The 56,872-nt window shown below is 72.0% G+C and carries 52 protein-coding genes and 1 pseudogene (2 of these 53 only partly in view); 37 read left to right on the top strand and 16 right to left on the bottom strand.

The window, feature by feature from the left end:
- From leuS to holA, 8 genes are all read left to right on the top strand, one after another.
- Positions 1–594, top strand: the end of a protein-coding gene (gene leuS / locus ACH45E_RS33775) for a leucine--tRNA ligase (RefSeq protein WP_361451076.1). The gene continues 2,295 nt to the left of window position 1, outside the view; the window shows 594 of its 2,889 coding nt (coding positions 2,296–2,889); its start codon lies beyond the left edge, outside the window; it ends in the stop codon at positions 592–594.
- A 119-nt stretch (positions 595–713) separates the two neighbouring features.
- Entirely contained in the window at positions 714–1,448 is a 735-nt protein-coding gene (locus ACH45E_RS33770) for a hypothetical protein (RefSeq protein ID WP_361451073.1), read from the top strand.
- A 72-nt stretch (positions 1,449–1,520) separates the two neighbouring features.
- Positions 1,521–2,366, top strand: coding sequence for a DegV family protein (locus tag ACH45E_RS33765; RefSeq protein ID WP_361451071.1), 846 nt, complete (start codon positions 1,521–1,523; stop codon positions 2,364–2,366).
- Between the two features lie 114 nt (positions 2,367–2,480).
- Entirely contained in the window at positions 2,481–3,584 is a 1,104-nt protein-coding gene (locus tag ACH45E_RS33760; RefSeq protein WP_361451068.1) for a ComEA family DNA-binding protein, read from the top strand.
- Positions 3,581–6,169, top strand: coding sequence for a ComEC/Rec2 family competence protein (locus tag ACH45E_RS33755; protein WP_361451065.1), 2,589 nt, complete (start codon positions 3,581–3,583; stop codon positions 6,167–6,169). The genes ACH45E_RS33760 and ACH45E_RS33755 overlap by 4 nt, the downstream gene beginning before the upstream one ends.
- A gap of 4 nt (positions 6,170–6,173) precedes the next feature.
- Positions 6,174–7,019, top strand: coding sequence for an arylamine N-acetyltransferase (locus ACH45E_RS33750; RefSeq protein WP_361451062.1), 846 nt, complete (start codon positions 6,174–6,176; stop codon positions 7,017–7,019).
- Positions 7,020–7,023: 4 nt separating this feature from the next.
- Positions 7,024–7,269 carry a hypothetical protein gene (locus tag ACH45E_RS33745; RefSeq protein WP_361451059.1) on the top strand — a complete coding sequence of 82 codons (246 nt, stop codon included), beginning with the start codon at positions 7,024–7,026 and terminating at the stop codon, positions 7,267–7,269.
- A 51-nt stretch (positions 7,270–7,320) separates the two neighbouring features.
- The gene (holA, locus tag ACH45E_RS33740) at positions 7,321–8,310 is read left to right on the top strand and encodes a DNA polymerase III subunit delta (protein WP_361451056.1); all 990 of its coding nucleotides are present in this window, start codon (positions 7,321–7,323) and stop codon (positions 8,308–8,310) included.
- Between the two features lie 195 nt (positions 8,311–8,505).
- Here holA and rpsT read toward each other — a convergent pair whose 3' ends face one another.
- Complete coding sequence (rpsT, locus tag ACH45E_RS33735) at positions 8,506–8,772, bottom strand: 30S ribosomal protein S20 (RefSeq protein ID WP_361451054.1); 267 nt, start codon at positions 8,770–8,772, stop codon at positions 8,506–8,508.
- Positions 8,773–8,992: 220 nt separating this feature from the next.
- On the opposite strand from rpsT, the gene lepA reads away from it, so the two are divergent.
- Together lepA and ACH45E_RS33725 are read left to right on the top strand one after the other, a co-directional pair.
- Complete coding sequence (gene lepA, locus ACH45E_RS33730; RefSeq protein WP_361451051.1) at positions 8,993–10,861, top strand: translation elongation factor 4; 1,869 nt, start codon at positions 8,993–8,995, stop codon at positions 10,859–10,861.
- Between the two features lie 260 nt (positions 10,862–11,121).
- Entirely contained in the window at positions 11,122–12,996 is a 1,875-nt protein-coding gene (locus ACH45E_RS33725; RefSeq protein WP_361451048.1) for a long-chain fatty acid--CoA ligase, read from the top strand.
- Here the strand turns inward: ACH45E_RS33725 and ACH45E_RS33720 are convergent.
- Positions 12,959–13,480, bottom strand: a complete 522-nt coding sequence (locus ACH45E_RS33720) for a response regulator (protein ID WP_361451045.1) — start codon at positions 13,478–13,480, stop codon at positions 12,959–12,961. The genes ACH45E_RS33725 and ACH45E_RS33720 overlap by 38 nt on opposite strands.
- On the bottom strand, positions 13,477–17,478 hold the full coding sequence (locus ACH45E_RS33715; protein ID WP_361451042.1) for a HAMP domain-containing protein: 4,002 nt from the start codon (positions 17,476–17,478) through the stop codon (positions 13,477–13,479). Before ACH45E_RS33715 ends, ACH45E_RS33720 begins: the two co-directional genes overlap by 4 nt.
- Before the next feature lie 263 nt (positions 17,479–17,741).
- On the opposite strand from ACH45E_RS33715, the gene ACH45E_RS33710 reads away from it, so the two are divergent.
- The 3 genes from ACH45E_RS33710 to ACH45E_RS33700 all read left to right on the top strand — a co-directional run bounded on the left by ACH45E_RS33710 (position 17,742) and on the right by ACH45E_RS33700 (position 21,584).
- On the top strand, positions 17,742–19,646 hold the full coding sequence (locus ACH45E_RS33710) for a SpoIIE family protein phosphatase (protein WP_361451039.1): 1,905 nt from the start codon (positions 17,742–17,744) through the stop codon (positions 19,644–19,646).
- A 27-nt stretch (positions 19,647–19,673) separates the two neighbouring features.
- A complete protein-coding gene (gene hemW / locus ACH45E_RS33705; RefSeq protein WP_361451036.1) occupies positions 19,674–20,906 on the top strand; it encodes a radical SAM family heme chaperone HemW in 1,233 nt (410 codons plus the stop codon).
- A 99-nt stretch (positions 20,907–21,005) separates the two neighbouring features.
- Positions 21,006–21,584: a Uma2 family endonuclease gene (locus tag ACH45E_RS33700; protein WP_361451033.1), complete on the top strand. Its 579-nt coding sequence runs from the start codon at positions 21,006–21,008 to the stop codon at positions 21,582–21,584.
- On the opposite strand, the gene ACH45E_RS33695 is transcribed toward ACH45E_RS33700, so the two are convergent.
- Together ACH45E_RS33695 and ACH45E_RS33690 are read right to left on the bottom strand one after the other, a co-directional pair.
- On the bottom strand, positions 21,562–22,377 hold the full coding sequence (locus ACH45E_RS33695) for a DUF3097 domain-containing protein (protein ID WP_361451030.1): 816 nt from the start codon (positions 22,375–22,377) through the stop codon (positions 21,562–21,564). The genes ACH45E_RS33700 and ACH45E_RS33695 overlap by 23 nt on opposite strands.
- A gap of 31 nt (positions 22,378–22,408) precedes the next feature.
- A complete protein-coding gene (locus tag ACH45E_RS33690) occupies positions 22,409–23,146 on the bottom strand; it encodes an MBL fold metallo-hydrolase (protein WP_361451027.1) in 738 nt (245 codons plus the stop codon).
- Positions 23,147–23,319: 173 nt separating this feature from the next.
- Here ACH45E_RS33690 and hrcA point away from each other — a divergent pair, with 173 nt between their 5' ends.
- The 10 genes from hrcA to ACH45E_RS33640 all read left to right on the top strand — a co-directional run bounded on the left by hrcA (position 23,320) and on the right by ACH45E_RS33640 (position 34,493).
- Positions 23,320–24,336: a heat-inducible transcriptional repressor HrcA gene (hrcA, locus tag ACH45E_RS33685; RefSeq protein WP_361451025.1), complete on the top strand. Its 1,017-nt coding sequence runs from the start codon at positions 23,320–23,322 to the stop codon at positions 24,334–24,336.
- Positions 24,337–25,473 carry a molecular chaperone DnaJ gene (dnaJ, locus tag ACH45E_RS33680; protein ID WP_361451022.1) on the top strand — a complete coding sequence of 379 codons (1,137 nt, stop codon included), beginning with the start codon at positions 24,337–24,339 and terminating at the stop codon, positions 25,471–25,473.
- A 99-nt stretch (positions 25,474–25,572) separates the two neighbouring features.
- Complete coding sequence (locus tag ACH45E_RS33675; RefSeq protein ID WP_361451019.1) at positions 25,573–26,646, top strand: nitronate monooxygenase; 1,074 nt, start codon at positions 25,573–25,575, stop codon at positions 26,644–26,646.
- Entirely contained in the window at positions 26,643–27,395 is a 753-nt protein-coding gene (locus ACH45E_RS33670; protein WP_361451016.1) for a 16S rRNA (uracil(1498)-N(3))-methyltransferase, read from the top strand. The genes ACH45E_RS33675 and ACH45E_RS33670 overlap by 4 nt, the downstream gene beginning before the upstream one ends.
- A 16-nt stretch (positions 27,396–27,411) precedes the next feature.
- On the top strand, positions 27,412–27,804 hold the full coding sequence (locus ACH45E_RS33665) for a VOC family protein (protein ID WP_361451013.1): 393 nt from the start codon (positions 27,412–27,414) through the stop codon (positions 27,802–27,804).
- A 296-nt stretch (positions 27,805–28,100) separates the two neighbouring features.
- Positions 28,101–28,676 carry a hypothetical protein gene (locus ACH45E_RS33660; protein ID WP_361451010.1) on the top strand — a complete coding sequence of 192 codons (576 nt, stop codon included), beginning with the start codon at positions 28,101–28,103 and terminating at the stop codon, positions 28,674–28,676.
- A gap of 46 nt (positions 28,677–28,722) precedes the next feature.
- Positions 28,723–31,944 carry a S41 family peptidase gene (locus ACH45E_RS33655; protein ID WP_361451007.1) on the top strand — a complete coding sequence of 1,074 codons (3,222 nt, stop codon included), beginning with the start codon at positions 28,723–28,725 and terminating at the stop codon, positions 31,942–31,944.
- Between the two features lie 258 nt (positions 31,945–32,202).
- A complete protein-coding gene (locus ACH45E_RS33650) occupies positions 32,203–32,568 on the top strand; it encodes a histidine triad nucleotide-binding protein (RefSeq protein ID WP_361451004.1) in 366 nt (121 codons plus the stop codon).
- A gap of 6 nt (positions 32,569–32,574) precedes the next feature.
- Positions 32,575–33,480 (top strand): ribonuclease Z, encoded by a 906-nt coding sequence (locus ACH45E_RS33645; protein ID WP_361451001.1) that lies wholly within the window; start codon positions 32,575–32,577, stop codon positions 33,478–33,480.
- Between the two features lie 20 nt (positions 33,481–33,500).
- The gene (locus tag ACH45E_RS33640) at positions 33,501–34,493 is read left to right on the top strand and encodes an adenosine deaminase (protein WP_361450998.1); all 993 of its coding nucleotides are present in this window, start codon (positions 33,501–33,503) and stop codon (positions 34,491–34,493) included.
- A gap of 75 nt (positions 34,494–34,568) precedes the next feature.
- Here the strand turns inward: ACH45E_RS33640 and ACH45E_RS33635 are convergent, their stop codons facing one another.
- Both ACH45E_RS33635 and ACH45E_RS33630 read right to left on the bottom strand, forming a co-directional pair.
- Positions 34,569–35,813 carry an MFS transporter gene (locus ACH45E_RS33635; RefSeq protein ID WP_361450995.1) on the bottom strand — a complete coding sequence of 415 codons (1,245 nt, stop codon included), beginning with the start codon at positions 35,811–35,813 and terminating at the stop codon, positions 34,569–34,571.
- A gap of 199 nt (positions 35,814–36,012) precedes the next feature.
- Positions 36,013–36,792 carry an IclR family transcriptional regulator gene (locus ACH45E_RS33630; protein WP_361450992.1) on the bottom strand — a complete coding sequence of 260 codons (780 nt, stop codon included), beginning with the start codon at positions 36,790–36,792 and terminating at the stop codon, positions 36,013–36,015.
- Positions 36,793–36,887: 95 nt separating this feature from the next.
- On the opposite strand from ACH45E_RS33630, the gene ACH45E_RS33625 reads away from it, so the two are divergent.
- From ACH45E_RS33625 to ACH45E_RS33575, 11 genes are all read left to right on the top strand, one after another.
- The gene (locus ACH45E_RS33625) at positions 36,888–37,826 is read left to right on the top strand and encodes a 5-dehydro-4-deoxyglucarate dehydratase (protein ID WP_361450989.1); all 939 of its coding nucleotides are present in this window, start codon (positions 36,888–36,890) and stop codon (positions 37,824–37,826) included.
- Positions 37,823–39,112, top strand: coding sequence for a glucarate dehydratase family protein (locus ACH45E_RS33620; protein WP_361450986.1), 1,290 nt, complete (start codon positions 37,823–37,825; stop codon positions 39,110–39,112). Before ACH45E_RS33625 ends, ACH45E_RS33620 begins: the two co-directional genes overlap by 4 nt.
- Positions 39,113–39,205: 93 nt before the next feature.
- On the top strand, positions 39,206–40,357 hold the full coding sequence (locus tag ACH45E_RS33615; RefSeq protein WP_399042093.1) for a carbohydrate kinase family protein: 1,152 nt from the start codon (positions 39,206–39,208) through the stop codon (positions 40,355–40,357).
- Positions 40,358–40,587: 230 nt separating this feature from the next.
- Entirely contained in the window at positions 40,588–41,658 is a 1,071-nt protein-coding gene (locus ACH45E_RS33610; RefSeq protein WP_361450983.1) for a PhoH family protein, read from the top strand.
- Between the two features lie 14 nt (positions 41,659–41,672).
- Positions 41,673–42,170 (top strand): rRNA maturation RNase YbeY, encoded by a 498-nt coding sequence (gene ybeY, locus ACH45E_RS33605; protein ID WP_361450980.1) that lies wholly within the window; start codon positions 41,673–41,675, stop codon positions 42,168–42,170.
- A 9-nt stretch (positions 42,171–42,179) separates the two neighbouring features.
- Positions 42,180–43,493 carry a hemolysin family protein gene (locus tag ACH45E_RS33600; protein ID WP_361450977.1) on the top strand — a complete coding sequence of 438 codons (1,314 nt, stop codon included), beginning with the start codon at positions 42,180–42,182 and terminating at the stop codon, positions 43,491–43,493.
- Positions 43,490–43,849 (top strand): MmcQ/YjbR family DNA-binding protein, encoded by a 360-nt coding sequence (locus ACH45E_RS33595; RefSeq protein ID WP_361450974.1) that lies wholly within the window; start codon positions 43,490–43,492, stop codon positions 43,847–43,849. Before ACH45E_RS33600 ends, ACH45E_RS33595 begins: the two co-directional genes overlap by 4 nt.
- 17 nt (positions 43,850–43,866) lie before the next feature.
- Complete coding sequence (locus ACH45E_RS33590) at positions 43,867–44,220, top strand: cytidine deaminase (RefSeq protein ID WP_361450971.1); 354 nt, start codon at positions 43,867–43,869, stop codon at positions 44,218–44,220.
- Between the two features lie 281 nt (positions 44,221–44,501).
- Positions 44,502–44,975, top strand: a complete 474-nt coding sequence (locus ACH45E_RS33585) for a hypothetical protein (protein WP_361450968.1) — start codon at positions 44,502–44,504, stop codon at positions 44,973–44,975.
- 179 nt (positions 44,976–45,154) lie between these two features.
- On the top strand, positions 45,155–46,483 hold the full coding sequence (locus ACH45E_RS33580; RefSeq protein WP_361450961.1) for a beta-xylosidase: 1,329 nt from the start codon (positions 45,155–45,157) through the stop codon (positions 46,481–46,483).
- Between the two features lie 98 nt (positions 46,484–46,581).
- A complete protein-coding gene (locus tag ACH45E_RS33575; RefSeq protein WP_361450958.1) occupies positions 46,582–47,643 on the top strand; it encodes a WxL protein peptidoglycan domain-containing protein in 1,062 nt (353 codons plus the stop codon).
- Here ACH45E_RS33575 and ACH45E_RS33570 read toward each other — a convergent pair.
- Both ACH45E_RS33570 and ACH45E_RS33565 read right to left on the bottom strand, forming a co-directional pair.
- Positions 47,537–47,875, bottom strand: a complete 339-nt coding sequence (locus ACH45E_RS33570) for a P-II family nitrogen regulator (protein ID WP_361450955.1) — start codon at positions 47,873–47,875, stop codon at positions 47,537–47,539. The two genes, ACH45E_RS33575 and ACH45E_RS33570, sit on opposite strands and share 107 nt — an antisense overlap.
- Positions 47,872–49,200 carry an ammonium transporter gene (locus tag ACH45E_RS33565; RefSeq protein ID WP_361450952.1) on the bottom strand — a complete coding sequence of 443 codons (1,329 nt, stop codon included), beginning with the start codon at positions 49,198–49,200 and terminating at the stop codon, positions 47,872–47,874. Before ACH45E_RS33565 ends, ACH45E_RS33570 begins: the two co-directional genes overlap by 4 nt.
- Positions 49,201–49,374: 174 nt before the next feature.
- On the opposite strand from ACH45E_RS33565, the gene era reads away from it, so the two are divergent.
- On the top strand, positions 49,375–50,328 hold the full coding sequence (gene era / locus ACH45E_RS33560; protein ID WP_361450949.1) for a GTPase Era: 954 nt from the start codon (positions 49,375–49,377) through the stop codon (positions 50,326–50,328).
- A 130-nt stretch (positions 50,329–50,458) separates the two neighbouring features.
- Here the strand turns inward: era and ACH45E_RS33555 are convergent.
- Together ACH45E_RS33555 and ACH45E_RS33550 are read right to left on the bottom strand one after the other, a co-directional pair.
- Positions 50,459–50,608 (bottom strand): annotated as a pseudogene (locus ACH45E_RS33555) (XRE family transcriptional regulator); the annotation flags it as partial.
- Positions 50,605–51,111 carry a GNAT family N-acetyltransferase gene (locus tag ACH45E_RS33550; RefSeq protein ID WP_361450946.1) on the bottom strand — a complete coding sequence of 169 codons (507 nt, stop codon included), beginning with the start codon at positions 51,109–51,111 and terminating at the stop codon, positions 50,605–50,607. The gene ACH45E_RS33550 and the pseudogene ACH45E_RS33555, both read right to left, overlap by 4 nt.
- A gap of 195 nt (positions 51,112–51,306) precedes the next feature.
- On the opposite strand from ACH45E_RS33550, the gene ACH45E_RS33545 reads away from it, so the two are divergent.
- A complete protein-coding gene (locus ACH45E_RS33545; protein WP_361450942.1) occupies positions 51,307–51,873 on the top strand; it encodes a GNAT family N-acetyltransferase in 567 nt (188 codons plus the stop codon).
- A gap of 6 nt (positions 51,874–51,879) precedes the next feature.
- Here the strand turns inward: ACH45E_RS33545 and ACH45E_RS33540 are convergent, their stop codons facing one another.
- The gene (locus ACH45E_RS33540; RefSeq protein ID WP_361450939.1) at positions 51,880–52,746 is read right to left on the bottom strand and encodes a helix-turn-helix transcriptional regulator; all 867 of its coding nucleotides are present in this window, start codon (positions 52,744–52,746) and stop codon (positions 51,880–51,882) included.
- A gap of 135 nt (positions 52,747–52,881) precedes the next feature.
- Between ACH45E_RS33540 and ACH45E_RS33535 the strand changes: the two genes are divergently transcribed.
- Positions 52,882–53,736 (top strand): NAD-dependent epimerase/dehydratase family protein, encoded by an 855-nt coding sequence (locus tag ACH45E_RS33535; RefSeq protein ID WP_361450936.1) that lies wholly within the window; start codon positions 52,882–52,884, stop codon positions 53,734–53,736.
- Positions 53,737–53,752: 16 nt separating this feature from the next.
- Here the strand turns inward: ACH45E_RS33535 and ACH45E_RS33530 are convergent, their stop codons facing one another.
- The 4 genes in view from ACH45E_RS33530 to ACH45E_RS33515 are tightly spaced (at most 59 nt apart) and all read right to left on the bottom strand, a layout consistent with a single transcriptional unit that may run on beyond the window.
- Positions 53,753–55,006 carry an MFS transporter gene (locus tag ACH45E_RS33530; RefSeq protein ID WP_361450933.1) on the bottom strand — a complete coding sequence of 418 codons (1,254 nt, stop codon included), beginning with the start codon at positions 55,004–55,006 and terminating at the stop codon, positions 53,753–53,755.
- A complete protein-coding gene (locus tag ACH45E_RS33525; RefSeq protein WP_361450931.1) occupies positions 55,003–56,316 on the bottom strand; it encodes a GH1 family beta-glucosidase in 1,314 nt (437 codons plus the stop codon). The genes ACH45E_RS33530 and ACH45E_RS33525 overlap by 4 nt, the downstream gene beginning before the upstream one ends.
- Before the next feature lie 58 nt (positions 56,317–56,374).
- The gene (locus ACH45E_RS33520; RefSeq protein ID WP_361450928.1) at positions 56,375–56,641 is read right to left on the bottom strand and encodes a protealysin inhibitor emfourin; all 267 of its coding nucleotides are present in this window, start codon (positions 56,639–56,641) and stop codon (positions 56,375–56,377) included.
- A gap of 59 nt (positions 56,642–56,700) precedes the next feature.
- Positions 56,701–56,872, bottom strand: partial view of a M4 family metallopeptidase gene (locus tag ACH45E_RS33515; protein ID WP_361450925.1) — the 3' end only. It continues 899 nt past the right edge of the window; only the last 172 of its 1,071 coding nucleotides appear in the window; the start codon falls outside the window, past its right edge; its stop codon occupies positions 56,701–56,703.

The following is a 56,872-nucleotide window of genomic DNA, read 5'->3' as shown; positions in this document are numbered from 1 at the left end:
TCCCGGCCGTGGGACACGCGCGCGGTGGTCGGCCAGTTCCGGCTGCTGCAGCGGCTGTGGCGCAACATCGTCGACGAGGCCACCGGTGAGGTCACCGTCACCGACGTCGAGGACGCCGACATCGACGAGGAGACGCTGCGCGCCCTGCACAAGGCGATCGACGGCGTCAGCCAGGACCTGGAGGGCCTGCGGTTCAACACCGCCATCGCCAAGGTCACCGAGCTGAACAACCACCTGACCAAGGCGGGCGTGGCCGTGCCCCGCTCGGTCGCCGAGCCGCTGGTGCTGCTGGTCGCCCCGCTGGCCCCGCACGTCGCCGAGGAGCTGTGGGGCCGCCTGGGCCACACCGGCTCGGTCGTCCACCAGGACTTCCCGGTCGCCGACCCGCGGTACGTCGTCGACGAGACCGTGACCTGCGTCGTGCAGATCAAGGGCAAGGTCAAGGCCCGCCTGGAGGTGCCGCCGTCCATCTCCGACGAGGAGCTGGAGAAGGCGGCGCTGGCCGACGAGAAGGTCGTCGCCGCGCTGGACGGCGCCGGGATCCGCAAGGTGATCGTGCGGGCGCCGAAGCTGGTGAACATCGTTCCGGCGTAACGCTCGGGGTAGTCCCCTACGGGCAGGTTCGGGGTTTTTCCGGAACCCCTGGCCTGCCCGTAGCGTTTACCGTGGAGAGCAGCGCGGTGCTCGCCGCGCGAAGCCGGAGGAGGAGCGCCGTGGAAGCCGTCATCGCAGTCTTCGCCCTGCTCTTCCTGCTGTTCGTCGTCCTCGGCGCCTACGCCACGGTCAAGGTGATCGGCGCCGCCAAGCGCGGCGTCGACCGTACGATCACCCAGGCCCGCCGCACGGTCGAGGACCACACACTGCGCGCCAAGTCCTTCGCCCAGCCCGGCCCGGTCGGCGAAATAGCGCAGCTCCGGCTCAGCCTGCGCACCTCGATGCGCGCCACCCAGGACGCGTTGCAGGCCGGCGCCGTCGAGGACGAGTCGCTGCGGGAGTCCCTCGGCCTCTTCGAGCGGCTCAGCGTGCACGGGCGCGAACTGGACGACGAACTCAGGCGCCTGGAATCCGAGCCCGACCGCGCCACACTCGCCGAGCGGCTGCCCGAGCTGCGCACCCGCACCGAGCGCATCACCCGGTCCGCGGACTCCCTGCGCTGGGCCGTCCGCGACCGGGCCCACCGCTTCGCCGACGACGACCTCGACACACTGAGTGCCCAGATCGACGTCGAAACGGGCGCGCTGCGGCACTGGACGCATGCGGAGCCCTCGTCCGCGCCGCGGCCGTGGCCCGACGCCCCGGCCGACGGCGACCGGACGGCTCAGCAGACCTGGCCGGAGCCCCCTCGGCCCGACGCCGCCGAAGAACCGGTCCGGCCGTCCCTCACCCCGCCCGGCCGACGCCAGACATACGCATGGCAGAAGAAGACCCGCCCGGAGAGCACGACTTGATCCGGTCGGCCCCGGCCCAGGTCACAGGGGGCGGCCTGCCGCCCGAGCGCTACGACAGGTAACCTCCAGCTCATGTCCCGCCATGTCGCTATCGTCACCGATTCAACGGCCTACCTGCCGCAGCGGACGATGGAGCGCCACGGCATCACCGCGGTACCCCTGACCGTGGTCCTCGGCGACCAGGCGCTCGAAGAGGGCACCGACATCTCCACCCGCTCCCTGGCCCAAGCCCTCCAGAAACGGCGCCCCGTCACCACCTCGCGCCCCAGCCCCCAGGTGTTCGCGGAGACCTACCGCAAGGTCGCCGAGTCCGGCGCGACCGGCATCGTCTCCCTCCACCTCTCCGCCGAGCTGTCGGGCACGTACGACGCCGCGGTCGTCGCGGCCCGCGAGGCGCCGGTGCCGGTGCGGGTGGTGGACACCGGCATGGTCGCGATGGCCCTCGGCTTCTGCGCCCTCGCCGCGGCCGAGACGGCGGAAGCGGGCGGCACCGTGGACGAGGCCGTCACCGCGGCGGAGAAACGGGCCGCGGGCACCTCCGCCTACTTCTACGTCGACACCCTCGACTATCTGCGCCGGGGCGGCCGGATCGGCGCCGCGCAGGCCCTGCTGGGCTCCGCGCTCGCCGTCAAGCCGCTGCTGGAACTGGACGGCGGTCGCATCGAACTCCTCGAGAAGGTACGGACGGCGTCGAAGGCGATCGCCCGCCTCGAGGAGATCGCGGCCGACCGGGCGGGCAGCGCCGAGGTCGACATCGCCGTGCACCACCTCGCCGCCCCCGAGCGTGCCGCGGCCCTCGCCGACCGGCTCCGGGCACGGGTACCTGGGCTGGCCGACCTCCACGTGAGCGAGATCGGCGCGGTGATCGGGGCGCACACCGGTCCGGGGCTGCTGGGAGCCGTGGTCTCGCCGCGCTGACCCGCTGTCAGCCGCATCGCTCGTACGGGGGGCGCGGTTTTCCACAACCCGCCCGTTCTCCACGGAAATCGAGCAAGATCATCGCGAAGTGACGGGATGTCGGATCCTCGTCGCATGGCACTTCGATCACGCTCACGCACAGCGCCCGCGACCAGCGGCCCCGGCCGCGCCCCCGCTTCCGACAGCCGCATCCGGCACCGCCGTCCCCTCGCCGGCCGTCCACCCGCCCGGCACCGCCACGCACCGGCGGAAGAACTGCGCCGCCGAGCGGAACTGCTCTTCGCCGAAGGTGCCCGCCGACCACAGGAGTCGGGACACGGGCCCCCACCGGGGCCGCGAGCGGGTACGGCGAGCGGGGTGGGCACGGCGCCGGGGATCAGCACCGCGCCGCGGATGAGCACCGCGCCGGCCGTCGCGTCCGCGGACCCCGTGGAGACCGGATCGGACGACGAGCCGGTGAGCCCCGACTGGCGGGAGCGGGCCGGGCTCGCGCTGCGGGAGCGGATGCCGGTGTGGTTGCAGGCCCGCTGCGGTCTTCAGCGGCGGGGCGTGCTCGCGCTCACGGTGCCGCTGGCCGTCGCCACGGTGTTCGCCGCGCAGCACTTCTGGGCCGGCCGCACCGAGTCCGTCAGCGCACCGCAGGTGGTGCGGGCCGAGGCCCCGTACGCGCACCAGAAGGAGACGGAACCGGGAGGGGGCGGCGGCCACGCGCAGGACACGCGGACCGCCCCCAACAGCGCCGCCGCCGCTGCCACGGGCACCGGGGCCGAGATCGTGGTCGACGTCAGCGGCAAGGTCCGCGACCCCGGAATCCACCGTCTGCCGGCCGGCTCACGGGTCGCCGACGCGCTGCGCGCCGCGGGCGGGGTACGCCCGGGCACCAGCACCGAGGGACTCAACCGGGCCCGCTTCCTCGTGGACGGCGAGCAGGTCGTCGTGGGCGGCCCCGCACCGGCACCGGGCCCCGCACCAGACACCGGGACGGGTTCCGGTGCGACAGGCACGACGGCGGGAGCCGGACCCTCGGCACCGGTCTCCCTGAACACGGCCACCGCGGACCAGTTCGACACCCTGCCCGGCGTCGGCCCCGTGCTCGCCCAGCACATCATCGACTACCGGACCCGGCACGGCGGCTTCCGCTCGGTCGACGAACTGCGCCAGGTCAACGGCATCGGCGACCGGCGCTTCGCCGACCTCAGGAACCTGGTGCGGCCATGAGCCCGGCCCCGCACGCCCCGCCGACGCCCTTGCCCGACAGCGGACACCCCGAGCGTCCCGCCGCCCGCCGGACCGTGCACGCCGCCTCCGGGAAGCGACTGGGCGCCGCACACCCCCGGCAGGAGGCACCGACGGACCTCCGCCTGGTCCCGCCGGCGCTCGCGGCCTGGGGGACGGCGGCGCTCACGCTGGACATCCCGCCGGGCCGGACCGCCGGCCTCGTGATCGGCTGCCTGATCACGGCGGTGATCCTGCTGTACGGGCGGTGGACCGGGGCCCCGCCCCCGTCGGTCGCCCGGCCACGCGTCACGGTCGCCGCGGCACTCCTCTGCGTCGCCGCGTCCGCCGCCTCCGCCGGGCTGCACGGGGCGGACCTGCGACGCGGACCGGTGCCCGCGCTGGCCCGGCGGCACGCCACGGTGACCGCCGAAATCGAGGTCGGCTCCGATCCCTGGCTCAGCAGACCCCGGGTCACAGGCGATCATGCCGCCCCGGTCGCCGTGCTGGTCCGGGCCGAGGTGCGGCGCGTCGAGGAGGCCGACGGGACGGCGACGACGACCCGGACCCCCGTCCTGGTGGTCGTCGACGCGGGCAGACCGGGCCCTCGCGGAGTTCCCGAGGAGCGCGCGACGGGACCGCAGGCGGCCTGGCTCGCCCTGCTGCCCTCGACACGGCTCCGGGTGAACGGGCGGCTGGCACCGGAGCCGGCGAGCGGCGAGCGGAGCGCGGCCCTGCTGCGGGTGCGGGCCGGACAGGCGCCGGAGGTCGTGGGAAGTCCGAACGGACCGCAGCGCCTGGCGGGGCGGCTGCGGGCCGGGCTGCGCGAAGCGACCGACGGGCTGCCGGGCGACGCACGGGCGCTGCTGCCCGGGCTGGTCGTCGGCGACACCTCGCGGATCACGCCCGAGCTGGACGAGGCCTTCAAGGAGACGGACCTGGCGCACACCCTCGCGGTCTCCGGCAGCAACCTGACCATCCTGCTCGCCCTGCTCCTCGGGCCGCCCGGACTGGCCCAGCGCGCCGAACGCCGTGGAGTGGCGCCGCGCCTCGGCCTTTCCCTGCGGGCGACCGCACTGCTCGCGGCGGCGCTCACGCTCGGCTTCGTCGTCGTGTGCCGGCCGGACCCGAGCGTGCTGCGAGCCGCGGCCTGCGGCGCCGTCGCCCTGCTCGCCCTGGCGACGGGGCGCCGCAGATCGCTGGTGCCGGCGCTGGCGACGGCCGTCCTGCTGCTGGTCCTGTACGACCCGTGGCTGGCCCGCAGCTACGGCTTCCTGCTCTCCGTGCTGGCCACCGGCGCCCTGCTGACGCTCGCGCCCCGTTTCGGCGCGGCGCTGCTGCGGCGCCGGGTGCCGCCGCGGCTCGCCGAGGCGCTGGCCGCCGCTGCCGCCGCGCAGGCCGTGTGCGCGCCGGTCGTCGCCGTGCTGTCGGCGCGGGTGAGCCTCGTGGCGGTGCCGTGCAATCTGCTCGCGGAGTTCGCGGTCGCCCCGGCCACGGTACTGGGCTTCGCGGCGCTGGCGACCGCGCCGGTGGCGATGCCCGTGGCGAAGGCCCTCGCCTGGCTCGCGGGTTGGCCGGCCGGATGGATCGCGGGCGTGGCCCGGTGCGGGGCCGGGCTCCCCGGCGGGGGAGTCGACTGGCCGGGCAGCTGGGCCGGGGCGCTGCTGCTCGCCGTCGTCACGGTGGCCGTCGGGCTCCTGGGGCGGCGGCTGGTGCGGCACCCCTGGTGGTGCGGTGTCTGCGGGCTGCTGCTCCTGCTCGCCGTGGTGCGCCCGCCGCCGCTGACCCGGGTGATCACCGGCTGGCCGCCGCCCGGCTGGCGGCTGGCGATGTGCGATGTGGGGCAGGGCGACGCGACGGTGCTCGCGGCGGGCGGCGGCGCCGGGGTGGTGGTGGACGCGGGTCCTGATCCGGCGCTGGTGGACCACTGTCTGCGGCAGCTGGGCATCACCCGGATCCCCCTGGTCGTGCTGACGCACTTCCACGCCGACCATGTCGCGGGACTGCCCGGGGTGCTGCGCGGGCGGTCGGTCGGCGGGATCGAGACGACGGGCTTCGAAGAGCCCGCAGACCAGGCCGAGTTCGTACGGAGGGAGGCGGCCGGACGGAACATCCCCCTCACCCACGCGGTGGCCGGGGAGCAGCGGCGGACGGGACCGCTGTCCTGGCAGGTGCTCTGGCCGCCGCCCCGCCCGGCCGCCGGGGAGCCGGACGGGCCCAACGACGCCAGCGTGGCGCTGCTCGTCCGGTCGGCCGGGCTGCGGCTGCTGCTCCTCGGGGATCTCGAACCCCCGTCCCAGCGGGCGTTGTTGGGATCACCGGCGGCGGCCGGGCTGGGCCGCGTCGACGTCCTCAAGGTCGCCCACCACGGGTCGGCCTACCAGGACCCGGACCTGATACGCCTGGTGGCGCCGCGCGTCGCGCTCATCAGCTGCGGCGCGGACAACCCGTACGGCCACCCGGCGCCCGGCACCGTGCGGGCGCTGCGGGACGAGGGCGCGGTGGTGCTGCGCACGGACCGGGACGGGGCGCTGGCGGTCGGGGGGACCGGCGGGGCGGACGGGGAGGTGCGGGTGGCGAGAGACTGAGGGCATGAACTCCGCACAGGCCGACGCCTACCTCCGCCGCCTCGGGGCCGCACACCCGGCGCGGCCCACCGCCGAAGCACTGCGCGAACTGCATCTCGCCCATCTTCGGACCGTGCCCTTCGAGAACCTGTCCGTGCACCTCGGAGAGGAGATCGTGCTGGAGGAGGAACGGCTCCTGGACAAGCTGGTGGGCGCGCGGCGGGGCGGGTTCTGCTACGAACTCAACGGTGCCTTCGGGGCGTTGCTCACCGCGCTGGGCTTCGACGTCGAGCTGCTCGCGGGCCGGGTGTACGGGGACGAGGGCCGGCTGGGGATCCCGTACGACCATCTGGCGCTGCGGGTGCGGACGGCGGACGGCGGTGAATGGCTCGCCGACGTCGGTTTCGGGGCGCACAGCCACTATCCGCTGAAGCTGGGGGAGCGGGGCGAGCAGCGGGATCCCGGCGGCACGTTCCGGATCGAGGCGGCCGGGCCGGACGCGGCCACGGACCTGGACGTCGTGCGGGACGGCGCACCTCAGTACCGTCTGGAGACGCGGCCCCGGGTGCTCGGCGACTTCGCCGCCGGTGCCTGGTGGCACAGCACCTCGCCGCGGTCGCACTTCACGCGGTCCCTGGTGTGCTCGCGGGTCACGGAGGACGGAGGGCGGATCACCCTGAGCGGCCGCAGCTGGACGGTGACGGCCCCTGACGGGACGCGTGAGGTGCGGGAACTGGACTCGGACGAGGAGGTGCTCGCGGTGTACCGGGAGCGGTTCGGGATCGAGCGGGCCACCGTGCCGACCGTGGGAGTGCCCGGAGTACCCGGAGTGCCCGCCGTGCGGGCGCCGGTGGCGGGTCGCGGAGAATGACGCCGTGAGCGATGTGAGACATGTGCTGGTGCTGCCCGACCGGGATGCCGCGGAAGAGGTGGCTGAGGCGCTCGGGCAGCGGTTCGGCGTCAAGGAGGAGCCGCAGCTGGTGCGGGACGCGCTGGCCGGTGAGGACGATGCCGAGGACGCGCAGTGGCTCGTCGTCCTGCGGGACGAGGAGGAGCGGCTGGCCGCGGAGGAACTGGACGCGCTGGCCGGCGAGTGGGACGGCTGGCGCGAGGAGCCGTAGGCCGGGGCAGGAGTCGCGGCTTTGTCAGTGGCGCGTGGGATGCTTGTCGCGATGGCCAGGAAGACTGCGAATGACGACCCTCTCGCCCCGGTGACCCTTGCCGTGGGCCAGGAGGACCTCCTGCTCGACCGTGCCGTGCAGGAGGTGGTGGCCGCCGCCAGGGCCGCCGACGCCGACACGGACGTGCGGGACCTGACCCCGGACCAGTTGCAGCCGGGCACGCTCGCCGAGCTGACCAGCCCGTCGCTCTTCGCGGAGCGCAAGGTGGTGGTCGTACGCAACGCGCAGGACCTGTCGGCCGACACGGTCAAGGACGTGAAGGCGTATCTCGGGTCGCCCGCCGAGGAGATCACCCTCGTGCTGCTGCACGCGGGCGGAGCGAAGGGCAAGGGACTGCTCGACGCCGCGCGCAAGGCGGGGGCGCGCGAGGTGGCGTGCCCGAAGATGACCAAGCCGGCGGACCGGCTGGCGTTCGTGCGCGGGGAGTTCCGCGGGTTCGGGCGGTCGGCCACGCCCGAGGCGTGCCAGGCGCTGGTGGACGCGATCGGGAGCGACCTGCGGGAGCTGGCGTCGGCGGTGTCGCAGCTCGTCGCCGACGTCGAGGGGACGATCGACGAGGCCGTCGTCGGGCGGTACTACACCGGGCGGGCCGAGGCCTCCAGCTTCACGGTCGCGGACCGGGCGGTCGAGGGGCGCACGGCGGAAGCCCTGGAGGCGCTCAGGTGGTCGCTGGCGACGGGGGTGGCGCCGGTGCTGATCACCAGCGCGCTGGCCCAGGGCGTACGGGCCATCGGGAAGCTGTCGTCGGCGCGCGGTGGCCGCCCCGCCGATCTCGCCCGGGAGCTGGGCATGCCGCCCTGGAAGATCGACCGGGTGCGGCAGCAGATGCGGGGGTGGACGCCGGACGGGGTCGCGGTCGCCATGCGGGCCGTGGCCGAGGCGGACGCGGGCGTGAAGGGCGGCGGGGACGATCCGGAGTACGCCCTGGAGAAGGCGGTCGTGACGATCGCACGGGCGGCCCGGTCCCGGGGACGCGGGTAGGACGCCCGACCGGACAGGCCGAAGGCCCCGCCGCTGACCCTGGGGAAGGGTGAGCGGCGGGGCCTTCGGTTCAGACGGTCGGATCCGCGCCCGCGTGGCGAACGCAGGCCGCGCGCGGATCCTGGGGTGCCGGTCGGGAGCGGATGAGAGAGGGCCCGCCCTGGGTCCTTCCGGCGATCAGATCAACGAAGAGGTTCAGCCCTTGAGGGACGCGACCTTGTTGGACAGCGCCGACTTCTTGTTGGCGGCCTGGTTCTTGTGGATGACGCCCTTCGAGACGGCCTTGTCGAGCTGACGCGCGGCAGCGCGCTGGTACTCGGTGGCCTTCTCGACGTCACCCGCGGCAGCGGCCTCACGGGCCTTGCGGATCGCGGTCTTCAGGGAAGACTTGACGGCCTTGTTGCGCAGCCGGGCCTTCTCGTTGGTCTTGATCCGCTTGATCTGGGACTTGATGTTCGCCACGAATGAGCCTTTTCAGGTTCTGGCACGGGGCCGCACGGGTCCCGTACCGGTGATTTCTTGGGTCGTGCCTCAAGCAGAGAGGGCATGAGACACAGCCACCCAGCCTACCAGCGGCCCACCGAGTGGCCCAAACCCGTCGTCGGTCCCCACCCGTGGGACCATGGAGGCTACGTATCGATCCGACCCGAGGCATAAGGCGCCTCAAGAGACAGGACCCTGCGTGCCCGCGACCCCTAACCATGTGCCCGAGCCGAGCCGTACCGACCCGGCGCTGATCCGCAATTTCTGCATCATCGCGCACATCGACCACGGCAAGTCCACACTCGCCGACCGGATGCTCCAGCTGACCGGTGTGGTCGAGCAGCGGCAGATGCGTGCTCAGTACCTCGACCGGATGGACATCGAGCGTGAGCGCGGTATCACGATCAAGTCCCAGGCGGTGCGCCTGCCGTGGGCTCCCACCCACGACCCAGGCAACACGCACATCCTCAACATGATCGACACGCCGGGGCACGTCGACTTCACCTACGAGGTCTCGCGGTCGCTCGCCGCCTGCGAGGGGACCGTCCTCCTCGTGGACGCCGCCCAGGGCATCGAGGCGCAGACCCTCGCCAACCTGTATCTGGCGATGGAGAACGACCTCACCATCATCCCGGTGCTCAACAAGATCGACCTGCCGGCCGCCCAGCCGGAGAAGTTCGCCGAGGAGCTCGCCAACCTCGTCGGCTGCGACCCCGACGACGTGCTCAAGGTCTCCGCCAAGACCGGCCTCGGCGTGGAGGCGCTGCTCGACAAGGTCGTGGCCGAGTTCCCCGCCCCGGTCGGCGTCAAGGACGCCCCCGCGCGCGCCATGATCTTCGACTCGGTCTACGACTCCTACCGCGGTGTCGTGACGTACGTCCGTGTCATCGACGGGCAGCTCAACAAGCGCGAGCGCATCAGGATGATGTCCACCGGCGCCACCCACGAGCTGCTGGAGATCGGCACCAACTCGCCCGAGATGCTCCCGGCGGACGGCCTCGGCGTCGGCGAGGTGGGCTATCTGATCACCGGTGTGAAGGACGTCCGCCAGTCCAAGGTCGGTGACACCGTCACCAGCCAGGCCAAGGGCGCCACGGAGCCCCTCGGCGGCTACAAGGACCCCAAGCCGATGGTCTTCTCGGGGCTGTATCCGCTGGACGGATCCGACTACCCCGAGCTGCGCGAGGCCCTCGACAAGCTCCAGCTCAACGACGCCGCGCTCGTCTACGAGCCGGAGACCTCCGCCGCACTCGGCTTCGGTTTCCGCGTCGGCTTCCTGGGCCTGCTGCACCTCGACGTGATCCGTGAGCGGCTGGAGCGCGAGTTCGGGCTCGACCTGATCGCCACCGCCCCGAACGTGGTCTACCGCGTACTCATGGAGGACGGCACCGAGCACACCGTCACCAACCCGAGCGAGTTCCCCGAGGGGAAGCTCAGCGAGGTGTACGAGCCGGTCGTGCGGGCCACCATCCTGGCGCCGAGCGAGTTCATCGGGTCGATCATGGAGCTGTGCCAGACCCGGCGAGGCACCCTCCTCGGCATGGACTACCTCTCCGAGGACCGGGTCGAGATCCGTTACACCCTCCCGCTCGCCGAGATCGTCTTCGACTTCTTCGACCAGCTGAAGTCCAAGACGCGCGGCTACGCCTCCCTCGACTACGAGCCCACGGGTGAGCAGACCTCCCAGCTCGTCAAGGTCGACATCCTGCTGCACGGTGACAAGGTGGACGCCTTCTCCGCCATCACACACCGTGACCAGGCGTACGCGTACGGCGTGCGGCTCGTGGCCAAGCTCAAGGAGCTGATCCCGCGGCAGGCCTTCGAGGTCCCCGTGCAGGCCGCCATCGGCTCCCGGGTCATCGCCCGCGAGACCATCCGCGCCATCCGCAAGGACGTCCTCGCCAAGTGCTACGGCGGTGACATCTCCCGCAAGCGGAAGCTGCTGGAGAAGCAGAAGGAAGGCAAGAAGCGGATGAAGATGGTGGGTTCCGTGGAGGTTCCGCAGGAGGCCTTCATCGCGGTCCTCTCCAGCGATGACAGCGCGGGGTCGGCCAAGGGCAAGAAGTAACCACCGGTAATAAGAGGTGGCGTCCGCAAATCGGGTGCAAGAGGGGCTCGTCGTGCGAAAGTGCGGCGGGCCCCTACGCGCGCGTAGCGTCGCTCTCTGTATGAAATGACATGCCGCCGCCCCTTACGCGACGGCCCGTAGCGCTTTACTCTGATCCCTGCTCGATAGTTACTCACGAGTTAAACAAGTGGCCGAACCACTGCCGTGAGTCACCCAAGCCGCAACTGACAGCCGCACCGCCGCGGGCCCCGGAGGATGTCGTGAGCGACACACAGACACTGATCGAGAACCGTCCGCCGTCCGTCGCGGCCCTCTTCCTGGAACGCGTCGACGCCACACCGGACGCCGAGGCGTACCGCTACCCCGTGCCGCCGGCGTCCGGGCAGGGCCCCGACGACTGGAAGTCGCTGAGCTGGGGACAGACCGCCGAGCGCGTCCACGCGATCGCGGCCGGTCTCATCGAGCTGGGCGTGCGGCCGGAGCAGCGGGTGGCGCTGTCCTCCTCGACCCGGGTCGAGTGGATCCTCGCCGACCTGGGCATCCTGTGCGCCGGTGCGGCCACGACCACGATCTACCCGCAGACCAACGCCGAGGAGTCGGCCTTCATCCTCTCCGACTCCGAGAGCCGGGTGCTGATCGCGGAGAACGCCGACCAGCTCGCCAAGGCGGTCGAGAAGCGCTCCGAGCTGCCCGAGCTGCACCACGTGGTGGTCATCGACCCGGCCGGCGTCGAGACCGGCGACTGGGTGCTCACCCTCGCCGAGCTCGAGCAGCGCGGTGCCGCGTACCTGGAGAAGCACCCCGAGCTGATCAAGGAGCGGGTCGGCGCCATCACCAAGGACCAGCTGGCGACGCTGATCTACACCTCCGGCACCACCGGCCGCCCCAAGGGCGTCCGCCTCCCGCACGACAACTGGTCGTACATGGCGAAGGCGACCGCCGCGACCGGGCTGATCAGCGCCGAGGACGTGCAGTACCTGTGGCTGCCGCTCGCGCACGTCTTCGGCAAGGTGCTCACCTCCGGGCAGATCGAGGTCGGGCACGTCACCGCCGTCGACGGCCGCGTTGACAAGATCATCGAGAACCTGCCGGTGGTGCAGCCGACCTACATGGCGGCCGTCCCGCGCATCTTCGAGAAGGTCTACAACGGCATCGCCGCCAAGGCCCGCGCCGGCGGACCCGCCAAGTACAAGATCTTCCAGTGGGCCTCCCAGGTCTCCCGCGAGTACGCCAAGGTCTCGCAGGACAACTTCCGCCGCACCGGCACCCACTCCGTGCCCTTCGGCCTCGGCGCCAAGCACAAGGCCGCCGACGCGCTCGTCTTCGCCAAGATCCGCGAGGCCTTCGGCGGCAGGCTGCGGGCGTGTGTGTCCGGGTCGGCAGCCCTGGCCCCCGAGATCGGCTACTTCTTCGCCGGCGCCGGCATCCACATCCTGGAGGGCTACGGCCTCACGGAGTCCTCGGCCGCCTCCTTCGTCAACCCCGGTGAGGCCTACCGCACCGGCACGGTCGGCAAGCCGCTGCCCGGCACCGAGGTGCGCATCGCGGAGGACGGCGAGATCCTGCTGCGCGGCCCGGGCATCATGCAGGGCTACCACGGGCTCCCCGAGAAGACCGCGGAGGTCCTGGAGTCGGACGGCTGGTTCCACACCGGCGACATCGGCGAACTGTCGCCCGACGGCTATCTGCGCATCACCGACCGCAAGAAGGACCTGATCAAAACCTCGGGCGGCAAGTACATCGCGCCCGCCGAGGTCGAGGGCCAGTTCAAGGGCGTGTGCCCGTACGTCTCCAACATCCTCGTGCACGGCGCCGACCGGAACTTCTGCACCGCCCTCATCGCCCTCGACGAGCCGTCGATCCTCGAGTGGGCCAAGGAGAACGGGCTGGAGGGCAAGTCGTACGCCGAGGTCGTCGCCGCGCCGGTCACCGTCGAGATGGTCGACGGCTACGTCAAGGAGCTCAACACCGGCCTTCAGCGCTGGCAGACCATCAAGAAGTTCCGCCTCCTGCCGCGCGACCTCGACGTCGAGCACGGCGAGATCACCCCGAGCCTGAAGCTGAAGCGGCCGGTGGTGGAGCGGGAGTACAAGCACCTCATCGACGAGATGTACGCGGGGTCGCGGGAGGCGTAGGTCCCGCGCACCCGGCGGGTTCACCCGTCTCGGTCACCAGTTGGCGCAGTTCCCGGACCTCCGCGCGCAGACGCTCCAGTTCCAGCGTCTTGCGGTGCAGGTCCAGGAACACGCTGACCTTCGCCCGGAGCACCCACGGGTCGAACGGTTTGGTCATGTAGTCCGCCGCTCCCGTCGCGTAGCCGCGGAAGGCGTAGCCGGAGTCGTCCTCCACGCCGGTCAGGAAGATGATCGGGGTGTTCTTGGTCTGGTCGAGTCGCTTGATGTTGGCGGCGGTCTCGAAGCCGTCCATGCCGGGCATGCGGATGTCGAGGAGGACGACGGCGAAGCGGCGGCGGAGCAGGGCCTTGAGCGCCTCTTCGCCGGAACGCGCGCGGACCATGGGTTCGTTGAGGGAGCCCAGGACGGCCTCCAGCGCGGTCAGGTTGTCCTCCATGTCGTCGACCAGGAGGATGCCGCCGCCGGGTATGGTCTCGAAACTCATGGTGTCGGTGCCTCACCTGGTCCGTTCTCGGCCGGAGCCGCGCCCTCCGGGTCCAGCAGCGCGCAGACCACGGTGAGCAGGCGGTCGACGTCCACCGGCTTGGGCACGTAGTCGTTGGCGCCGCGCGCGATGGACTTCTCCCGGTCGCCGGGCATGGCCTTCGCGGTCAGGGCGACGATGGGCAGGCCCGCCCAGCGGGGGGTGCGGCGGATGGCGGAGATCGTCTCGTAGCCGTCCATCTCCGGCATCATGATGTCCATCAGGACCAGTTCTACGTCCGGGTGGTGTTCGAGCGTCTCGATGCCCTCCCGGCCGTTCTCCGCGTACAGCACGGGCATGCCGACGCGGCCCAGGACATGGGTGAGCGCGAAGACGTTGCGGATGTCGTCGTCGACGATCAGCACCCGCCGGCCGGGGAGCACCTGCCCGGCGCGGCCCGTCTGCCACGCCTCCAGCTGGGCGGGCGCGGGCCAGGAGTCGTCCGCCGCGTAGGGCTCCGCCGAGGGCGGTTCCGGCACCCGGTCGTCCGCCGCCGGGCCCGCCACCGTGTGACCGGGGCCGGCGACGGGGACGTACAGCGTGAAGGTGGACCCCTTGCCGGGTTCGCTCTCCGCGACGATCCGGCCGCCGAGCAGGCCCGCGATCTCCCGGCTGATGGAAAGGCCGAGTCCCGTGCCGCCGTACTTGCGGTTCGTCGTGCCGTCGGCCTGCTGGAACGCCTCGAAGATCACCGGGAGTTTCTCCGGGGCGATCCCGATGCCGGTGTCGCTGACGGCGAACGCGATCACCTCGTCGCTGTCGCGGACGTACCGGTGCTCCGGGTCCTGCATCCGGTTCACCCGCAGCTCGACCCGGCCCGCCGCGGTGAACTTGATCGCGTTGGACAGGAGGTTCTGCAGGATCTGCTGCAGGCGCTGCTCGTCCGAGTACATCTCCCGGGGGACCGCCTCGCCGACCGCGATCTCGAACGCGAGCCCCCGGTCGATGGTGAGCGGGCGGAAGGTGGCGTGGACGTAGTCCAGCAGTTTGATCAGCGGCAGCCGCTTCTGGCGGACGTCCATGCGGCCCGCCTCGATCTTCGACAGGTCCAGGATGTCGTTGATCAGCTGGAGCAGGTCGGAGCCGGAGCGGTGGATCGTCGTCGCGAACTGGACCTCCTGGTCGGAGAGATGGCCGTCCGGGTTGTCGGACAGCAGCCGGGCCAGGATCAGCAGCGAGTTCAGCGGGGTGCGCAGCTCGTGCGACATGTTCGCCAGGAACTCCGACTTGTACTGCGAGGACGTCGCCAGCAGCGCGGCCTTCTCCTCCAGTTCCGCGTTGGAGCGCTGCAACTCCGCCTGCTGCTTCTGGAGTTCGTCGGAGCGCTCCTGGAGTTGCGTCGCCAGCCGCTGGGACTGGCCGAGCAGGGACTCCGTACGGGAGTTGGCGATGATCGTGTTGATGGCGACGCCGATGGTGTTCACGAACTGGTCGAAGAACGCCAGGTGCACATCGGAGAAGCGGGAGAAGGAGGCGAGTTCGATCACGCCGAGGAGCTTGTCCTCGAAGAGGATCGGGATGATGACGATGGTGGTGGGGGCCGCCTCGCCCAGACCGCTGTTGATCTTGATGTAGTCCGGCGGGGCCTCCTCCACCAGGATCCGCTTCTTCTCCCGGGCCGCCTGGCGGACCAGGCCGTGCACCGGCAGACCGCCGGTCTCCACGGTCGCGCCCTCCGCCGACCCGTACCCGGCGATGAACGCCAGCCCCTTCGCGGGCACGGTGCTGCGCACCGCCGGGTCCTCCTCCGGGCTGGCCAGGTAGAACGCCCCGTACTGGGCGTTCACCAGCGGGGTGAGCTCCCGCAGGATCAGGTCGGCGACCTCCATCAGATCCCGGTGGCCCTGCATCAGCGCGGCCAGCCGGGCCAGGTTGGACTCCAGCCAGTCCTTGGCCCGGGTGGTCTCGCGCAGGTTGGCCACCATCAGGTTGATGTTGTCCTTCAGCTCGGCGACCTCGCCGCGCGCCTCCACGGTGATCGAGCGGGACATGTCGCCCTGGGCGACCGCGGAGGCGACCTCGGCGATGGCGCGGACCTGGGTGGTCAGGTTCGACGCGAGCTCGTTCACGTTCGTCGTCAGGCGCTTCCAGGTGCCGTACACGCCCTCGACCCGCGCCTGACCGCCGAGCCGGCCGTCGCTGCCGACCTCGCGGGCCACGCGGGTGACCTCGGAGGAGAAGGAGGACAGCGTGTCGACCATGGTGTTGATGGCGGTCTTCAGCTCCAGGATCTCGCCCCGGGCGTCCACGTCGATCTTCTTGGACAGATCGCCGTTGGCGACGGCCGTGGTGACCTGCGCGATGTTGCGGACCTGCGAAGTGAGGTTGTCCGCCATCGAGTTGACGTTGTCGGTCAGGTCACGCCAGACCCCCAGGACACCCAGCACCTGGGCCCGCCCGCCCAGCCGGCCGTCGGTGCCCACCTCGCGGGCCACGCGGGTCACCTCGTCGGCGAAGGCGCGCAGCTGCTCCACCATCGTGTTGACGGTGTCCTTGAGTTCGAGGATCTCACCGCGCGCGTCGACGGTGATCTTCTTCGACAGGTCCCCGTTGGCGACGGCGGTGGTCACCTGGGCGATGTTGCGGACCTGCGAAGTCAGGTTCAGCGCCATGAAGTTGACGTTGTCGGTGAGTTCCTTCCAGACACCCGAGACGCCCCGGACCTGCGCCTGACCGCCGAGGTTGCCCTCCGTGCCGACCTCGCGGGCGACCCGCGTGACCTCGTCGGCGAAGGCGGAGAGCTGGTCCACCATCGTGTTGATCGTCGACTTCAGCTCCAGGATCTCGCCCTTCGCCTCCACCGTGATCTTCTTGCCGAGGTCGCCCTGCGCGACGGCGGTCGAGACCAGCGCGATGTTGCGGACCTGCGAGGTCAGGTTGTCCGCCATGAAATTGACGTTCTCCGTCAGGTCCTTCCACACCCCGGACACCCCGCGCACCTGCGCCCGCCCGCCCAGATTGCCCTCGGTGCCGACCTCGCGGGCCACGCGCGTGACCTCGTCGGCGAAGGCGGAGAGCTGGTCGACCATCGTGTTGATCGTGGACTTCAGCTCCAGGATCTCGCCCTGCGCGTCGACCGTGATCTTCTGGCTCAGGTCACCGTTGGCGACGGCCGTGGTCACCTGGGCGATGTTGCGGACCTGCGAAGTCAGGTTCGACGCCATGAAGTTGACGTTGTCGGTGAGGTCCTTCCACACCCCGGACACACCCCGCACCTGCGCCCGGCCGCCCAGCCGGCCCTCGGTGCCGACCTCGCGGGCGACCCGGGTGACCTCGTCGGCGAAGGCGGACAGCTGGTCCACCATCGTGTTCACGGTGAGCTTCAGCTCAAGCAGCTCGCCGGTCGCCTCCACCGTCACCGTCCGGGTCAGATCGCCGCGCGCCACCGACGTGGTCACCAGGGCGATGTCGCGGACCTGCGCGGTCAGCCGGGCCGCCATCGTGTTGACCGCCTCGGTCACGTCCCGCCAGCTGCCCGACAGCCCCCGCACCTTCGCCCGCCCGCCCAGCCGCCCCTCGGTGCCGACCTCGCGCGCCACCCGGGTCACCTCGCCGGTGAACAGGGACAGCTGGTCGACCATCGTGTTCACCGCCCGGCCGAGCCGCCGCAGATCACCCCGTAACTGACGGCTGCCGTCGTGCAGATCGACCCGCTGGGTCAGATCGCCCCCGGCCACCGCGTCCAGCACGCGCGTGGCGTTGGCCGCCGGGGCCACCAGGGCGTCCAGGATCTGGTTCACGTCGTGCACCCGGGACGTCCAGGCACCCTGCCCCGGGCTCGCCGAGACCCGCTCGTCGAGCCGGCCGTGCCGCACCAACTCCCGCTTCACCCTCCGCACTTCCGAGTTGAAGTGCACACTGCGGTCCATGATCTGGTTGTAGACCGCGACGAGTTCGGCGACGATCCCGTGACCCGTCTCCGGTACCTTCGTGAAGTCACCGTCCCGGGCGGCGGTCATCGCGGCGAGCAGCGGCCCCAGTTCGGACGTACTCGGTCCGGACGCGCACGGCTCGGACGCACGTGGTTCGGGCGCACGAGGTTCGGATGCTCGGACTTGTGCCGTTTTCTGTCCATCTTCGAGCACACGCGTGCCAGTGTTCTCACTCATGGCGGCCCACTTCGGTGACTCGGCGCTTATGGGCGCAGCCAGTCTGTCACTCTGTCCGCAGTCACCGAGACGCATTCGTCTGAACTTCGTCCGATCTGCTCGGGAGGCCGGCCATGGGCGCCATACCGACGCAACGGGAAACCGTCCCCCGTGTCTCCGACGTGCCCGCGCACGGGGGCGCGGGGGAGTGTACGCAGATGTGCGCGACCCTTCCCGGAAGCCCCCTCGCGCCCGGATCCGCCCGCGCACTGCTGCGCGCGGCGCTCGCCGAGTGGACCGACCTCGGCCTCGCGCTCTCCCAACGGCTCGCCGACGACGCCCTGGTGGTCGTCAGCGAACTCGTCACCAACGCCGTCGTGCACGCGGGCACCGACGTCGAGCTGATCTGCCGTCTGGAGGAGAGCGGCGCGCTCGTCGTCGAGGCCTGCGACCACCACCCCTCCCGCGCCCCGCGCCGCGGCGGCACCGAGTCGCCGCACGAGCCCCCCGAGTACGGGCGCGGCCTGCGCCTGGTCGCCACCCTCGCCGAGGCCTGGGGCGTCACCTACCGCACCGGCGCCAAGACGGTCTGGGCGCGGCTGCCCGCCGAGGACAGGCCGGCCGCGGAGGAACCCGAGGCCTACGCCGCCGAACGCGGTCTCGAGGTCGCCGGGATCCTCGCCTTCGACCCGCCCCCGTTGTCCACCGCACTCGAGCGGGGCGACCCCCACCGTGCCGAACGCGACCGCGAATGGCTCGGCCGGGGCGCCCTGTCCTTCCTGGCCGAGGCCTCCGACCTGCTCGCCGGACAACTCGACGAGAACCTCGTCGCCGCGCTCACCGGACAGCTGCTCGTGCCCCGGCTCGCCGACTGGTGCGCGGTGTGGCTGGAGGACGAGTCGACCGTGACCGGGACGGCCGGGCCCCGGCTGGCACGGGTGTGGCACGGCAGCGAGAACCGCATCGAGGACCTGCGCCGGGCCCTGGAGAAGGACCCGCCGTGCCCCCGGGACGGGCTGCGCTCCGGCCCCGAGCCCTACCCCTGGCCCGGCGAGGCGCTCGGCCCGCACGGCACGGACGGCTCCGCGCTGGCGTACCGGCTCATCGCGGGCGGCCGGCCGCTGGGCACGCTGGTGATCGGGCGGTGCGGACCGCAGGCCTTCCCCGACGAGATCACCGGCCTGGTCGAGGACCTCGGCCGCCGGGTGGCGCTGGCCATCGGCGCGGCCCGCCAGTACGCCCGCCAGGCCACGATCAGCGCCGTGCTCCAGCGCGGGCTGCTGCCCGGCGCGGTCGCCGAGATCCCCGGCGTGAGCAGCGCACTCGTCTACGAGCCGTGCGACAAGGGCGGCCCCAGCGGCGACTTCTACGACCTGTTCCCGGCGGGCGACGGCCGCTGGTGCTTCGCGATCGGCGACGTACAGGGAAAGGGGCCCGAGGCCGCCGTGGTGATCGGGCTCGCCCGTCCCTGGCTGCGGCTCCTCGCCCGTGAGGGCTACCGCGTCGCCGATGTCCTCGACCGCCTCAACCAGCTCCTCCTGGACGACGCCACCGAGGCCGCCGACGCCGCCGCCCGCGCCCTGGTCGCCGCCGGCGGCGGCCCCGTCGCCCCCGGCGACGGCCCGCAGACCCGCTTCCTCTCCCTGCTGTACGGCGAACTCGCCCCCTTCGACGGCGGCATCCGCTGCACCCTCGCCTCCGCCGGGCACCCCCTGCCGCTGCTCCTCGGACCCGACGGCCGGGTCCGTACGGTCGCGAAGCCGCAAACGCTGCTCGGGGTCATCGAGGACGAGACGTACACCAGCGAGACCTTCGAGCTGCGCCCCGGGGACACCCTGCTGTGCGTCACGGACGGGGTGACCGAGCGCCGCTCCGGCTCCCGCCAGTTCGACGACGGCGACGGGCTCGCGCAGGCGCTCGCGGGCTGCGCGGGACTGAGCGCCGAGCTGATAGCGGAGCGCATCCGCCGGCTGGTGCACGAGTTCGGCGGCGGTCTGCCGGAGGACGACCTGGCGCTGCTGGTGCTGCAGGCGGAGTAACCCCGCCGGTACGGGACAATGGAGGGCATGCCCTCCGCACTCCCCGACGGCGAGCCCGTCCCCGCCGACGGCGCCCTGCCCGCGTCCGCGCTCGCCGGGGCCGCCGACCGGCCCCTCGGCTTCTACCTGCACGTCCCGTACTGCGCGACCCGCTGCGGCTACTGCGACTTCAACACCTACACCGCCACCGAGCTGCGCGGCACCGGCGGCGTGCTCGCCTCCCGCGACAACTACGCGGACACCCTGACCGACGAGGTCCGCCTGGCCCGCAAGGTGCTCGGCGACGACCCGCGCGAGGTCCGCACGGTGTTCGTCGGCGGCGGTACGCCCACCTTGCTGGCCGCCGACGACCTGGTACGGATGCTGGGCGCGATCCGCGACGAGTTCGGGCTCGCGCCCGACGCGGAGATCACGACCGAGGCGAACCCGGAGTCGGTGGACCCGGCGTACCTCGCGCGGCTGCGGGAGGGCGGCTTCAACCGGATCTCCTTCGGCATGCAGAGCGCGCGGCAGCACGTGCTGAAGGTCCTCGACCGGACGCACACCCCCGGCCGCCCGGAAGCCTGCGTCGCGGAGGCCCGTGCGGCGGGCTTCGAGCACGTCAACCTGGACCTGATCTACGGCACCCCGGGCGAGTCCGACGACGACTGGCGGGCTTCGCTCGACGCGGCCCTCGGCGCCGGCCCCGACCACGTCTCCGCCTACGCCCTGATCGTCGAGGAGGGCACCCAGCTGGCCCGCCGCATCCGCCGGGGCGAGGTCCCGATGACCGATGACGACGTCCACGCCGACCGCTACCTGATCGCGGACGAGCGGCTGTCGGCGGCCGGCTTCGACTGGTACGAGGTCTCCAACTGGGCCACCTCCGAGCCGGCCCGCTGCCTCCACAACGAGCTGTACTGGCGGGGCGCCGACTGGTGGGGCGCGGGACCGGGGGCGCACTCGCACGTGGGGGGCGTCCGCTGGTGGAACGTGAAGCACCCGGGGGCGTATGCGGCAGCGCTGGCCTCCGGTCACTCACCGGGCGCCGGGCGCGAGCTCCTGTCCGACGAGGACCGCCGGGTGGAGCGCATCCTGCTGGAGCTGCGGCTGCGGGAGGGGGTGCCGGTGTCCTTGCTGAAGGAGGACGGGCTCGCGGCATCGCGCCGGGCGCTGGCGGACGGGCTGCTGGAGGCGGGGCCGTATGAGCAGGGGCGGGCGGTGCTGACGCTGCGGGGGCGGCTGCTGGCGGACGCGGTGGTGCGGGATCTGGTGGACTGATCACTCCGGCGAGTGAATCCCCCCGGAACTCCGGTTCGGTCCCTAACCTGGTGCATAGGCTGCCGCCGACAGGACGCGGCGGATGTGGAGGCCACGGAGATGACCGCTGTGGACGAGCGTGGGATGACCAAGTACTTCGAGGAGCTTCAGCCCCCCGAGGGTGTCAGGGTCGAGCTTCTCCGGGGGGAAATCGTGATGATGGCCAGCCCTGATCTTGTGCACAACATGATCGTGGAAGACGTGCTGGACCAGATCCCACGTAAGCGGTGGTCTCGCCTGCAGACCCAGGACGTCGACATCCTCGATGAGGCCAGTGAGCCAGTACCGGACTTGGTGGTTCTCGAGCGGGAGGCCAGGCCCGCCTCGGGCCGTCTGCTGCCGTCCTCATTGGTCACGATGGTCATCGAGGTCGTCTCCAAGACCAGCGTCCAGCGGGACTACGAGATCAAGCGGTCGATTTATGCAGCCGGCAAGGTGCCTGTCTACCTCATCGTGGACCCGGTCATGGCCCAGTGCGTCCTATTGACGAGGCCTGTCGGGAAGGGAGACGCCGCCGACTACCAGCGGCAGCAGGTCACCAAGTTCGGGGCGCCCCTACCGCTGGAGGAACTCGGGCTCGAACTCGACACCACCGAGTTCGGAACGTTCTCCAACGTCAGGCCCCACCGCTATCCGTAACGAAGTCGATCAGCTCCTCCACCCGCCCCAGGAGCTCCGGCTCCAGGTCCTTATAGGACCCCACCCGCTTCAGGATCGCCGTCCACACCGCCCCGGTGTTCTCCGACGGCCAGCCCAGTGCCCGGCAGACCCCCGTCTTCCAGTCCTGCCCCTTCGGCACCCTCGGCCACGCCTCGATCCCCAGGGCGGCCGGCTTCACCGCCTCCCAGATGTCGATGTACGGGTGGCCGACGACCAGCGCGTGCTCGCTCGTGACCGACTCGGCGATCCGCCACTCCTTCGTGCCCGGCACCAGGTGGTCCACCAGGACACCCAACCGCGCGTCCGGCCCCGGGCCGAACTCGGCAACGATGGCGGGAAGGTCGTCCACGCCCTCCAGGTACTCCACGACCACGCCCTCGATGCGCAGGTCGTCGCCCCACACCTTCTCGACCAGTTCCGCGTCGTGCCTGCCCTCGACGTAGATGCGCCCGGCGCGGGCCACGCGCGCGCGTGCGCCCGGGACGGCGACCGAACCAGAGGCGGTACGGGTGGGACGTACCGGAGCCGACGACGACGGCCGCACCAGCGTGACCACCCTGCCCTCGAGCAGGAACCCGCCCGGCTCCAGCGGAAACACCCGGTGCTTGCCGAAGCGGTCCTCCAGGGTCACCGTGCCCGCCTCGCAGCGGATCACCGCGCCACAGAAGCCGGTGCCCGGCTCCTCCACGACAAGACCGGGCTCCGCCGGGACTTCCGGGACGGGCTTGGGCTTCTTCCATGGAGGGGTCAGGTCGGCGGAGTACTGGCGCATTCGGCAGACGATAGGAGAAGCCGTACCGCCATCAGGGCGACACGCCGAAACGCGCCGCGAGCTCGTCACGCTGCCGCCGCACGAACGCCGCGTCCACCACCGCTCCGTGACCGGGCACGTACAGCGCGTCCTGGCCGCCGAGGTCGAGCAGCCGGTCGAGGGCTGCGGGCCACTGGGACGGTACGGCGTCGGGCCCGGCCTGGGGTTCGCCGGACTCCTCGACCAGGTCACCGCAGAACACCACCTCGGGCTCGCCGGGAGCCGAGCCGGGGACGAGGACCGCGAGGTCGTGGGCGCTGTGCCCCGGGCCCACGTTGGCCAGCAGCGCCTGCCGCCCGCCGCCGAGGTCGAGGGTCCACTCGCCCGAGACCAGATGGCGGGGCACGGGAAGAGCGTCCACCGCCTCGTCCGCCTCCGCCACCGGCAGGCCCTGCCGGACGGCGTCCAGGCGGAGCTCCGCGCGCTCGTGCGTGAACAGCGCGTCCATGCCCACCGCCGCGAACACCTCCGCGCCCGCGAAGGCCGCCGCACCGAGCACATGGTCGAAATGGGGGTGGGTGAGCGCGAGATGGGTCACACGGCCCCCGGCCAGCTCCTCCGCCTGCGTGCGCAGGCGCGCGCCTTCGGCGAGACTCGACCCCGCGTCCACCACGAGCGCCGTACCCTCGCCGAGGACCAGCCCCGTCGTGCAGTCCCAGCCCGGCAGCCGGACCCGTCCCACCCCGGCGGCCACCCGTTCCCACCCCAGCTCTTCCCAAGTCACGGTCATACCGCGACGCTAGCGGGTACGAGGACACCCAGGCACGGCGGCACGAACCGGCCTTGCCCGGGGTGTACCCCACGGCCGTACACTGGGCCGGGGAATGCTGGCACTCGCAAGCGCAGAGTGCCAGGCGAAGGGCCCGAGGGCCGCAGGGGACGACTTTCTGGAGGTGTGCGCGGATGCTGAGTGAACGCAGGCTGCAGGTGCTGCGCGCCATCGTCCAGGACTACGTCGGCACCGAGGAGCCCGTCGGCTCGAAGGCGCTCACCGAGCGGCACGGCCTCGGCGTCTCCCCGGCCACCGTCCGCAACGACATGGCGGCCCTGGAGGACGAGGGGTACATCGCCCAGCCGCACACCAGCGCCGGGCGCATCCCCACCGACAAGGGCTACCGGCTCTTCGTCGACAAGCTCGCGGGCGTCAAGCCGATGACCGCCCCCGAGCGGCGGGCGATCCAGAACTTCCTCGACGGCGCCGTCGACCTCGACGACGTCGTGGCCCGCACGGTGCGGCTGCTCGCGCAGCTGACCCGGCAGGTCGCGGTCGTGCAGTACCCGTCGCTGACCCGCTCGACCGTGCGGCACGTGGAACTGCTCTCGCTCGCCCCCGCGCGCGTGATGCTCGTGCTGATCACGGACACCGGCCGGGTCGAGCAGCGGATGGTCGACTGCCCGGCCCCGTTCGGCGAGGCATCTCTGGCGGACCTGCGCGCGCGGCTGAACAGCCGGGTCGCGGGCCGCCGGTTCACGGATGTGCCGCGGCTGGTCGAGGACCTCCCCGAGGGCTTCGACACAGAGGATCGCGGTACGGTCTCGACCGTGCTCTCCACTCTGCTGGAGACACTCGTCGAGGAGAACGAGGAGCGGCTGATGATCGGCGGTACCGCCAATCTCACCCGCTTCGGACATGACTTTCCCCTCACTATCCGGCCGGTGCTCGAGGCACTGGAGGAGCAGGTCGTCCTGCTCAAGTTGCTGGGCGAGGCGAAGGATTCGGGCATGACCGTGCGCATCGGCCACGAGAACGCCCATGAGGGACTCAACTCCACGTCGGTGGTGTCGGTCGGTTACGGTTCGGGCGGCGAGGCGGTTGCCAAGCTCGGCGTGGTCGGACCGACCCGCATGGACTACCCGGGAACGATGGGAGCGGTACGCGCAGTGGCACGGTACGTCGGACAGATCCTGGCGGAGTCGTAAGTGGCCACGGACTACTACGCCGTTCTCGGCGTGCGCCGCGACGCGTCGCAGGAAGAGATCAAGAAGGCCTTCCGTCGGCTCGCCCGCGAGCTGCATCCGGATGTCAATCCTGATCCGAAGACGCAGGAGCGGTTCAAGGAGATCAACGCCGCCTACGAGGTGCTGTCGGACCCGCAGAAGAAGCAGGTCTACGACCTCGGCGGCGACCCGCTCTCGCAGTCCGGCGGCGCCGGCGCGGGCGGCTTCGGGGCCGGTGGTTTCGGCAACTTCTCGGACATCATGGACGCCTTCTTCGGTACGGCGTCCCAGCGCGGCCCGCGCTCGCGCACCCGGCGCGGCCAGGACGCGATGATCCGCATCGAGGTCGAGCTGGACGAGGCTGCCTTCGGCACGACCAAGGACATCCAGGTCGACACGGCGGTCGTCTGCAACACCTGCAGCGGCGAGGGTGCCGCGCCGGGCACGACCGCGCAGACCTGCGACATGTGCCGCGGCCGCGGTGAGGTGTCCCAGGTCACCCGGTCGTTCCTGGGCCAGGTCATGACCTCGCGCCCCTGCCCGCAGTGCCAGGGCTTCGGCACGGTCGTGCCGACGCCGTGCCCCGAGTGCGCCGGTGACGGCCGCGTCCGCTCGCGCCGCACCCTGACCGTGAAGATCCCGGCCGGTGTCGACAACGGCACCCGCATCCAGCTCGCCGGCGAGGGCGAGGTCGGTCCGGGCGGCGGTCCCGCCGGTGACCTGTACGTCGAGATCCACGAGCTGCCGCACTCCACGTTCCAGCGGCGCGGCGACGACCTGCACTGCACGGTCACCATCCCCATGACCGCGGCGTGCCTCGGCACCAAGGTGCCGCTGGAGACGCTGGACGGCCTGGAGGAGGTCGACATCCGCCCGGGCACCCAGTCCGGCCAGTCGATCCCGCTGCACGCCCGCGGCGTCACCCACCTGCGCGGCGGCGGCCGGGGCGACCTCATCGTCCACGTCGAGGTCCAGACCCCGACCAAGCTCGACCCCGAACAGGAACGCCTCCTGAGGGAACTGGCCAAGCTGCGTGGGGAGGAACGCCCGCAGGGGCAGTTCCAGCCGGGGCAGCAGGGGTTGTTCTCGCGGTTGAAGGATGCGTTCAACGGGCGCTGAGGCCCCGATTTATGGTCTCTGACCCCTGACAATGCCCCTGGCATATGTCAGGGGAAGCCCGGATTCGGACTTGTTCGGAGGACGTGACAACATGCCGTCATGTCCTCCGCACTGACCGATCTCTTCGCATATCCGATCGTGCAGGCCCCCATGGCGGGCGGTGTCTCCGTGCCGCAGCTCGCCGCCGCCGTGTCCGAGGCGGGGGGCCTCGGGTTCCTGGCCGCCGGGTACAAGACCGCCGACGGCATGTACCAGGAGATCAAGCAGCTGCGGAGCCTGACCGGCCGCCCCTTCGGCGTGAACCTCTTCATGCCGCAGCCGGAGTATGCCGAGTCCGGTGCCGTCGAGGTCTACGCCCATCAGCTGGCCGGCGAGGCCGCCTGGTACGAGACCGAGCTCGGGGACCCGGACAGCGGCCGGGACGACGGCTACGACGCCAAACTGGCCGTGCTGCTGGACAACCCGGTGCCGGTGGTCTCGTTCCACTTCGGCGTGCCGAGCCGGGACGTGCTCGACTCGCTGCGCCGGGCCGGCACCCTCACCCTGGTCACCGCGACCACCGCCGAGGAGGCCCTCGCGGTGGAGCGGGCCGGGGCCGACGCGGTCATCGCGCAGGGCGTGGAGGCCGGCGGCCACCAGGGCGCCCACCGGGACGTCCGGGAGACCGACGGCTCCGGGATAGGCCTCCTCTCGCTGATCGCGCAGGTCCGCGAGAGCGTGAGCATCCCGATCGTCGCCGCCGGCGGCATCATGCGCGGCAGCCAGATCGCCGCGGCCAGGGCGGCCGGCGCGAGCGCGGCCCAGCTGGGCACCGCGTTCCTCGCCACCCCCGAGTCCGGCGCGAACGCCCTGCACAAGCAGGCGCTGACCAACCCGCTGTTCGCCCGCACCGAGCTGACCCGCGCGTTCTCCGGCCGTCCCGCCCGCGGCCTGGTCAACCGGTTCCTGCGCGAGCACGGCCCGTACGCCCCCGCCGCCTACCCGGAGGTCCACCACCTCACCTCGCCGCTGCGCAAGGCCGCCGCGAAGGCCGGTGACGCGCAGGGCATGGCGCTGTGGGCGGGCCAGGGACACCGGATGGCGCGCGACCTGCCGGCCGGGCAGCTGGTCGAGGTGCTGAACGCCGAGGCCGAGGCGGCGACGGCGGCGTCGGCCCAGGGCGGTGCCCGGTGACCGCGCCGGTCTTCGTGGTCGACTCCCTTCAGGGTGTGGGCCCCGGCTCGGTCATCGACGTGACGGGCCCCGAAGGGCGGCACGCGGTCTCCGTACGACGGCTGCAGCCCGGCGAGGACGTGGTGGTCACCGACGGGCAGGGCCGCGGGGCGGCCGGGGTCGTCCTCAGCGTGGAGGGCAAGGACCATCTGGTCGTCGAGCCCTTCGAGTTCCCGGTGGAACCCGAGCCCAGCCCCCGTATCACCGTCGTCCAGGCCCTGCCCAAGGGCGACCGCGGTGAGCTCGCCGTGGAGACGATGACCGAGACCGGGGTCGACGCGGTCGTGCCCTGGGCGGCGTCCCGCTGCATCACCCAGTGGAAGGGCGAGCGCGGTCTGAAGGCGCTCGGCAAGTGGCGCGCCACCGCCCGCGAGGCCGGCAAGCAGTCCCGGCGGCTGCGCTTCCCGGACGTCGCGGACGCGGCGACGAGCAAGCAGGTTGCCCAGCTTCTCGCCAAAGCCGACTTCGCCGCCGTCCTGCACGAGGACCGGGACTACCCGAGCGAGCCGCTGGCCACCGCCGAACTTCCCGCCGAGGGCGAGATCGTGCTGGTGGTCGGACCCGAAGGAGGCGTCTCTCCAGAGGAGTTGGCGCTCTTCGAGCAGGCGGGCGCGAAGGCGTACCGGCTCGGGCGTACCGTACTGCGTACATCGACCGCCGGGACCGCGGCGGCGGCCCTGCTCCTGGGCCGTACCGGCCGCTGGTCCTGACCGCTGGGGGAAGACCGTGGAACTCGCCCAAGTACGGCTGCTGGTCAGCGACTTCGCCGCCTGCTACCGGTTCTACGCCGACGTGCTCGGCCTGAAGCCGCAGTCCGGCGCGACCGGGGGACCGTACGAGAAGTTCAGCCCGGCCACCGGCTCCGCCGGGATCGCGCTGCAGGACCGCTCGATGATGGCCGAGGTCCTGGACGAACTCGGCGACACCGCGACCGGCCACCGCTCCCTGGTGGTCCTGCGCGTCGACGACCTCGACGCCTACTGCGCGGAGATCGCCGGCCGCGGCGCCACCCTCCTGCACGGCCCGGCCCCCATGACCGAACGCATGCGAGTCGCCCACCTCAAGGACCCGGAGGGCAACCTGGTCGAACTCCAGGAGTGGCTGCTGCTGCGCACCTGACGACGACCGCCGGGAGCGCAGCCGCCCGTCGGGCACGAACCGGCCTGGTCGGCCCTCGGCGGGCCGAAGACCAGCCCGCCGAGCGGGCGTACGCGCCGTCCCCGTGACGGTGCCGCACCGTCCACCGGTGGATCGCCCCCTGGCCGTCGACGAGCTGTCTGACCCTGCGTTCACTGCGCACCGGGGCAGCCTGGGGACCGGAACACCGGAGAGACACTCGAAGGTGAGGCACCCGAACACTCGAGTGGCCATATGCGCCCTACCGCCCCGCTCCCGTCGGTGGCACTCTGCCCTGCATGGGGGCTTTCAGGCATATTCGGTACCGGCCCCGCCGGACGCGGGCGACGCGCGCGGCGGCCGTGGCGGGGCTCGCGGCGGTGGCCGTGGGCGGCGTCGTGGCGTGCCAGCCGACCGATCTGAGTTCGGCGTCGGTGGCGTACACGACGGACAGGACCGCGACCGCGGAGCTGGAGCGGCAGCACGTGAAGGTGCAGTGGCTCACCTGCACGGGCAGCTACGGAGGCAAGGGCTACACGCCGGGGAAGACACCGTCGCCGAGCGAGAGCACCGTCGTCACCGTCGACTGCCAGGGGCAGACGGACGACGGCCGGAAGATCACCGTCACCGGCAAGGTCACCAAGGCCGTCGACGGGGCGTGCGTGCGCGGCGATCTCACCGCGAAGGTCGGCGGCAAGCGGTGGTTCCACGTGGACGGGCTGGGCAACTGCGACGCCAAGCCCGGACCCACGTACACCCCGCCCGTCACCTACCGGCCTTCGAACGGGCAGCCCCGTCCCACCGTCACCGTCACGGTCACCAGGACCATCTGGTGCAAGGGCGACCCGACCTGCTGGCCCGTCGAGGGCAAGTGATCGGAAACCGGACCCGCGGACGCCCTCCGCTGCGTAGGGTGATCGCGTGACCCAGGGCGCATCCACCACAGCGGCAACCCCGGCATACCTCCGATTCCCGCATGCACAAGGCGAGTTGGTCGCCTTCACCGCCGAGGACGACGTGTGGCTCGCCCCACTCGACGGCGGGCGGGCCTGGCGGGTCAGCGCCGACAACGTACCGGTGACCCACCCCCGCATATCCCCGGACGGCACGACGGTCGCCTGGACCTCCACCCGCGACGGCGCCCCCGAGGTGCACGTCGCGCCCGTCACCGGCGGCCCGGCCAAGCGGCTGACACACTGGGGGAGTTGGCGCACCCAGGTGCGCGGCTGGACCCCTGACGGGCAGGTCCTGGCGCTCAGCACCCAGGGCCAGGCCAGCCTGCGCCGCAGCTGGGCCCACGCGGTCCCGCTCGACGGCGGACCCGCCACCGCCCTGCCCTACGGGCCCGTCGGGAACGTGGCGTACGGCCCGGCCACCGTGCTGCTGTCCGCGCCGATGGGCCGCGAGGCCGCCTGGTGGAAGCGCTACCGGGGCGGTACGGCGGGCAAGTTGTGGATCGACATCGAGGGCGACGGCGAGTTCGTACGGCTGCACGAGGAACTCGACGGGAACATCGAGTACCCGGTGTGGGCGGGGGAGCGCATAGCCTTCCTGTCCGACCACGAGGGCACCGGAGCGCTGTACTCCTCCCTCGCCGACGGCTCCGACCTGCGCCGGCACACCCCTCTCGAAGGCTTCTACGCCCGGCACGCCGGGGGCGACGGCACCCGCGTCGTCTACACCGCCGCCGGTGAACTGTGGCTCCTGGACGACCTGGACGGCGCCGAGCCACGGCGGCTCGACATCCGGCTCGGCGGGCCGCGCGTGGACCTCCAGCCGCACCCGGTGAACGCCGGCCGCTGGTTCGACTCCGCCGCCCCCGACCACACCGCGCGCGGCAGCGCCGTCGAGGTGCGCGGCGCCGTCCACTGGGTCACCCACCGCTCCGGACCCGCCCGCGCGCTCGCCGCGCGGCCCGGCGTCCGGGCCCGGCTGCCACGGGCCTTCCGCGCCGACGGAGAGGAATGGGTGGTGTGGGTGACCGACGCGGAGGGCGATGACGCCCTGGAGTTCGCCCCCGCCACCGGACTCGCGCCCGGCGCCACCCCCAGGCGCATCGCCGCCGGACAGCTCGGCCGGGTCCTGGAGCTGGCCATGGCCCCCGACGGCAGCCGGGCCGCCGTCGCCGCGCACGACGGACGGCTGCTGCTCGTCGAACGGGAGACCGGCGAGGTCCGCGAGGTCGACCGCAGCGAGGACGGCGACGTCTCCGGGCTGGCCTTCTCACCCGACTCGGCCTGGCTCGCCTGGTCCCACCCCGGCCCCCGCCCCCTGTCCCAGCTGCGCCTCGCCCACACCACCGACCTGTCGGTCACCGACGCGACCCCGCTGCGCTTCCAGGACTACGCGCCCGCCTTCACCCTCGACGGCAAGCACCTCGCCTTCCTCTCCGCCCGCGCCTTCGACCCGGTCTACGACGAGCACGTCTTCGACCTGGCCTTCGTGGTCGGCTCCCGCCCCTACCTGATCACCCTCGCCGCGACCACCCCCTCGCCGTTCGGCCCGCAGCGGCACGGCCGTCCCTTCGACGCGCCCGACAAGGACGAGACCCCGGACAGCGAGGGCACCCCGGCCACCCGGATCGACCTGGAGGGGCTCGCCGACCGCATCGTGCCCTTCCCGGTCGAGGCCGCCCGCTACTCCAACCTGCGCGCCGCCAAGGACGGGGTGCTGTGGCTGCGCCACCCGGTGCGCGGCGTCCTCGGCGCCTCCCGGGCCACCCCCGACGACCCCGACCCGAAGACCGAGCTGGAGCGCTACGACCTCGCCCAGCAGCGCATCGAGCACCTCGCCGCCGACGCCGACCACTTCGAGGTCAGCGGCGACGGCAAACGCGTCCTGCTGTGGACCGACGGCCGGCTCCGCGTCGTCCCCAGCGACCGGCGCGCCGGCACCGACGACGACGGCGACACCTCCGTCACCGTCGACCTCACGCGGGTGCGGCAGACCGTCGACCCGGCGGCCGAGTGGCGGCAGATGTACGACGAGACCGGCCGCATCATGCGCGACCACTTCTGGCGGCCGGACATGGGCGGAATCGACTGGGACGGCGTCCTCGACCGCTACCGTCCGGTGCTGGAGCGCGTCGCCACCCACGACGACCTCGTCGACCTGCTGTGGGAGGTGCACGGCGAACTCGGCACCTCGCACGCGTACGTCACGCCGTACGGCGCGTACGGCGGCGGCGCCCGTCAGGGGCTGCTCGGCGCCGACATCTCCCGGCACGAGGACGGCAGCTGGCGCATCGACCGCGTCCTGGCCGCGGAGACCTCCGACCCGAACGCCCGGGCTCCGCTCGCCGCGCCCGGCGTGGCCGTGCGCGCGGGGGACGCGATCGTCGCGGTCGGCGGCCACCCCGTCGACCCGGTGGCCGGCCCCGGCCCCCTGCTCGTCGGCACGGCGGGCAAGGCCGTCGAGCTGACCGTCTCACCGGCCGGCGGCGGCGAGCCGCGGCACGCGGTGGTGGTCCCGGTCGCCGACGAGGAACCGCTGCGCTACCACGCCTGGGTCGCCGGCCGGCGCGCGCACGTCCACGAGCGCTCCGGCGGCCGGCTCGGCTACCTCCACGTACCCGACATGCAGGCCCCCGGCTGGGCCCAGATCCACCGCGACCTGCGGGTGGAGGTGGCCCGCGAGGGAATCGTGGTCGACGTCCGGGAGAACCGCGGCGGCCACACCTCCCAGCTGGTCGTCGAGAAGCTGGCCCGGCGGATCGTCGGCTGGGACCTGCCGCGCGGCATGCGGCCCTTCAGCTACCCGCAGGACGCGCCCCGGGGCCCGGTCGTCGTGGTCGCCAACGAGTTCTCCGGCTCCGACGGCGACATCGTCAACGCGGCGATCAAGGCGCTCGGCATCGGTCCGGTCGTCGGCACCCGCACCTGGGGCGGCGTCATCGGCATCGACAGCCGCTACCACCTGGTCGACGGCACGCTGATCACCCAGCCCAAGTACGCGACCTGGCTGGAGGGTTACGGCTGGAGCGTGGAGAATCACGGCGTGGACCCGGACGTGGAGGTGGTCCAGCGCCCGCAGGACTGGGCCGCCGGCCGGGACGTCCAGCTGGACGAGGCGGTGCGGATGGCGCTGGCCGCGCTGGAGGACAACCCGGCGAAGACCCCGCCGTCACTGCCGGACCTGGACTGAGGGGGCCTTGCGCTATGAGCGTCCGATCAGGTCGCGTGGTCTGGTGCCGTGCATCGCAAGGCGCCGGAGAGCCCTGGATGGGGGTCCCCCCGCTCGAGCGGAGTCGAGAGTGGGGGAGGAGCTACTAGGGCTTTTCGGCAACGCGGCGAGGTGCGGTGCCAGGCCGCGCGACCCGGGCGGGCATAGTGCAAGGCCCCCTCAGACCCCGGGTCGCTACGATGCCCCCGTACTGGATCACCGGCGTGAGGAGGCACACGCATGGCAGGGCAAGAAGGCGGCGCACCGCAGGACGACTGCCTGTTCTGCAAGATCGTCGCGGGGCAGGTCCCGGCGACGATCGTCCGTGAGACCGAGACGACCGTCGCCTTCCGCGACATAAACCCCCAGGCGCCCACCCACGTCCTGGTGATCCCCAAGGCGCACTACCGGGACGCCGCCGCGCTCGCCGCCGGCGCACCGCAGCTCGCCGCGGACGTCCTGGCCGAGACCCAGGCGGTCGCCGACGAGGAGAAGCTGGAGAGCTACCGCACCGTCTTCAACACCGGCACCGGCGCCGGCCAGACCGTCTGGCACGCGCACGCCCATGTCCTCGGCGGCCGCGGCCTCCAGTGGCCCCCCGGATAAGCAGCCATGTCCGTACGCGAGTTGGTCGTCCTCGGCACCGCCAGCCAGGTCCCGACCCGGCACCGCAACCACAACGGCTATCTGCTGCGCTGGGACGGCGAGGGCATCCTGTTCGACCCCGGCGAGGGCACGCAGCGCCAGATGCTGCGCGCCGGGGTCGCCGCGCACGACCTGAACCGGATCTGCGTCACCCACTTCCACGGCGACCACTCCCTCGGGCTCGCCGGGGTCATCCAGCGCATCAACCTCGACCAGGTCCCGCACCCGGTCACCGCCCACTTCCCGCACTCCGGGCAGCGCTTCTTCGACCGGCTGCGGCACGCGACGGCCTACCGGGAGACGGTCGACCTCGCCGAGGCACCGGTCGACGCCGACGGCGACCTGGCGGTGACCGCCTCGTACACCCTCCAGGCCCGCAGGCTCTCCCACCCCGTGGAGTCCTTCGGCTACCGGCTGATCGAGCCCGACGGGCGCCGCATGCTGCCCGAACGGCTCGCCGCGCACGGCATCAAGGGGCCGGACGTGGGCCGCATCCAGCGGGAGGGGACGATCGACGGGGTCGCCCTGGAGGACGTCAGCGAGGTACGGCGCGGGCAGCGGTTCGCGTTCGTCATGGACACCCGGCTGTGCGACGGCGTGCACGCGCTCGCCGAGGGCTGCGACATGCTGGTCATCGAGTCCACCTTCCTCGACGAGGACGAGAACCTCGCCGTAGAGCACGGCCACCTGACGGCCGGCCAGGCGGCGCGGGTGGCCCGGGACGCCGGCGTCCGCCACCTCGTCCTGACCCACTTCAGCCAGCGGTACTCCGAACCGGACGAATTCGAGCGGCAGGCGCGGGCGGCCGGGTTCGAGGGCGAGCTGACCGTGGCGCACGATCTTCAGAGGGTGCCGGTTCCGAAACGGCGCTAAAGCGGCCGTACGATGCTTTGATGTCCCTCCCCAAAGCAGAACTGCACCTCCACATCGAAGGCACCCTCGAGCCCGAGCTGGCGTTCCGGCTCGCCGGGCGCAACGGCGTCACCCTGCCGTACGCGGACACCGACGAGCTGCGCAAGGCGTACCAGTTCGAGGACCTCCAGTCCTTCCTGAACCTGTACTACGAGCTGATGGTCGTCCTGCGCACCGAGCAGGACTTCGCCGACCTGGCCGACGCCTACCTCGCCCGCGCCGCCGCCCAGGGCGTGCGGCACGCGGAGATCTTCTTCGACCCGCAGGCGCACATCTCCCGGGGCGTCGGCATGGGCACGGTCGTGGAGGGGCTCTGGCGGGCGCTCGGCCGCAGCGTGGAGAACCACGGCGTCTCCACCAAGCTGATCATGTGCTTCCTGCGGGACGAGTCCGCCGAGTCGGCCATGGAGACCCTGGAGGCAGCGCGCCCCTACCTCGACCGGATCACCGGCGTCGGCCTCGACTCCGCCGAGGTCGGCCACCCGCCGGTGAAGTTCCGCGAGGTGTACGAGGCCGCCGCCGCACTCGGACTGCGCCGGGTGGCGCACGCCGGTGAGGAGGGCCCGCCGGAGTACATCACCGAGGCGCTGGACGTGCTCGGCGTGGAGCGCGTCGACCACGGCCTGCGCTGCGTGGAGGACCCGGCGCTGGTCGCCCGGCTGGTCCGCGACCGGATCCCGCTGACCCTGTGCCCCCTGTCCAACGTCCGGCTCCGCGCCGTCGACGTCCTCGCCGACCACCCGCTGCCCGCCATGCTCGACGCGGGCCTGCTCTGCACGGTCAACTCCGACGACCCGGCCTACTTCGGCGGCTACGCCGGTGACAACTTCGATGCCGTGCGCTCGGCGCTCGGCCTCGACGAGGAACGCCTGCGCGAACTGGCCCGCAACTCCTTCCTGGCCTCCTTCCTGGAGGACGACGAGGAACTCCGGGCCCGCTACCTCGCGGAGGTCGAGGCGTACGAGTTCGGCTGAGCGCCGTGGCTCGGGGGACCGGCGCCGGTGCGGGCGTCGCTGGGGGGCTGCCGCCCCGCGACGGCACCCCGGGGACTAGTTCGTGGAAATGGCGGCGTACGAGTTCGGGGACGCGGTCTCGTAGGCCTGGCGGGCTGTGGTGGCCGGGGTGTCCACCGGGACCTCCACGACCTCCACCGTCGCGGCGACCGGCAGCGGGTGCCGGGTCGTGCGCAGGGCCACCGCCGTCATCGGCGCCGCGATCAGCAGCAGGCCGACGGCCAGGACCTCGCCCATGACGGGGAAACCCGCCCGCGCGGACAACAGGCTGCCGGCCAGCGGACCCGCCGCCGTGCCCAGTGAGCCGGCGGAGCCGACCAGGACCGCCCAGCGGCCGCGCGGGTCGAGGGAGACGGCGAGGCCGATCAGGTACGACAGCACGACCGGGTAGAGCGCGTTCCAGGCGATCTCGCCCGCCGCGAAGGTCGGCAGGTTCCTCGCCGAGGCGCTGAGCGCGATACAGGCCGCGATGAGTGCCGTACCCGCCCCGATCGGCACCGCCCGCCCGAGCCGCGGCCCGAGCGCGCCCGCCCCGACGACCCCGAGCAGCCCGGCGCCGAGCGCGATCGCGAACACAGCGCCGACGGTCACCTCGGTGAGGTGCGCCTGGGCCAGGCCGATCCGGCCGCTGACGCCCCACAGGGCGTTCTGGGCCAGGGACCAGCAGGGCATCGCGGCGGCGAGGAGCAGACCGGAGCGCGGGTGGGGAAGGGGACCCCGTGCGACGTGGCCGCGGGCAGCGGCGGCAGGGGCGGACAGGCGGCCGGTGAGCGGCCACACCGCGAGCGCGGCGATCGCGATCGCGGCCAGCGGCTGCCCGTGGCCCGGGCCGAGGTGCGGGACCGTCAGGTACACGACGCCCGCGAGGGCGGAGACGCAGAGCAGGCCGAGCGTGGTGACCCGGTGCGGATCCCTCTGGGCGGCGATCCCGGTGGCGGCCACCGCGGTGACCGTGCCCGAGCCGAACCCGCCGAGGACCGCGCCCACGACGACGGCCGGTACCGCACCGGTGAGCGCGGCCCCGCCGTAGCCGAGAACGGCCAGCGCGAGCCCGATCCGGGCGAGCGCGCGGGCCCCGATCCGCTCCACCCTGGAGGCCAGCAGGAAGCCTGCCGCCGCCGAACTCAGCAGCAGCGCACTGCCGATGGCCCCGGCCTGGGTGGCGGAGAGGGGAAGCCCCGAGTCGAGTCTGCCGACGGTGGTGGGCAGAAGGTACGGGGCGAGGTACCCGGCCGTGAAAAGGGCGACGAGGGGCCAGGGCGTGGTGCGGGGGGAGGACACGGGCGTTCCCAGGGCATGCGAAAGGAGCGGCTCAGAAGGGGGATTGGCGCAGGCCGTCGACGGACAGGAACGCGCGAGCAAGTTGTATCAAGCACGCGGTTGCGGAAGAAGCGCGAAGAGCCCCTGGGGAACGTGATCTAGGTCATATTGTGTTTGGGGCTGGCGGAGTCGGGTAGGCAAGGCCGCTTTCGTCGAGCGGTTACCGCCAGTTCACCGCTCCACCCGCCGCGGGCCCCACCGTCTCGATCTTCGCCCTGATCTCCCGCATCACCGCCACGATCCGCTCCTCGTGACCGGGCGTCAGCCGCGCCACCGGCACCGAGCAGCTGATCGCGTCCTGGGCGGGGGAGTCGTAGCGCAGGGCGAAGCCGAAACCGACGATGCCGAGGACGCCCTCCTCGCGGTCGACCGAGTAGCCGCGGGCCCGGGTCTCGGCGAGGTCGGCCGCCAAGGACTCCCGGGTGGTGCGGGAGTTGGGGGTCAGCGCCTCGTACGGCCCCTCGGGCAGCTCGGCGTCCGGGCGCTCCGCGAGCAGCGCCTTGCCGAGCGCGCCGGCGTGCGCGGGCAGTCGCCGCCCCACCCGGCTGATGGTCCGCGGGTATTCGTGCGACTCCCGCGTCGCCAGGTACGCGACGTCCCGGCCGTCCAGCCGCCCCAGGTGGATGGTCTCGCCGAGCGTCTCGGACGCCTCGTCGAGGCAGGGGCGTACGGCGCGCACCCGCGGGTCGGAGTCCAGGTAGCCGGTGCCGGTGAGCAGCGCGTGGATGCCGATGCCGTACAGGGAGCCGGTCACGTCCGTGCGTACCCAGCCCCTGCCGATGAGGGTCTGCAGCAGCGCGTACATCGAACTGCGCGGCACGCCGAGCTCGTCCGCCAGCTCCTGAAGCCGCGCCGGACGGTCGCCGCGCGCGGCGAGCACTTCCAGCAGCTCGACCGTCCGCGCCGCGGACTTCACCTCGCGGACGCCCCCTGTCTCCATGGGCCGATCGTAATCGGGGCGGGACGGGTCATTGACGGCCGCCGTTCGCGTATCTAATCTTCATCTACGTACATGGATGACGTCTACATGGGGAGATGCTCAAGGTGAACGGCGCTACGGACCGGCTGCGGACCGGGATGGCGAACGGTGTGCTGTCGTTCCCGCTGACGAGCTTCCACGCGGACGGCTCCCTCGACCCCGACGGCTTCCGCGCCCATGTCGCGGCGCAGATCGCCACCGCCCCCGGGGCCGTCTTCCCCGCCTGCGGCACGGGCGAGTTCTTCTCGCTGGACGAGGACGAGTACCGCCAGGTCGTCTCCATCGCGGTCCAGGAGGCGGCGGGCCGGGTGCCCGTCGTGGCCGGCGTCGGATACGGCTGGGCGCAGGCCGTACGGTTCGCCCGCATCGCCGAGGAGGCCGGCGCCGACGCGCTCCTCGTCCTGCCGCACTACCTCGTCGCCGCCCCGCAGGACGGACTGGTCGCCCAGCTCGAACACATCGCGGCCCGCACCCGGCTGCCGCTCATCGCCTACCAGCGCGGCCAGGTCGCCTTCGGTGCGGACGCCTTCCGGCGGATCACGGCGATCCCCGGCGTCATCGGCCTCAAGGACGGCCACAGCGACCTCGACCGCCTCCAGCGCCTCACCCTCGCCGCCCCCGGGGGGTTCCTGTTCTTCAACGGGGCCGCCACCGCCGAGATCCAGGCCCGCGCCTACGCCACCGTCGGCGTCCCCGCCTACTCCTCCGCGGTGCACGCCTTCGCCCCCGAGATCGCGAACGCCTTCTTCGCCGCGCTGCGGGACGGCGACGACGGCACCGCCGACAAACTGCTGCGCGACTTCTACGTCCCGCTCGTCGAACTCCGCGACCGGGTGCCCGGCTACGCCGTGTCGCTGGTGAAGGCGGCGGCCCGGCTGCGCGGCCGCCCGGTGGGTCCCGTGCGCGCCCCGCTCACCGACCCGTCGGCCGCCGACCTGGCCGACCTGAAGACCCTGCTCACTGCCGGACTCGACCTCGTAGGAGCCACCCTGTGAACCTCGCCATCACGGACGTACGGCTGACCCCGATCCTGGTCGCCGACCCGCCCCTGCTCAACACGCAGGGCGTGCACCAGCCGTACACGCCCCGGCTCATCGTGGAGGTCGTGACGGCCGACGGGATCACGGGCGTCGGCGAGACGTACGGCGACACCAAGTACCTGGAACTCGCCCGCCCGTTCGCGGACCGGCTGATCGGCCGGCCGGTCAGCGATCTGAACGGCCTGTTCACCCTCGCGGACGAGGTCTCCGTGGACGCCTCCCGGGTCTCCGGCCAGGTCGACGTCGGCGGGCTGCGCGGGGTGCAGACCGCCGACAAGCTGCGGCTGTCCGTCGTCTCCGGCTTCGAGGTCGCCTGCCTCGACGCCCTCGGCAAGGCCCTCGGCCTGCCGGTGCACGCGCTGCTCGGCGGCAAGCTGCGGGACACGGTCGAGTACAGCGCGTACCTGTTCTACAAGTGGGCCGCTCACCCCGAGGGGGTCACGGCGGAGCAGGACGACTGGGGTGCCGCCGTCGACCCGGCCGGAGTCGTCGAGCAGGCCCGGAAGTTCGTGGAGCGGTACGGGTTCACCTCCTTCAAGCTCAAGGGCGGCGTCTTCCCGCCGGACGAGGAGATCGCGGCCGTACGGGCGCTGGCCGAGGCGTTCCCGGGCCACCCGCTGCGGCTCGACCCCAACGGCGCCTGGTCCGTGGAGACCTCGCTGAAGGTGGCGAAGGAGCTCGGGGACGTCCTGGAGTACCTGGAGGACCCGGCGCTCGGCACCCCCGCCATGGCCGAGGTGTCCGCCGGGACCGACGTGCCGCTGGCCACCAACATGTGCGTGACGACCTTCGCCGAGATCAAGGAGGCGTTCACGAAGGACGCCGTCCAGGTCGTCCTGTCCGACCACCACTACTGGGGCGGCCTGCGCAACACCCAGCAGCTCGCCGCGATCTGCCGGACCTTCGGCGTCGGGGTGTCCATGCACTCCAACACCCACCTGGGGATCAGCCTGGCCGCGATGACCCACGTCGCGTCCACCGTCCCGAACCTCCACCACGCCTGCGACTCGCACTACCCCTGGCAGTCGGAGGACGTGCTCACCGAGCGGCTGACCTTCACCGGCGGCCGGGTCACCGTGCCGGACGCACCCGGGCTCGGCGTGGAACTCGACCGGGACAAGCTGGCGTTCCTGCACCGCCGCTGGGCGGACGACGACGGCTCGCTGCGGGACCGCGACGACGCGGCGGCGATGCGCGTCGCCGAACCGGGGTGGACCACGCCGCCCGTGCCGCGCTGGTAGGACCCCGAGGTCATCGCCCACCCGGCGGCACGCCCCCGCCGGGTGGGCGAAGTGGTGCACACTGGCCAGATCCGCACCACAGGGAGCGCCATCGTGACCGCGTCCAACGCGTTTGCCGGATTCGCCGGAGAGGAACGGGAGCACCTCGGAGAGGCCCCGCACGCCCACGCCCACGTCGACCCGCTCGCCGCCGTGCGCTCGTCGGCCGACCCGCCCTGGGACGTCTACCTCACCGGCACCGTCTTCCTGGACATCGTCTTCACCGGGCTCGACACCGCCCCGGTGCGCGGCACCGAGTCCTGGGCACGCGGGATGGGCTCCAGCCCCGGCGGCGTCGCCAACATGGCCACGGCACTCGCCCGCCTGGGCCTGCGGACCTCGCTCGCGGCGGCCTTCGGGGACGACCACTACGGCGAGTACTGCTGGGACGCGCTCGAACAGGGCGAGGGCATCGACCTCTCCACCTCCCGCACCGTCCCCGGCTGGCACTCCCCGGTGACCGTCTCCATGGCCTACGAGGGCGAGCGCACGATGGTCTCCCACGGCCACGAACCGCCCCCCGAGGAGCCCGCCCCCGACTGCCCGCCCCGCGCGCGGGCGGCCGTCGCCTCCCTGGTCCCGGGCCGCAGGGCGCACTGGATCGCGCAGGCGGCGAGCGAGGGCACCCGGATCTTCGCCGACGTCGGCTGGGACGACACCGGCGCCTGGGACCTGACCGGACTGGCCGACCTGGAGCACTGCGAGGCGTTCCTGCCGAACGCCGAGGAAGCCATGCGCTACACGGGCGCCGACTGCCCGCGCGCGGCGGCCCACGCCCTCTGCGAGTACGTACCGGTGGCCGTGGTCACCCTCGGCGCGGACGGCGCCTACGCCGTGGACCGGCGCACCGGCGAGAGCGCCGAGGTGCCCGCCATCGCCGTCGAGGCCCTCGACCCCACCGGCGCCGGAGACGTCTTCGTCGCCGGTTTCGTCACCGGCTCCCTGGCAGGCTGGCCCCTCGCCGACCGCCTCGCCTTCGCCGGCCTGACCGCCGCACTGTCGGTCCAGGAATTCGGCGGCTCCCTGTCCGCCCCGGGCTGGGCGGAGATCGGCGCCTGGTGGCAACAGGTCCAGTCGGTACCCGGCCAGGACCCCGCCGCCCTGCGCCGGTACGCCTTCCTGGCCGGCCTGGCCCCCCGGGAACCGCTCACCGCGTGGCCCCGGCGCAGGGCGGTGCCGACGATCGGGTTCGGCCGGTCGGCGTGACGGTTCCGGTGCCGGTCAGCATCATGCAGCCCGTCCGGCGTTTGAGGACGAGGCCCGTTCAGGGCCGAAGCGGGGGTCTGGGGCGGCAGCCTCCGGCGGCGGTGCGGAAACCGGCTCCGGAGAAAAATCCTACGGTCTTGTCAGCCCTCCGTCGTACTCTTGATAGCGCGAGGCCGCCCTCAGCTACGCGGCCGTGACGAGGAGGAACCGCAGGCCTTCAGCGCCGGCCCATGACTCAGACACCCACAGCTCGCACCCCCGCGCAGGAGCAGGCGAAAGCACAGATCACCGTCCCCGCCCAGCACCCCATGGTCACCGTGCTGGGGTCAGGCGACTCCCTGCTGCGCGTGATCGAGAAGGCCTTCCCGGCGGCCGACATCCACGTCCGGGGCAATGAGATCAGCGCGGTCGGCGACCCGGCGGAAGTCGCCCTCATCCAGCGCGTGTTCGACGAGATGATGCTGGTGCTCCGCACCGGGCAGCCGATGACGGAGGATGCAGTGGAACGCTCGATCGCCATGCTGAAGGCGAGCGAGGCAGGGACGAGCGACGGGCAGGAGACCCCGGCCCAGGTACTGACGCAGAACATCCTGTCCTCGCGCGGCCGCACGATCCGCCCCAAGACGCTGAACCAGAAGCGGTACGTCGACGCCATCGACAAGCACACCATCGTCTTCGGCATCGGCCCCGCCGGCACCGGCAAGACCTACCTGGCCATGGCCAAGGCGGTCCAGGCCCTGCAGTCCAAGCAGGTCAACCGCATCATCCTGACCCGCCCGGCGGTCGAGGCCGGCGAGCGTCTGGGCTTCCTGCCCGGCACGCTCTACGAGAAGATCGACCCCTACCTGCGCCCGCTCTACGACGCGCTGCACGACATGCTGGACCCGGACTCGATCCCCCGGCTGATGGCCGCCGGGACCATCGAGGTCGCGCCGCTCGCCTACATGCGCGGTCGCACGCTCAACGACGCCTTCATCATCCTGGACGAGGCCCAGAACACGAGCCCCGAGCAGATGAAGATGTTCCTCACCCGCCTCGGTTTCGACTCGAAGATCGTGATCACGGGTGACGTGACGCAGGTCGACCTGCCGAACGGCACGAAGTCCGGTCTCAGGCAGGTGCAGGAGATCCTGGAGGGGCTCGACGACGTCCACTTCTCCCGGCTGTCGTCCCACGATGTCGTACGGCACAAGCTGGTGGGCCGTATCGTCGACGCGTACGAGGAGTACGACAGCAAGCACGGCACGGAGAACGGCACGCACAAGGGCGTCCGGGGCAAGGCCGGGCACAAGGGGAAGTAGACAAGCACCGCACCATGTCGATCGACGTCAACAACGAGTCCGGAACCGAGGTCGACGAGCAGGCGATCCTCGACATCGCCCGCTACGCGCTCGCTCGGATGCGCATCCACCCGCTCTCCGAGCTGTCGGTGATCGTCGTGGACGCCGACGCCATGGAGCAGCTGCACATCCAGTGGATGGACCTGCCCGGGCCGACCGATGTCATGTCCTTCCCCATGGACGAGCTCCGGCCGCCGGGCAAGGACGACGAGGAGCCCCCGCAGGGGCTCCTCGGCGACATCGTGCTCTGCCCGGAGGTCGCCGCCAAGCAGGGCGCGGAGGCGGCCACGCAGCACTCCATGGACGAGGAGCTCCAGCTGCTCACCGTCCACGGCGTACTGCACCTGCTCGGGTACGACCACGAGGAACCCGACGAGAAGGCCGAGATGTTCGGGCTCCAGGCCGCGATCGTGGACGGCTGGCGCGCCGAGCAGGGCATGACCGGGCCGTCCCCGGCGCCGACGGTCTCGTAAGCGCGGCCCATGAGTCCTCAGATCGTCATCGGCGCGATCGCCCTGGTCGTCGTGGCCTGGCTCGCCGCCTGCGCGGAGGCGGGCCTCGCCCGGGTCTCCAGCTTCCGGGCGGAGGAGGCGGTGAAATCCGGGCGGCGCGGCAGCGCCAAGCTGGCCCAGATCGCCGCCGACCCCACCCGCTACCTCAACGTGGCCCTGCTGGTCCGCGTCGCCTGCGAGATGGCGGCCGCGGCGCTGGTCACGTACGCCTGCCTGAAGGAGATCCACGGCACCGCCCAGGCCCTGCTCGTCGCGATCGGCGTCATGGTCCTGGTGTCGTACGTCGCCGTCGGCGTCTCCCCGCGCACCATCGGCCGCCAGCACCCGCTGAACACGGCGACGGCGGCGGCGTACGTCCTGCTGCCGCTGGCGCGGATCATGGGCCCGATCCCGTATCTGCTGATCCTCATCGGCAACGCGCTCACCCCCGGCAAGGGCTTCCGCCGCGGCCCCTTCGCCTCCGAGGCGGAGCTGCGCGCGCTGGTCGACCTCGCCGAGCAGGAGTCCCTGATCGAGGACGACGAGCGCCGCATGGTGCACTCCGTCTTCGAGCTCGGCGACACCCTGGTCCGCGAGGTCATGGTCCCCCGGACCGACCTGGTCGTCATCGAGCGCTACAAGACCATCCGCCAGGCCCTCACCCTGGCCCTCAGGTCCGGCTTCTCCCGCATCCCCGTCGCCGGCGAGAACGAGGACGACATCGTCGGGATCGTGTACCTGAAGGACCTGGTCCGCAAGACGCACATCAGCCGCGACACGGAGAACGAGCTGGTGTCCACGGCGATGCGGCCCGCGTTCTTCGTGCCCGACACCAAGAACGCCGGCGATCTGCTGCGCGACATGCAGAAGCAGCGCAACCACGTCGCCGTCGCCATCGACGAGTACGGCGGCACCGCGGGCATCGTCACCATCGAGGACATCCTCGAGGAGATCGTCGGCGAGATCACCGACGAGTACGACCGTGAGCTCCCGCCCGTCGAGGACCTCGGCGACGGCCGCCACCGGGTCACCGCCCGCCTCGACATCACCGACCTCGGCGAGCTCTACGGCCTGGAGGAGTACGACGACGAGGACGTGGAGACCGTCGGCGGCCTGCTGGCCAAGGCACTCGGCCGGGTACCCATCGCCGGGGCTTCCTCCGAGGTCGAACTCCCTGACGGACGCAGACTGCGCCTGACGGCGGAGGCCGCGGCCGGGCGGCGGAACAAGATCGTGACGGTGCTGGTGGAGCCGGTCGCTCCGTCGGACCCGCCAGGCGAGGACGAGGAGACGAAGCCGGAGTGACCCCCAAGGAGCTGCGTGCCTTCTGCCTGTCGTTCAACGCGGCGGTGGAGGACTTCCCGTTCAACCCGGAGATCTCGGTCTTCAAGGTGCTCGGCAAGATGTTCGCGCTGAGCTGGCTGGACGACCGGCCCCTGAAGGTCAACCTCAAGTGCGACCCCGAGGACGCGGTGCGCCTCCGGAGCGAGCACGAGGGGCTGATCGCGCCCGGCTACCACATGAACAAGCGCCACTGGAACACCGTCACCGTCGAGGGCGAGCTCCCCGACCGCCTGGTCCGGGAGCTCATCGAGGACTCGTACGACCTGGTCGTCGCCGGACTCCCGCGCGCCGACCGGCTCCGCCTCGACCGTCCCTGACTCCGTATGCTCAGGGCATGACCGACAGCAGCGCGCTCGACCCCGAGGACCGCAAGATCGTCACCCTGGCCCGCTCCGCCCGGGCCCGCAACGGTGTCCCGGAGGGCGCGGCGGTACGTGACGAGACCGGCCGCACGTACGTCGCCGGCACCGTGGCCCTCGACTCCCTCCGGCTGAGCGCCCTGCGGACCGCGGTCGCGATGGCGGTGGCGTCCGGGGCGAAGTCCCTGGAGGCGGCGGCTGTGGTGACGGAGGCCGAAGCGGTTTCCGGGGAGGACCTCGCCGCTGTTCGGGACCTTGGCGGGGCGGGGACGCCGGTGCTGGTGGCTGCGCCCGACGGAACGGTCCGGCTGACCGTCGCGGCGGGCTGAGGCCCCTGGGGGCTCCGCCCCCAGACCCCCGGGCCTATGCCCACCCACCACCCGTGCGAGTGGGCTGGGAGGCGCGGCTCTCCGTTATCAGCCCGGCCCGCACTGAAAAGTGAATGGCCGGAATTCAACCTTGCAAGCGCTTGCCCGCCGCGCATCAATGAGACTCGTCACTTCCGACGGACCGTCAGATATGAGCCGTCGTGCAGTTGACCGCACCCACCTGCCGAGACCGACGGCCCGTCGACGCGTATGCACAGGCGACGGGAAGGAAGTTCATGCCCATGAGAGGCAAGCGCGCAAGTACGGGTGCGGCCATGCTGGTCGGGGCCCTCGCGGTCACCGGTCTGGCCTTCGCGCCCTCCGCGGCCGCCGTCACTCCGACGTCGGCGACGATCAACGCCAGTTGCGGGCTGTTCGGCGGCGGGGCGGCCACGCTCACCGCCACGCAGAGCGGCACCTCGGCCACCATCACCCTCACGTCCACCGCCATCACGACACCGCTCGCGCTGGCGAAGGACTCGATCACGTCCAAGCTCACCATGGTGAAGGCCAGCGGCGGCACCACCGTCTTCACCGGGACGAAGAATCCGGCCATGGCCGCCGGGTCCCCCGTCACCGTCGGTCCGCTCAGCGGCACCGTCGCCTCCGGGGACAGCCTGGAGTTCTTCGGCGGTTCGCTCCAGATGACCATCTTCGGGATCACGGTCACCTGTACCTCGACCGCGAAGCAGGTGCCCGGCCCGTTCGTGTTCTGAGTGCCCTGAGCGCTCGTACTGAGCGCTCGCGCTGAGTGATCTGCTCCGGATGCCGCAGAACTGATGATCCGTCAGCTTTCTGCGGCATCTGCATTGACTTCTCACGCTGCCTCCTCATCAATGGCCCCCTGTCGGCGCAGCCGAGCCGCTGCGCCCGCATCCCTCAGGAGGGGGCAAGCATGGGTCCGACACTCCGAAGACCGCGCCGGCGTCGCTGGGCGTCGCTGCTCGCGGTGACGACGGTCGCGGTCACCGCGGGCGGGGCGCTGGCCTGCCCCGCGGGCGCGACGGGCACCAACGTGGACTTCGCGACGCACTGCATCCCGCCCGCCATCGCGGGCCTCCCGCCGATCGACGGCACCACCACCGCGAACATCTCGGTGGACAAGACCAGCCCCAAGGTCGGCGACACGGTCACCGTGACGTACACCGTGGTCACCCCGGCCGCCAACAACCCCACCGAACTGGCCCTGCCCGCCGACATCATGACCCCGACCGGCAAGGTCGCCCTCAGCGGCGCGCAGACCGGGGACGTGACGGTGGCGGGGCCGAAGAAGAACGACCCGGTGCCCGGCAAGGGCGTCTTCCCGTCGTTCTCCATGACCGGCACGTTCAAGGTCACCTCACCCGGCGCGATCAAGCTCTCGCCCGGCGACTACAACATCCACACCAGCTACATCATGGAGCTGGACACCCCGTGCACGGTGACCAACCCGCCCGCGCCGGTCTCCGAGACCGTCACCGCGACGGACTCGACCCCGGTCAACAGCCGTGCCATCACCCTGGGTTCGGCCTCCGGGAACCCCGGTGACAGCGTCACCGTCAACGGCACCGGCTTCACGGCGGGCGCGACCGTCACCCTGGCCGGACGCGCCGGGAACACCCAGACCGGGGACACCGCGACCGTGACCGCCGGCGCCGACGGTTCCTTCAGCGGCTCGCTCGCCGTCAACGACAAGACGACGACCGGGATCGTGGCGTACGAGGGCTCCTCCTGGAGCTCGGAGAAGGGCGCCCCGCCCGCCTCCTACGTCGTGAACGACACCACGCCCGTACCCGCCGGCAGCCAGAAGCTGACGACGACCGTGAAGGCGGGGACGCTGTCCATGTCCCAGGCCGGGGACGCCGTCTCGCTGTCGGCGGTCGACTTCGGCCAGGGCGGGGCGTCGACGGGATCCCTCAACACGGTGACCGTCAAGGACTTCCGCGGCGGCCCCGCGGGCTGGTCCCTGACCGGCAAGGTCACCGACTTCACCGGTCCCGGCGCCAAGATCGATGCCGGAAAGCTCAGCTGGACCCCCGCCTGCGCCACCAAGGCGGGCAGCCCGAGCACCTGCAAGGCCGGTTCGGCGGGCACGGTGGGCACCTCGGGAGCGACCCTGGCGTCGACCCCCGACGGTACGCTCACCGGCGGTGAGTTCACCGTCGATGCCGGACTCTCCCTGGACGTACCGGCGTTCACGCCTCCGGGCGCGTACTCCGGCGTCCTCACCCTCACGCTCAGCTGAGCGTACGCGTCACCTCGCCGGTGGCCGGGCGCCCGACCGCACCGGGACCGCACCCGCCCGACCGCCGACCCGACTCACGCCTGTGGGGGTCCGCACCCATGCGCAAGCCGTACGTCCTCCTCCTGCGCCGAGGCCTGCTCCCGGGCCTGCTCCTCAGCCTGCTCCTCGGCCTGTTCCTGGCCGCCGGGACGGTCCCCGCGCACGCCGCCGACAACGGCAGCTGGTCCGTCTACCCCGTCTCCTCCCGCATCGCCGCCCGGCCGTACTTCTACCTCTCCGCCGACCCCGGCCAGACCATCACCGACAAGGTGGTCGTCGCCAACAAGACCGGCGAGCCCCTGACCTTCCGGCTGTACGCGGCCGACGCCTACAACACCGCCCGCGACGGCGGCTTCGCCGTGCGCACGGTCAAGGAGCGGATGCGGGGCGTCGGCGCCTGGGCGCGGCCCGCGAAGTCCCGGGTCACCGTCCCCGGCCACAAGAAGGTCACCGTCCCCTTCACGCTGCGCGTGCCCAAGGGCGCCGAACCGGGCGACCACCCGGGCGCGATCGTGGCACTGGACGAGCGCGTCGAAAAGGGGCCCGCCAAGGGCGGCGGCTCCCTCGCGCTGGGTCTGCAACGGGCCGTCGGCGCCCGCGTCTACCTGCGGGTCGGCGGGCCCACGCTGCCGGCCGTAGCCGTCGAGAACGTCCGCGTCACCCACCACCAGCCGCTCGTCCCCGGCCTCGGCGACAGCACGGCGACCGTCTCCTACACCCTGCACAACACCGGCAACGTCACCCTCGACCCGAAGGTGGAGCTGAAGGCGACGGGCATGTTCGGCCGCACGCTGCTGACCCGAGACCTGACGAAGATCCCCTCCGAGCTGCTGCCGGGACAGCGGGTACGGCTCAGCGAGCCCTGGCGGGGCGCGCCCCAGTTCGACTGGGGTGACGTGACCCTGACGGCCAGCGCCACCGGCACCCGCGAGTCCGCGAGCGCCTCCTTCTTCGCGCTGCCGTGGCTGGTGGTGGCGGTGGTGTTCGCCGCCGGGGTGGCGGCCGGAGCCCTGCTCAGAGCGCGTCGGGGCCGCGCTCGCCCGTCCGTACCCGTACGACCGTCTCCACCGGCAGAGCCCACACCTTCCCGTCCCCGATCTTCCCCGTCTGCGCGGCCCTGACGATCGCGTCGATCACGTCGTCCGCGGCGGCGTCCTCGACGACCACCTCGATACGGACCTTGGGCACCAGGTCGACCCGGTACTCGGCGCCGCGGTACACCTCGGTGTGGCCGCGCTGCCGGCCGTACCCACTGGCCTCGGTCACGGTCAGGCCGTGCACACCGAGCTCCTGGAGGGCGGTCTTGACCTCGTCGAGGCGGTACGGCTTGACGACGGCGGTGATGAGCTTCATGCCTGGGTGTCGACCTTCTGTGGCTGGTGGACGGTGGGGACGGACGAGGACACCGGGGCGCCGTGGCCCAGGACCCCGTGATCGTAAGCCGTCTCGGCGTGCACCGTAAGGTCCAGGCCGGTGTACTCCTGCTCCTCGCTCGCCCGGAAGCCCATCGCCTTGTCGAGCAGCTTGCCGATGCCGTACGTCACCCCGAACGCGTACACGGCGACGACCACGACGGCGAGCAGCTGCTTGCCGAGCTGGGTGACGCCCCCGCCGTAGAAGAGGCCCTCCGCGCCGCCGGTCATCGCCTTCTCTGCGAAGAGGCCGATGAGCAGGGTGCCGACGATTCCGCCGACCAGGTGGACGCCGACGACGTCGAGGGAGTCGTCGTAGTTCAGCTTGAACTTCCAGCTCACGGCGTAACTGCACAGGGCGCCGGCGGCGAGGCCGACCACCAGGGCGCCCAGCAGGGAGACGGAGCCGCAGGAGGGGGTGATGGCGACCAGACCGGCCACGGCACCGGAGGCCGCGCCCAGGGTGGTGGGGTGGCCGTCGCGCTTCTGCTCGACGAAGAGCCAGCCGAGCAGGCCGGTGCAGCCGGCGGCGAGGGTGTTGAGGAAGGCCGCGGCGGCCAGGCCGTTCGCGCCGAGCGCGGAGCCCGCGTTGAACCCGAACCAGCCGAACCAGAGCAGGCCGGCGCCGAGGACGACCATGGGGAGGTTGTGCGGCCGCATGGCGTCCTTCTTGAACCCGAGCCGCGGCCCGAGGACCAGGCACAGCGCCAGTCCGGAGGCGCCCGAGGTGATCTCCACCGGCAGACCGCCCGCGAAGTCGAGCGCGCCGAGACCGTGCAGGATCCAGCCGCCCGGGCCCCACACCCAGTGGGCGACGGGAACGTATACGAGCAGCGTCCACACGGGGACGAAGACCAGCCACGCGGAGAATTTCGCCCGGTCGGCGATCGCGCCGCTGACCAGGGCGGCCGTGACGATCGCGAAGGTGAGCTGGAAGGTGGCGAAGAGCAGGGTGGGCACGGTCCCCTGCACGCTGTCCGGGCCGAGACCGGCCATTCCGGCGTGGTCGAGCCCGCCGAGGAGCCCGCCGCCGATGTCGCCGCCGAAGGCGAGCGAGTAACCCCCCGCCAGCCACACCACCGTCACCAGGGCGATCGACACGAAGCTCATCATCAGCATGTTGAGGACGCTCTTCGTGCGGACCATGCCGCCGTAGAAGAGGGCGAGGCCCGGGGTCATCAGCAGGACGAGGGCGGTGGCGGCGAGCAGCCAGGCGGTGTCGCCGGTGTCGACGTGCGCTGCGGCGTGTGCTGCGGCGAGGGTCACGGGTGTCTCCAACGGTGTGGGGGCTCGTCAGAGCGTCACCGGCGTGCGTTTCCGGTTGCGTACGGGTGTGTTTCCGTGACGTTTCGTTGCGGGTGGGTTTCCGGAAGCTCACGGGGAGAACCGGTGGTCCCCCGTGGTACGGCGGGCCCCTGTGGATCAGGGACAATGAACGCCATGAGCGTTCGTACCCAGTCATCCGAAGAGTCGGGCGGCCCCGTCCACCGCGCCGGCTTCGCCTGCTTCGTGGGCCGCCCCAACGCGGGCAAGTCCACCCTCACGAACGCTCTCGTCGGGCAGAAGGTCGCGATCACCGCGAACCAGCCGCAGACGACCCGGCACACGGTACGCGGCATCGTGCACCGGCCGGACGCGCAGCTCATCCTGGTGGACACCCCGGGCCTCCACAAGCCGCGCACGCTGCTCGGTGAGCGCCTGAACGACGTGGTCCGCACGACCTGGGCCGAGGTCGACGTGATCGGCTTCTGCCTGCCCGCGAACGAGAAGATCGGCCCCGGCGACCGCTTCATCGCCAAGGAGCTGGCCGGGATCCGCAAGACCCCGAAGGTCGCCATCGTCACCAAGACCGACCTGGTCGACTCCAAGTCCCTCGCCGAGCAGCTGATCGCCATCGACCAGCTCGGCAAGGAGCTGGGCTTCGAGTGGGCGGAGATCGTCCCGGTGTCGGCGACGGGCGGGAAGCAGGTGGATCTGCTGGCGGACCTCCTGGTCCCGCTGCTCCCCGAGGGCCCGGCGCTCTACCCCGAGGGCGACCTCACGGACGAGCCCGAGCAGGTCATGATCGCGGAACTCATCCGCGAGGCCGCGCTGGAGGGTGTCCGCGACGAGCTGCCGCACTCCATCGCGGTGGTCGTGGAGGAGATGCTGCCCCGCGAGGACCGGCCCGCGGACCGTCCTCTCCTCGACATCCACGCCAACCTCTACATCGAGCGGCCCAGCCAGAAGGGGATCATCATCGGCCCCAAGGGCAAGCGGCTGAAGGAGGTCGGCATCAAGTCCCGCAAGCACATCGAGGCACTGCTGGGCACGCCGGTCTTCCTCGACCTCCACGTGAAGGTCGCCAAGGACTGGCAGCGGGACCCGAAGCAGTTGCGGCGCCTGGGCTTCTGAGGGGCTTTCCCGCCCCCCGCCCCTGCCCGTCCGGTGGCACTGTTGGCCAACCCGGGCCCTTGTGACGGCCGTGGCGCATCAGGCCCCTCTCGACCCTGACGGGTTGAGAGGGGCGCTTTTTTTTGCGTTCCTAGGCTTCAGGCGTTATCGGCACGTTCCTAGACCACAATTCCTCAGCGTGGTCGGCGAATCGAGCGAACATGCCGCTATCACCGAACTTTCGCAGGTGCAGCAGGGGCGAGTCGTGGCCGACCAGTCGCGCCCGGCACCGTGGTGTCACAGTGCCCGGTGCATGCAGGCCCGCGGCCATCGGTCCAGGCCGTGTGCCGCTTCGCTCTCGCGGATCTTCCGTAGACCGGGAGTGAGCCTGTTGTCGTCCATGAGCTGAAAGCCGCAGCGCGCGTAGTAGGGGGCGTTCCAGGGGACATGGGTGAACGTGGTGAGGGTCAGAGCGGGCGCCCCCTCGCTCCTGGCGTGGGCCGCCAGATGGTCCAGCAGCAACCGGCCGACACCGCGACGTGCGCTGTCCGGATGCACCGAGACCTGCTCGACGTGGAGGTTGCCGTCGACGCGGTCGGCGATCAGGTAGGCGACCGGGGCGTCGGTGTCGTCGACCATGGTCCAGGCCAGCCCCGTGTGGTGGTGGCGGGCGAGCTCACCGAGCGGGAGTGGCTCGTCCTCGGCGATCTCCGGCATGCCGACATCTCGGAAGCACTGCCCGGCGGCCCTCTCGATGTCCTGAAGGACGGGCAGTTCGTCCAGGCGCACGGCTCGGATGTGCATGGACGCATTCTCCACGGCGCGCCGGATGGCGCCACCGATCAAGCGTCCGGTGACGGCGGTCCACCGGCGGTGGCTGCGTGGCAGAGGGCCGGCACCGACCGGCCCGTCCGCCGCTCACCCGATGCCGGCGGCCACACGAGGGCCAACACCCCCTAGTCTGTCCGGGCGGGTCAGTGGCATGACATGGGGGGTTCGATGACCGGCGGCTCACAGTACGTCCCGGCGAGTATCGCTACCGAACGGCTGGTCCTGCGGTTGTTCGCATCGGGTGACACCGACGATCGGTACTCGTACCAGTCCCTGCCAGAGGTCGCGCGCTACCTCTACCGGCCGCCGCTCACCCGCGAGGGCTGTGCCCGGTCCATCGCCGAGCGAGCCGGCGGGACTCCCTGGCGGGCCGACGGTGATGCGCTCCTGCTGGCCGTGTGCCGGGCGGACGGGCCAGGCGTCGTCGGCGAGGTGGTCCTCACCCTCAGGAGTGCGCGCGCCCGCCAGGCCGAGATCGGCTGGATCTTCAACCCCCAGTGCGCCGGACGGGGCTATGCCACCGAAGCGGCGCGCGCCCTTGTCTCGCTGGCCTTCAGCCAGTTGGGTGTCCACAGGGTCTTCGCCCGACTCGATGTCCTCAACACCGGCTCGGTACGCGTGTGCGAGCGTCTTGGAATGCGCCGCGAGGCCCATCTGGTCGACAACGACCTCGACGGAGACCGTTGGGGCAGCGAGTACGTCTTCGCGATGCTCGCCTCCGAGTGGGAGAGCTGAACGGCCTCAAGCGCCGGACGAGCCGGGGCCGCCCGTCGGGGTCATGTCCTGGAGGCCCACCACCCGTAGCAACCGCAACCGTTCGTACGACTCCGTGCCCGGGCGGGCCGTGTGGATGACGAGTCGCTGGTTGTGGTCGGAGTTGACGAGGACCTCGCAGTCGAGTTCGAGGACGCCGATCGTGGGGTGGCGGAACCGTTTGGTCGAGGTGCGGCGGACGGCCACCTCGTGTTCGTCCCAGAGGCGGGCGAACTCCGCGCTCCCGGCCCGTAGTTCGGCGACCAGGGCAGCGGGCTCCGGGTCCGTGGGGCGGGCCGCCGCCACCGCGCGCAGGCTCGCCACCTGCTCGCGGGCCCGCTCCGGGCGGTCCTCGGGCGGGAAGAGGTCCTGGGCCGCCGGGTCCAGGAAGAAGCGGCGGAGCATGTTGCGCTCGCGGGGCGGGCGGGCGAGGGCGTCCCCGCTCAGCGCCCGCGACATCGCGTTCTGGGCCAGGACCTCGCCGCAGTCGGTCACCACCAGCGCCGGGGTGTCGTGCAGCCGGTCCAGGACCAGGAGGAGGCCGGGGCGGACGTGGGTGCTCGTCGCCTCCCTGCGCGGCGGTTCCTCGCCGGTGAGGTGGAAGAGGTGGTCGCGTTCGTCCTCCGTGAGGCGCAGGGCGCGGGCCAGCGCGGTGAGCATCTGGCGGGAGGGGCGGGGGCCGCGGGACTGCTCCAGGCGGGTGTAGTAGTCGGCCGACATGCCGGCCAGGGACGCCACCTCCTCGCGGCGCAGCCCCGGCGTACGGCGGCGGGCGCCGGCCGTGAGGCCCACGTCGGAGGGGTCCAGGCGGGCCCGGCCACGGCGCAGGAAGTCGGCGAGTTCGGCTCGGTTCACCTCTCCAGGGTGCGGGAGGCCGTCCGGCTTATCCAGGGACTGCCGATCCCCTGATGCGGCGGTCTCTCCCGCCCGCGGTCCCGTCCGCCGAGGCTGGTCACCGTCGACAGCGACAGAGTGCGTGAGGAGCACATCATGCTGACTTTGGTGACCGGGACGACGGGACAGGTCGGGCGGCGCTTCGTGCCGAGGCTGCTGGCCCAGCGGCAGCCGGGCGAGCAGGTACGGGTCCTGGTGCGGGACGCGGCCCGCGGCGAGCCCTTCGCGGAGCTGGGCGCCCAGGTGGCCGTGGGGGACATGCGGGACGAGGAGACGCTCGGCAAGGCGCTCGCCGGGGTGGACGCGGTCGTGAACGTCGCCGCCTCCTTCCGCGGGGTGCCCGACGAGGAGGCGTGGGCTGTCAACCGGGACGCGGCGGTGGCCCTGGGCCGCGCCGCGCAGGCCTCCGGTGTGGAGAGGTTCGTGCAGGTCAGCACGGGCAACGTGTACGGCGTCGGACGGGGCCGCCCGCTGACCGAGGAGGACGAGAGCCGGCCCGGCGGCCAGATGTGGGGCGCCTACGCCGAGTCCAAGGCCGAGGCCGAGCGTGAACTGCTCGCGCTGGAGGGCCTGGACGTACGGGTCGGACGGCTCCCCTTCGTCTACGGCGAGGGCGACCCGCACCTCGCCGACTCCCTGCACTGGGCGAAGAACTGGGCCCCGCACCAGCGCCTGCAGATGGCCCATCACGCGGACGTCGCCCAGGGCCTGATGCGTCTGCTGTACGCGCCGGGCATAGCGGGCCGGATCTACAACATCGCCGACGACGCCCCTGTCACTACGGTCGAGCTGTACCGGCTGGGCGGGGTCGAGGTGCCCGCCGGGCTCCACCGGCTCACGGACCCCGACCCGTGGTTCGGGATCATGTCCAACCAGCGGATCCGCCGCGAACTCGGCTTCCGGCCCATCTATCCGAGCGTGTGGACGGCCCGGGACGCCGGCGTCCTCTGACGACCGTCACCTCCCCTTACTCCACCCCTCTGATCCGGTCCACCAGCACCGCCCCCGCCAGCCCGATCACGGCCGCCACCAGGTACAGCACCCGGTAGCCGCCCAGGTACGTCACGATCGGCGCGGCGAGGGCGGGTGCCGCGACCTGCGGGAGGGCGTTGGCGACGTTGATCACGCCCAGGTCCTTGCCCCGGTCCAGCGCCTTCGGCAGGACGTCCGTCATCAGCGCGAAGTCGACCGAGGTGAACACGCCGAAGCCGATGCCCAGGACCGCCGCCGCCACGATCGCGCCGGGCCAGGTCTGCCAGCCCGCCAGCGCCGCCGTCGCCACCGCCATCAGCACGCCCGACCACACCACGAACGGCTTGCGCCGGCCCACCCGGTCCGACCACACCCCGCCGACCACGACGGTGGCCAGCAGGGTGACCCCGTTCACCGCGGTCAGGATCAGCACGCCCTGGTCGGGGTCGTGGTAGTGGAGGCGGTCGCGCAGGTAGTAGAGGAGGTACAGCAGCACCAGCGCGTTGCTGAGGTTCATCAGGAAGCGGGTCAGCCACGCCCAGCCCAGGTCTGGATACCGGCGTGGACTCAGCCAGAAACCCGCGAGGAAGCCGCGCCAGGACCACGGCGGGCGGTCCTCGGCGGCCAGCCGCAGATCCTCGTGGCGCCACACGTACGGCAGCACGCCCACCGCCGTGAACACCGCACAGGCCGCGTAGCCCGCCCCGACGCCCCCGGCGGCCGTCGCCAGTCCCGTCCCGCCGACCACGCCCAGGATCTGCGCCGCCCCCAGCCAGCCGCCGACCGAGCCCCGCTGGAGCCGGGGCACCCGGTCGGGGACGGCCGCCGTCACCGCGGCGAAGGCCGCGTTCAGCGTCAGCTGGACCAGGCACCAGCCCAGCGTCATCGTGGCCATCCCGCCCGCGCCCGCGAGGAGGAGCAGGGACAGCGCGCCGCCCGCCGTCCCGGCCACGATCCACGGCGTGCGGCGGCCCCGGCGGGACGTCGTACGGTCGGACAGCGCGCCGAAGAGCGGGTTCGCCACCAGCGACACCACCGCGCCGGCGCCCGTCACCCAGGCCAGCATCGTCTCCTTCGACATGCCGGAGCCGGGCGCGAAGTCCCCCGCCTGCGAGGCGAGCAGGATCTGCAGGGGGCCGTACCAGCCCACCCAGATCGCCCCGTTGGCGAGCGAGAGGGACGCCGTCCAGCCCCGGCCGACCCGTTCGACGGGCTCGGTGAGCGCGCCCGGCGGGCGGACGGCTCTCATCTCTGCGCCCGCAGCAGCTCCTGGAACCAGCCGTACGAAGCCTTCGGGGTGCGCTCCAGCGTCGAGAAGTCCACGTGGACCAGTCCGAAGCGGCGCGCGTACCCTTCCGCCCACTCGAAGTTGTCCAGCAGCGACCAGACGAAGTAGCCGCGCACGTCCACCCCGGCCTCCAACGCCTCGTGCAGCGCCCGTACATGGCCGTCCAGGTAGGCGATCCGGTCCTGGTCGTCGAGGCCCTCGTACGAGCAGCCGTTCTCGGTGATGACGATCGGCGGGAGACGGTCGCCGTAGCGGTCGCGGAAGCCCGTCAGCAGCTCCGTCAGCCCCTCCGGGACGACCGGCCAGCCGAAGTCCGTGACCGGGCGGCCCTCGATGTCCTGTACGGAGAAGGGTAGTTCGGCGGGCATGGTGATGCCGCCGAACTCGATCTCGGTGCCCTGCGGGGCGCCCACCCTCGTCGGGGCGTAGTAGTTGACGCCGTACCAGTCGATCGGCTCCGAGATGACCTTCAGGTCCGCGGCGACATCGCCGGGCATCAACTCGCCGAGCCCGGCCGGGTACTCACCCAGGATCAGCGGTTCCGCGAAGAGCCGGTTCAGCAGGACGTCGTAGAAGTCCGCCGCCTCCACGTCGGCGCTCTCCTTCGACGCCGGCCAGGTCGGCCCGTGCGAGTTGGCGATGCCGATGTCGCTCGCGCCGGCCGCGCGCAGGGCCCGTACCGCCAGACCGTGGGCCAGGAGCTGGTGGTGGGCCACCGGCAGGGCGTCGAACAGCAGCTGCTTCCCGGGGGCGTGGACGCCCAACGCATGCCCCAGCAGGGTGTGTTCGGCGGGCTCGTTGAGGGTGATCCATTTCGTCACGCGGTCACCGAGCCGCTCGGCCACCAGCGACACGTACTCGGCGAACCGGGACGCCGTGTCCCGCTCCAGCCAGTCCAGCGTGGCCGGCAGGTCCCAGTGGAAGAGGGTGGGGACGGGCCGTACGCCCGCCGCGCACAGCTCGTCGACCAGACGGTCGTAGAAGTCCAGGCCACCGGGGGAGTTCACCCGGGGCCAGGAGATCGAGAAGCGGTACGCGTCCACGCCCAGGCCGGCCAGGAGCGCCACGTCCTCCCGGTAGCGGTGGTAGTGGTCGCAGGCCACGTCCGCCGTGGAGCCGTCCTTCACCCGCCCCGGCCCGGCCGTGAACGCGTCCCACACCGAGGGCTCGCGCTCGCCCGCGGCCCCCTCGATCTGGTGGGCCGAGGTCGACACGCCCCACAGGAAGCCGGCCGGGAACCGGGGGATCGGGTTGCCTGCATCAGTCGCCATGGGCGCGATCATCCTTACCGCCGGTAACGGAAGTCAACGCCTGAGCGTGAAGTGCGAGTTACGCCCCTTCCTTCAGCACCCGCGAGATCAGTTCCCGCTGCTCCTCGGTGAGCCGGGGATCGGCCGCGTGCACCGTTGTGCCGTCCACCGTGATCTCGTACCGGAAGCCGTCCGGCACCACCGGCTGCGGGCCGCCCCGGCCGGACGTGAGCGCGCGCTCGGCCAGGGCCTGCCACTCAAGGGCGTCGGGCCGCCCCGAGGTGTCCACCTCGGCGTGCCGCTCGATGCCCGCGAAACCTCCTGTGCGCCTCACCCGAATCCGCATGGGTCCCTGTCTAGTACGGACGCGCCCGGAATCACAGCGTCCGTGTCACGGCGTCCGGATCACAGCGTCCGGACCCCGACCTGTTCCCAGGCCTTCTGCACGGCCTGGAGCTCGTCCCCGGCGCCGTACCGCTCGCGCGCGGCCTTCACGGTCAGCGTGGCGAAGTCCGCGAACAGGGCGTCCTGCCGCAGCTCGCCGCCGGTCAGCACGTCGTACCAGACCTGCCCGGCC

The sequence above is a fragment of the Streptomyces sp. NPDC020299 genome (assembly GCF_044387825.1).
In the GTDB taxonomy this organism is placed as follows: domain Bacteria; phylum Actinomycetota; class Actinomycetes; order Streptomycetales; family Streptomycetaceae; genus Streptomyces.
The sequence above is the reverse complement of the archived record's forward strand: the minus strand, read 5'-3'. Positions and strand labels throughout refer to the sequence as shown.

Excerpts from the sequence above, each read along its gene's own strand:
- ACH45E_RS33765 (WP_361451071.1), top strand. The coding sequence starts at position 1,521 with ATGTCCCGCCATGTCGCTATCGTCACCGATTCAACGGCCTACCTGCCG.
- ACH45E_RS33760 (WP_361451068.1), top strand. The coding sequence starts at position 2,481 with ATGGCACTTCGATCACGCTCACGCACAGCGCCCGCGACCAGCGGCCCC.
- ACH45E_RS33755 (WP_361451065.1), top strand. The coding sequence starts at position 3,581 with ATGAGCCCGGCCCCGCACGCCCCGCCGACGCCCTTGCCCGACAGCGGA.
- ACH45E_RS33750 (WP_361451062.1), top strand. The coding sequence starts at position 6,174 with ATGAACTCCGCACAGGCCGACGCCTACCTCCGCCGCCTCGGGGCCGCA.
- holA (WP_361451056.1), top strand. The coding sequence starts at position 7,321 with ATGGCCAGGAAGACTGCGAATGACGACCCTCTCGCCCCGGTGACCCTT.
- ACH45E_RS33720 (WP_361451045.1), bottom strand. The coding sequence starts at position 13,480 with ATGAGTTTCGAGACCATACCCGGCGGCGGCATCCTCCTGGTCGACGAC.
- ACH45E_RS33715 (WP_361451042.1), bottom strand. The coding sequence starts at position 17,478 with ATGACCGCCGCCCGGGACGGTGACTTCACGAAGGTACCGGAGACGGGT.
- ACH45E_RS33710 (WP_361451039.1), top strand. The coding sequence starts at position 17,742 with ATGGGCGCCATACCGACGCAACGGGAAACCGTCCCCCGTGTCTCCGAC.
- hemW (WP_361451036.1), top strand. The coding sequence starts at position 19,674 with ATGCCCTCCGCACTCCCCGACGGCGAGCCCGTCCCCGCCGACGGCGCC.
- ACH45E_RS33700 (WP_361451033.1), top strand. The coding sequence starts at position 21,006 with ATGACCGCTGTGGACGAGCGTGGGATGACCAAGTACTTCGAGGAGCTT.
- ACH45E_RS33695 (WP_361451030.1), bottom strand. The coding sequence starts at position 22,377 with ATGCGCCAGTACTCCGCCGACCTGACCCCTCCATGGAAGAAGCCCAAG.
- ACH45E_RS33690 (WP_361451027.1), bottom strand. The coding sequence starts at position 23,146 with ATGACCGTGACTTGGGAAGAGCTGGGGTGGGAACGGGTGGCCGCCGGG.
- hrcA (WP_361451025.1), top strand. The coding sequence starts at position 23,320 with ATGCTGAGTGAACGCAGGCTGCAGGTGCTGCGCGCCATCGTCCAGGAC.
- ACH45E_RS33675 (WP_361451019.1), top strand. The coding sequence starts at position 25,573 with ATGTCCTCCGCACTGACCGATCTCTTCGCATATCCGATCGTGCAGGCC.
- ACH45E_RS33660 (WP_361451010.1), top strand. The coding sequence starts at position 28,101 with ATGGGGGCTTTCAGGCATATTCGGTACCGGCCCCGCCGGACGCGGGCG.
- ACH45E_RS33650 (WP_361451004.1), top strand. The coding sequence starts at position 32,203 with ATGGCAGGGCAAGAAGGCGGCGCACCGCAGGACGACTGCCTGTTCTGC.
- ACH45E_RS33645 (WP_361451001.1), top strand. The coding sequence starts at position 32,575 with ATGTCCGTACGCGAGTTGGTCGTCCTCGGCACCGCCAGCCAGGTCCCG.
- ACH45E_RS33640 (WP_361450998.1), top strand. The coding sequence starts at position 33,501 with ATGTCCCTCCCCAAAGCAGAACTGCACCTCCACATCGAAGGCACCCTC.
- ACH45E_RS33630 (WP_361450992.1), bottom strand. The coding sequence starts at position 36,792 with ATGGAGACAGGGGGCGTCCGCGAGGTGAAGTCCGCGGCGCGGACGGTC.
- ACH45E_RS33625 (WP_361450989.1), top strand. The coding sequence starts at position 36,888 with ATGCTCAAGGTGAACGGCGCTACGGACCGGCTGCGGACCGGGATGGCG.
- ACH45E_RS33610 (WP_361450983.1), top strand. The coding sequence starts at position 40,588 with ATGACTCAGACACCCACAGCTCGCACCCCCGCGCAGGAGCAGGCGAAA.
- ybeY (WP_361450980.1), top strand. The coding sequence starts at position 41,673 with ATGTCGATCGACGTCAACAACGAGTCCGGAACCGAGGTCGACGAGCAG.
- ACH45E_RS33600 (WP_361450977.1), top strand. The coding sequence starts at position 42,180 with ATGAGTCCTCAGATCGTCATCGGCGCGATCGCCCTGGTCGTCGTGGCC.
- ACH45E_RS33590 (WP_361450971.1), top strand. The coding sequence starts at position 43,867 with ATGACCGACAGCAGCGCGCTCGACCCCGAGGACCGCAAGATCGTCACC.
- ACH45E_RS33585 (WP_361450968.1), top strand. The coding sequence starts at position 44,502 with ATGAGAGGCAAGCGCGCAAGTACGGGTGCGGCCATGCTGGTCGGGGCC.
- ACH45E_RS33580 (WP_361450961.1), top strand. The coding sequence starts at position 45,155 with ATGGGTCCGACACTCCGAAGACCGCGCCGGCGTCGCTGGGCGTCGCTG.
- ACH45E_RS33575 (WP_361450958.1), top strand. The coding sequence starts at position 46,582 with ATGCGCAAGCCGTACGTCCTCCTCCTGCGCCGAGGCCTGCTCCCGGGC.
- ACH45E_RS33570 (WP_361450955.1), bottom strand. The coding sequence starts at position 47,875 with ATGAAGCTCATCACCGCCGTCGTCAAGCCGTACCGCCTCGACGAGGTC.
- era (WP_361450949.1), top strand. The coding sequence starts at position 49,375 with ATGAGCGTTCGTACCCAGTCATCCGAAGAGTCGGGCGGCCCCGTCCAC.
- ACH45E_RS33550 (WP_361450946.1), bottom strand. The coding sequence starts at position 51,111 with ATGCACATCCGAGCCGTGCGCCTGGACGAACTGCCCGTCCTTCAGGAC.
- ACH45E_RS33545 (WP_361450942.1), top strand. The coding sequence starts at position 51,307 with ATGACCGGCGGCTCACAGTACGTCCCGGCGAGTATCGCTACCGAACGG.
- ACH45E_RS33535 (WP_361450936.1), top strand. The coding sequence starts at position 52,882 with ATGCTGACTTTGGTGACCGGGACGACGGGACAGGTCGGGCGGCGCTTC.
- ACH45E_RS33530 (WP_361450933.1), bottom strand. The coding sequence starts at position 55,006 with ATGAGAGCCGTCCGCCCGCCGGGCGCGCTCACCGAGCCCGTCGAACGG.
- ACH45E_RS33525 (WP_361450931.1), bottom strand. The coding sequence starts at position 56,316 with ATGGCGACTGATGCAGGCAACCCGATCCCCCGGTTCCCGGCCGGCTTC.
- ACH45E_RS33520 (WP_361450928.1), bottom strand. The coding sequence starts at position 56,641 with ATGCGGATTCGGGTGAGGCGCACAGGAGGTTTCGCGGGCATCGAGCGG.